General features: G+C 56.8%; 54 protein-coding genes and 1 pseudogene (1 of these 55 running past the window's edge). 30 read left to right on the top strand and 25 right to left on the bottom strand.

Annotated elements, in window-relative coordinates:
- From VNZ60_RS24345 to VNZ60_RS24255, 19 genes are all read right to left on the bottom strand, one after another.
- A protein-coding gene (locus tag VNZ60_RS24345; RefSeq protein WP_325663853.1) for a ShlB/FhaC/HecB family hemolysin secretion/activation protein crosses the window boundary here: on the bottom strand, positions 1–315 show its 5' portion. It extends 1,470 nt beyond the left edge of the window; only the first 315 of its 1,785 coding nucleotides appear in the window; it begins with the start codon at positions 313–315; its stop codon lies off the left edge, out of view.
- 218 nt (positions 316–533) lie between these two features.
- Positions 534–1,136 (bottom strand): HupE/UreJ family protein, encoded by a 603-nt coding sequence (locus tag VNZ60_RS24340; RefSeq protein WP_325663851.1) that lies wholly within the window; start codon positions 1,134–1,136, stop codon positions 534–536.
- 329 nt (positions 1,137–1,465) lie between these two features.
- Complete coding sequence (ureG, locus tag VNZ60_RS24335; RefSeq protein ID WP_325663849.1) at positions 1,466–2,095, bottom strand: urease accessory protein UreG; 630 nt, start codon at positions 2,093–2,095, stop codon at positions 1,466–1,468.
- Between the two features lie 33 nt (positions 2,096–2,128).
- Complete coding sequence (locus VNZ60_RS24330) at positions 2,129–2,809, bottom strand: urease accessory protein UreF (RefSeq protein WP_325663860.1); 681 nt, start codon at positions 2,807–2,809, stop codon at positions 2,129–2,131.
- Positions 2,810–2,823: 14 nt separating this feature from the next.
- Positions 2,824–3,351 carry an urease accessory protein UreE gene (ureE, locus tag VNZ60_RS24325; RefSeq protein WP_325663847.1) on the bottom strand — a complete coding sequence of 176 codons (528 nt, stop codon included), beginning with the start codon at positions 3,349–3,351 and terminating at the stop codon, positions 2,824–2,826.
- A gap of 21 nt (positions 3,352–3,372) precedes the next feature.
- Positions 3,373–5,082, bottom strand: coding sequence for an urease subunit alpha (ureC, locus tag VNZ60_RS24320; RefSeq protein WP_325663845.1), 1,710 nt, complete (start codon positions 5,080–5,082; stop codon positions 3,373–3,375).
- Positions 5,079–5,402: an urease subunit beta gene (locus VNZ60_RS24315; protein WP_325663843.1), complete on the bottom strand. Its 324-nt coding sequence runs from the start codon at positions 5,400–5,402 to the stop codon at positions 5,079–5,081. Before VNZ60_RS24315 ends, ureC begins: the two co-directional genes overlap by 4 nt.
- 19 nt (positions 5,403–5,421) lie before the next feature.
- On the bottom strand, positions 5,422–5,724 hold the full coding sequence (locus VNZ60_RS24310; protein ID WP_092356730.1) for an urease subunit gamma: 303 nt from the start codon (positions 5,722–5,724) through the stop codon (positions 5,422–5,424).
- Positions 5,725–5,789: 65 nt separating this feature from the next.
- The gene (locus VNZ60_RS24305) at positions 5,790–6,710 is read right to left on the bottom strand and encodes an urease accessory protein UreD (protein ID WP_325663840.1); all 921 of its coding nucleotides are present in this window, start codon (positions 6,708–6,710) and stop codon (positions 5,790–5,792) included.
- 6 nt (positions 6,711–6,716) lie between these two features.
- A complete protein-coding gene (urtE, locus tag VNZ60_RS24300) occupies positions 6,717–7,415 on the bottom strand; it encodes an urea ABC transporter ATP-binding subunit UrtE (protein ID WP_325663838.1) in 699 nt (232 codons plus the stop codon).
- A gap of 6 nt (positions 7,416–7,421) precedes the next feature.
- The gene (gene urtD / locus VNZ60_RS24295; protein ID WP_325663836.1) at positions 7,422–8,288 is read right to left on the bottom strand and encodes an urea ABC transporter ATP-binding protein UrtD; all 867 of its coding nucleotides are present in this window, start codon (positions 8,286–8,288) and stop codon (positions 7,422–7,424) included.
- Entirely contained in the window at positions 8,285–9,448 is a 1,164-nt protein-coding gene (gene urtC, locus VNZ60_RS24290) for an urea ABC transporter permease subunit UrtC (RefSeq protein ID WP_325663834.1), read from the bottom strand. The genes urtD and urtC overlap by 4 nt, the downstream gene beginning before the upstream one ends.
- Complete coding sequence (gene urtB, locus VNZ60_RS24285; RefSeq protein ID WP_325663832.1) at positions 9,445–11,049, bottom strand: urea ABC transporter permease subunit UrtB; 1,605 nt, start codon at positions 11,047–11,049, stop codon at positions 9,445–9,447. The genes urtC and urtB overlap by 4 nt, the downstream gene beginning before the upstream one ends.
- A 490-nt stretch (positions 11,050–11,539) precedes the next feature.
- The gene (gene urtA, locus VNZ60_RS24280; protein ID WP_325663830.1) at positions 11,540–12,793 is read right to left on the bottom strand and encodes an urea ABC transporter substrate-binding protein; all 1,254 of its coding nucleotides are present in this window, start codon (positions 12,791–12,793) and stop codon (positions 11,540–11,542) included.
- Positions 12,794–13,186: 393 nt separating this feature from the next.
- The gene (locus VNZ60_RS24275; RefSeq protein WP_325663828.1) at positions 13,187–14,269 is read right to left on the bottom strand and encodes a calcium:cation antiporter; all 1,083 of its coding nucleotides are present in this window, start codon (positions 14,267–14,269) and stop codon (positions 13,187–13,189) included.
- 146 nt (positions 14,270–14,415) lie between these two features.
- Positions 14,416–15,360 carry a 4-hydroxy-tetrahydrodipicolinate synthase gene (gene dapA / locus VNZ60_RS24270; RefSeq protein ID WP_325663826.1) on the bottom strand — a complete coding sequence of 315 codons (945 nt, stop codon included), beginning with the start codon at positions 15,358–15,360 and terminating at the stop codon, positions 14,416–14,418.
- A gap of 13 nt (positions 15,361–15,373) precedes the next feature.
- Positions 15,374–15,625 carry a hypothetical protein gene (locus VNZ60_RS24265; protein ID WP_325663824.1) on the bottom strand — a complete coding sequence of 84 codons (252 nt, stop codon included), beginning with the start codon at positions 15,623–15,625 and terminating at the stop codon, positions 15,374–15,376.
- 447 nt (positions 15,626–16,072) lie between these two features.
- Positions 16,073–16,768, bottom strand: a complete 696-nt coding sequence (locus VNZ60_RS24260) for an N-acetylmuramoyl-L-alanine amidase (protein ID WP_325663823.1) — start codon at positions 16,766–16,768, stop codon at positions 16,073–16,075.
- The gene (locus VNZ60_RS24255; protein WP_325663821.1) at positions 16,765–17,718 is read right to left on the bottom strand and encodes a LysR family transcriptional regulator; all 954 of its coding nucleotides are present in this window, start codon (positions 17,716–17,718) and stop codon (positions 16,765–16,767) included. Before VNZ60_RS24255 ends, VNZ60_RS24260 begins: the two co-directional genes overlap by 4 nt.
- Positions 17,719–17,888: 170 nt before the next feature.
- On the opposite strand from VNZ60_RS24255, the gene VNZ60_RS24250 reads away from it, so the two are divergent.
- The 6 genes from VNZ60_RS24250 (at position 17,889) to VNZ60_RS24225 (ending at position 24,074) form a co-directional block, all read left to right on the top strand.
- The gene (locus tag VNZ60_RS24250; protein WP_325663819.1) at positions 17,889–19,127 is read left to right on the top strand and encodes an argininosuccinate synthase-related protein; all 1,239 of its coding nucleotides are present in this window, start codon (positions 17,889–17,891) and stop codon (positions 19,125–19,127) included.
- Entirely contained in the window at positions 19,128–19,880 is a 753-nt protein-coding gene (locus tag VNZ60_RS24245; protein ID WP_325663817.1) for a 2OG-Fe dioxygenase family protein, read from the top strand.
- Positions 19,881–20,001: 121 nt separating this feature from the next.
- Entirely contained in the window at positions 20,002–21,006 is a 1,005-nt protein-coding gene (locus VNZ60_RS24240; protein WP_325663816.1) for a DMT family transporter, read from the top strand.
- A gap of 520 nt (positions 21,007–21,526) precedes the next feature.
- Positions 21,527–23,446: a S53 family peptidase gene (locus VNZ60_RS24235; RefSeq protein ID WP_325663814.1), complete on the top strand. Its 1,920-nt coding sequence runs from the start codon at positions 21,527–21,529 to the stop codon at positions 23,444–23,446.
- A gap of 115 nt (positions 23,447–23,561) precedes the next feature.
- Positions 23,562–23,789: a hypothetical protein gene (locus VNZ60_RS24230; RefSeq protein ID WP_325663812.1), complete on the top strand. Its 228-nt coding sequence runs from the start codon at positions 23,562–23,564 to the stop codon at positions 23,787–23,789.
- Positions 23,790–23,867: 78 nt separating this feature from the next.
- Complete coding sequence (locus tag VNZ60_RS24225; protein WP_325663810.1) at positions 23,868–24,074, top strand: hypothetical protein; 207 nt, start codon at positions 23,868–23,870, stop codon at positions 24,072–24,074.
- A 25-nt stretch (positions 24,075–24,099) separates the two neighbouring features.
- On the opposite strand, the gene VNZ60_RS24220 is transcribed toward VNZ60_RS24225, so the two are convergent.
- Positions 24,100–24,501: a hypothetical protein gene (locus tag VNZ60_RS24220; protein ID WP_325663808.1), complete on the bottom strand. Its 402-nt coding sequence runs from the start codon at positions 24,499–24,501 to the stop codon at positions 24,100–24,102.
- Between the two features lie 390 nt (positions 24,502–24,891).
- On the opposite strand from VNZ60_RS24220, the gene VNZ60_RS24215 reads away from it, so the two are divergent.
- Positions 24,892–25,542, top strand: a complete 651-nt coding sequence (locus VNZ60_RS24215) for a glutathione S-transferase family protein (protein WP_325663806.1) — start codon at positions 24,892–24,894, stop codon at positions 25,540–25,542.
- Positions 25,543–25,573: 31 nt separating this feature from the next.
- Positions 25,574–25,933: a DUF1304 domain-containing protein gene (locus VNZ60_RS24210; RefSeq protein ID WP_325663804.1), complete on the top strand. Its 360-nt coding sequence runs from the start codon at positions 25,574–25,576 to the stop codon at positions 25,931–25,933.
- A gap of 9 nt (positions 25,934–25,942) precedes the next feature.
- On the opposite strand, the gene VNZ60_RS24205 is transcribed toward VNZ60_RS24210, so the two are convergent.
- Positions 25,943–26,488, bottom strand: a complete 546-nt coding sequence (locus VNZ60_RS24205; protein WP_325663803.1) for an NADPH-dependent FMN reductase — start codon at positions 26,486–26,488, stop codon at positions 25,943–25,945.
- Between the two features lie 159 nt (positions 26,489–26,647).
- Positions 26,648–26,905 carry a hypothetical protein gene (locus VNZ60_RS24200; RefSeq protein ID WP_325663801.1) on the bottom strand — a complete coding sequence of 86 codons (258 nt, stop codon included), beginning with the start codon at positions 26,903–26,905 and terminating at the stop codon, positions 26,648–26,650.
- A 372-nt stretch (positions 26,906–27,277) separates the two neighbouring features.
- On the opposite strand from VNZ60_RS24200, the gene VNZ60_RS24195 reads away from it, so the two are divergent.
- The 7 genes from VNZ60_RS24195 to VNZ60_RS24165 all read left to right on the top strand — a co-directional run bounded on the left by VNZ60_RS24195 (position 27,278) and on the right by VNZ60_RS24165 (position 39,549).
- Complete coding sequence (locus VNZ60_RS24195) at positions 27,278–29,137, top strand: thiamine pyrophosphate-binding protein (protein WP_325663799.1); 1,860 nt, start codon at positions 27,278–27,280, stop codon at positions 29,135–29,137.
- 9 nt (positions 29,138–29,146) lie between these two features.
- The gene (locus VNZ60_RS24190; protein WP_325663797.1) at positions 29,147–29,896 is read left to right on the top strand and encodes an SDR family oxidoreductase; all 750 of its coding nucleotides are present in this window, start codon (positions 29,147–29,149) and stop codon (positions 29,894–29,896) included.
- Between the two features lie 34 nt (positions 29,897–29,930).
- Positions 29,931–30,752: a citrate synthase family protein gene (locus VNZ60_RS24185; protein ID WP_325663795.1), complete on the top strand. Its 822-nt coding sequence runs from the start codon at positions 29,931–29,933 to the stop codon at positions 30,750–30,752.
- Positions 30,749–31,555, top strand: coding sequence for a citrate synthase family protein (locus VNZ60_RS24180; protein ID WP_325663793.1), 807 nt, complete (start codon positions 30,749–30,751; stop codon positions 31,553–31,555). Before VNZ60_RS24185 ends, VNZ60_RS24180 begins: the two co-directional genes overlap by 4 nt.
- A 129-nt stretch (positions 31,556–31,684) precedes the next feature.
- Positions 31,685–33,796, top strand: a complete 2,112-nt coding sequence (locus VNZ60_RS24175; RefSeq protein WP_325663791.1) for a TonB-dependent receptor plug domain-containing protein — start codon at positions 31,685–31,687, stop codon at positions 33,794–33,796.
- A 64-nt stretch (positions 33,797–33,860) separates the two neighbouring features.
- A complete protein-coding gene (locus VNZ60_RS24170) occupies positions 33,861–34,937 on the top strand; it encodes an ABC transporter substrate-binding protein (RefSeq protein ID WP_325663789.1) in 1,077 nt (358 codons plus the stop codon).
- 94 nt (positions 34,938–35,031) lie between these two features.
- The gene (locus VNZ60_RS24165) at positions 35,032–39,549 is read left to right on the top strand and encodes an EAL domain-containing protein (RefSeq protein ID WP_325663787.1); all 4,518 of its coding nucleotides are present in this window, start codon (positions 35,032–35,034) and stop codon (positions 39,547–39,549) included.
- 346 nt (positions 39,550–39,895) lie between these two features.
- Here VNZ60_RS24165 and VNZ60_RS24160 read toward each other — a convergent pair whose 3' ends face one another.
- Positions 39,896–41,524, bottom strand: coding sequence for a YopJ family acetyltransferase (locus tag VNZ60_RS24160; protein ID WP_325663786.1), 1,629 nt, complete (start codon positions 41,522–41,524; stop codon positions 39,896–39,898).
- Between VNZ60_RS24160 and VNZ60_RS24155 the strand changes: the two genes are divergently transcribed.
- Positions 41,523–41,678, top strand: coding sequence for a hypothetical protein (locus VNZ60_RS24155; RefSeq protein ID WP_325663784.1), 156 nt, complete (start codon positions 41,523–41,525; stop codon positions 41,676–41,678). The two genes, VNZ60_RS24160 and VNZ60_RS24155, sit on opposite strands and share 2 nt — an antisense overlap.
- A 426-nt stretch (positions 41,679–42,104) precedes the next feature.
- Here the strand turns inward: VNZ60_RS24155 and VNZ60_RS24150 are convergent, their stop codons facing one another.
- Entirely contained in the window at positions 42,105–43,067 is a 963-nt protein-coding gene (locus VNZ60_RS24150; protein ID WP_325663782.1) for a LysR family transcriptional regulator, read from the bottom strand.
- A 233-nt stretch (positions 43,068–43,300) separates the two neighbouring features.
- Here VNZ60_RS24150 and VNZ60_RS24145 point away from each other — a divergent pair, with 233 nt between their 5' ends.
- The 12 genes from VNZ60_RS24145 to VNZ60_RS24090 all read left to right on the top strand — a co-directional run bounded on the left by VNZ60_RS24145 (position 43,301) and on the right by VNZ60_RS24090 (position 53,146).
- Positions 43,301–44,119, top strand: a complete 819-nt coding sequence (locus VNZ60_RS24145; protein WP_325663780.1) for an ABC transporter substrate-binding protein — start codon at positions 43,301–43,303, stop codon at positions 44,117–44,119.
- 71 nt (positions 44,120–44,190) lie between these two features.
- Complete coding sequence (locus tag VNZ60_RS24140; RefSeq protein WP_325663778.1) at positions 44,191–44,889, top strand: amino acid ABC transporter permease; 699 nt, start codon at positions 44,191–44,193, stop codon at positions 44,887–44,889.
- 2 nt (positions 44,890–44,891) lie between these two features.
- A complete protein-coding gene (locus tag VNZ60_RS24135) occupies positions 44,892–45,653 on the top strand; it encodes an amino acid ABC transporter permease (RefSeq protein ID WP_325663776.1) in 762 nt (253 codons plus the stop codon).
- 98 nt (positions 45,654–45,751) lie between these two features.
- A complete protein-coding gene (locus VNZ60_RS24130) occupies positions 45,752–46,480 on the top strand; it encodes an amino acid ABC transporter ATP-binding protein (protein ID WP_325392773.1) in 729 nt (242 codons plus the stop codon).
- A 111-nt stretch (positions 46,481–46,591) separates the two neighbouring features.
- A complete protein-coding gene (locus VNZ60_RS24125) occupies positions 46,592–47,869 on the top strand; it encodes an aminotransferase class V-fold PLP-dependent enzyme (protein ID WP_325663775.1) in 1,278 nt (425 codons plus the stop codon).
- Between the two features lie 364 nt (positions 47,870–48,233).
- Positions 48,234–48,575 carry a hypothetical protein gene (locus tag VNZ60_RS24120; RefSeq protein ID WP_325663773.1) on the top strand — a complete coding sequence of 114 codons (342 nt, stop codon included), beginning with the start codon at positions 48,234–48,236 and terminating at the stop codon, positions 48,573–48,575.
- Positions 48,576–49,147: 572 nt separating this feature from the next.
- On the top strand, positions 49,148–49,621 hold the full coding sequence (locus VNZ60_RS24115; protein ID WP_325663771.1) for a hypothetical protein: 474 nt from the start codon (positions 49,148–49,150) through the stop codon (positions 49,619–49,621).
- A gap of 44 nt (positions 49,622–49,665) precedes the next feature.
- On the top strand, positions 49,666–50,472 hold the full coding sequence (locus VNZ60_RS24110; RefSeq protein WP_325392763.1) for a hypothetical protein: 807 nt from the start codon (positions 49,666–49,668) through the stop codon (positions 50,470–50,472).
- A gap of 176 nt (positions 50,473–50,648) precedes the next feature.
- A complete protein-coding gene (locus VNZ60_RS24105; protein ID WP_325663770.1) occupies positions 50,649–51,140 on the top strand; it encodes a hypothetical protein in 492 nt (163 codons plus the stop codon).
- A 477-nt stretch (positions 51,141–51,617) separates the two neighbouring features.
- Complete coding sequence (locus tag VNZ60_RS24100; RefSeq protein WP_325663769.1) at positions 51,618–51,974, top strand: hypothetical protein; 357 nt, start codon at positions 51,618–51,620, stop codon at positions 51,972–51,974.
- Between the two features lie 99 nt (positions 51,975–52,073).
- The gene (locus VNZ60_RS24095) at positions 52,074–52,343 is read left to right on the top strand and encodes a hypothetical protein (protein WP_325663768.1); all 270 of its coding nucleotides are present in this window, start codon (positions 52,074–52,076) and stop codon (positions 52,341–52,343) included.
- A 557-nt stretch (positions 52,344–52,900) separates the two neighbouring features.
- Positions 52,901–53,146 (top strand): Imm32 family immunity protein, encoded by a 246-nt coding sequence (locus VNZ60_RS24090; protein WP_325663766.1) that lies wholly within the window; start codon positions 52,901–52,903, stop codon positions 53,144–53,146.
- 950 nt (positions 53,147–54,096) lie between these two features.
- Here VNZ60_RS24090 and VNZ60_RS25330 read toward each other — a convergent pair.
- Positions 54,097–54,306, bottom strand: a pseudogene (locus tag VNZ60_RS25330) (transposase); the annotation flags it as partial.
- Positions 54,307–54,879: 573 nt separating this feature from the next.
- On the opposite strand from VNZ60_RS25330, the gene VNZ60_RS24080 reads away from it, so the two are divergent.
- Positions 54,880–56,028 carry a porin gene (locus VNZ60_RS24080; RefSeq protein ID WP_144737942.1) on the top strand — a complete coding sequence of 383 codons (1,149 nt, stop codon included), beginning with the start codon at positions 54,880–54,882 and terminating at the stop codon, positions 56,026–56,028.
- 351 nt (positions 56,029–56,379) lie between these two features.
- Entirely contained in the window at positions 56,380–57,264 is an 885-nt protein-coding gene (locus tag VNZ60_RS24075) for a glycine betaine ABC transporter substrate-binding protein (RefSeq protein ID WP_325663858.1), read from the top strand.
- Positions 57,265–57,671 lie beyond the last annotated feature (407 nt).

The raw sequence follows: 57,671 nt of genomic DNA, 5'->3' as shown, positions 1-57,671 counted from the left end.
TGACGGCAGGTCGAGGACAAACCGGTTGATGGCAAAACAGAGAGGTTCGGCCGGTAGGAGCAGCGTATCCGCCGCTTCCACCGGCGGCGGGCCTTGCAGGTCGACATTCGGCGCTTGCAATTGCTGCTGGCGTTGTTGCGCTTCGGCCTGGCTGCGGCGGCGTTGTTCTTCGCTGGCGGGCGTTTGGATTGTTTGGGCGTTGGCGACAAAGCTGCTGCTTGCCATTAGCAGCGCCAGCCCCAGGCTCGTTGCCGCGCTCGTTGCAATTGTCAGCGGATTTCCGCTAACCCCGGCCCATGCAGCAAGCTTTCCCATTTGGTGCTTTCTTTGTAAAGAGACAACTTGCGACTTTACAAAGCGGGACTTTATTTAGATATAAGAATTGTCTTGTTCTTTATTGGTTTGTAATGCTTCACAAATTGTCGAAGATTTATGAATGTTATTTAATGGAGTTGTTCGGAAGGATCTGACGCGGCATGCACAGTTGTTCGATTGCATGCTGCGATCAGATTGAAAAATCTCAAACTTACAGCTCAGATTGCTCCGGACAGCAAATAACCACCGACCGCAGCAATCGCAAGACCGCCCACTCGTACCGCTTGCGCCGCCATTTTCTGGCCGGCCACCAAGCCAATCGCCAGACCGGCCAAATGCAACAGCGCCGTCGCCGCCACAAAACCAACGCCATACCAAAGTGCCGAAGCACCGTGCGGCAATTCACTGCCGTGTGCGTAACCATGAAATAGCGCAAACACTGACACCACTGCAGCGCTGGCCCAGACTGGCATGCGGATGGCGAAGGCGATCAGCAAGCCAAGCACGGCGACTGACGCCGCAATGCCGGTTTCGACGCCGGGCAATTGCAGGCCGGCAAGCGCCAGCAGTGCGCCCAGCACCATCGTTAACGGAAACACCAACGGTAGTACCCATAGTGCTGAGCGCTTGTTTTGCGCCGCCCACAAGCCGACCGCCAGCATCGCCAGCAAGTGATCGATGCCGGAGAAGGGGTGGATGAAACCGTCGTTGAAGCCGAACGCGTCGGGGTGGCCGGGGTGGGCGAAGGCGGAGCCGATGCCGAGGGCGGCGATGGCTAGTGCGCTGAGGCGGCCGTAGATTTTGGCTGATGAGTGGGGCATGTTATGAGACTCCTTGGTAAGAGAGATGGATGTTGTTTGTAAGTGAAAATTTAAAAATCACCGTCATTCATGACGCCGCCACGGCAAGAGTCATCTGGGGTCAGAGTCATCTGGGGTCAGAGTCAACTTTCGCAGAGCTTCATCGCGAAACTTGACTCTGACCCCACATGACGGATTCGGAGAAAGGCAGAGCGCGTTGCGCGGTTTTGTTCTTTTTAACGATGAGTCAGTACTCCGTGGCCCGCTAAGTGGGGTCAGAGTGAAGTTTCTGCAAAAAGCGCGCAGAAAGTTCACTCTGACCCCAGTTAGCTGCGTTTGTTAAGTGCACCTTATTTGGGTTGATCCAGCAATCCTTGCTGACGAATAAAAGCGATCACTTGTTCAACTCCGTCGCCGCTGCGCAGGTTGGTGAAGATGAACGGTCGCTCGCCGCGCATCTTTTTTGCGTCGTGCGCCATCACATCGAGGTTGGCGCCGACATACGGCGCGAGGTCGGTCTTGTTGATGATCAGCAGGTCGGAGCGGGTGATGCCGGGGCCGCCTTTGCGTGGAATTTTTTCACCGCCGGCGACGTCGATGACATAGATGGTCAAATCCGACAGTTCGGGACTGAAGGTGGCTGCCAGGTTGTCGCCGCCGGATTCCAGCAGGATCAGATCGAGGTTGGGGAAATCGGCGCTCATGCGGGAAATCGCTTCCAGGTTGATCGATGCATCTTCTCGTATCGCAGTGTGCGGGCAGCCGCCGGTTTCCACTCCCATCAGGCGCTCGGCCGGCAGGGCGTTGGCGCGCAGCAGGATTTCCATGTCTTCCTTGGTGTAGATGTCGTTGGTGATGACCGCCATGTCGTAGTGGTCGCGCATGCCTTTGCATAGCATTTCGCACAGGGCGGTCTTGCCGGAGCCGACCGGGCCGCCGATGCCGACGCGGAGTGGGTTGGATGTTGAGGAAGTGCTCATTTTGAAATCCGATTAAATAGTGAATGTTCTGTTTCAGGAGCGATACAGGCGGCTGTATTGTTCTTCGTGCTGCATCGACAATAACGATAAGCCGGGTGACCAGTTAGAGAGTTCATGGTCGGCCAGGCTTTGCGCACGCTCTGCAGCCAGTTGCAATTCCGCTTGCAGGGACAACAGCAAGCGCTGGCCAGCAACCTGGCCCAGCGGTATTGATTTGACGCATACCAGCACCTGGTTCTCGGCCCAGGAAAACAGCATGCCCAGCAACGCCGCTTCATGTGGCACTTGCAGCGCCACCGCAGCGTAGGCGTAAGCGGTGGGCAGAGGCAGTTCCGGCATTGCTTGCAGGATCGCCAGCAATGCGGCGTCGCCGATCTGCAATTCGAGCGCCAGCTTGCCTAGCGAGTAGCCCATCTGTATGGTCTCGGCGCGGAACTCGGCGGTGTCACGGGCTGCGATGAAGCGTTCAGTCCACAATTCAACCGCAGCGCCGTCACGGCTTTCGAAGGCTTGCAACAGCCGCCATAAAACCGGTGCTTCAAACAGCGTTACCACTTGCTGCAAATGATCGCAGATCCAGTTGCGTGCAGAGTCCGGATCTTTGACCCAACCCTTGTCGATAGCCGATTCCAAGCCTTGCGAATAGCTGTAAGCGCCGATAGGCAGCGACGGGCTGGCTAGTTGCAGCAGATGGAGTAGCGCAGTCGCATGCATATCGTTGATCAAGCTCAATCGGCGCTCTGGTCGCCGGGCCTGTGGATTTTCTGGCGCAGCGGCACCGGCGCCAGCAAGCCGTGATGGTCATCGCCGTGGTGGTGATGGCCTCCGCCATATGCGCCGGATTCCGGTTCGAACGCCGCCAGTTCTTCGATCACCGTGGCCTGCAAACCTTCCAGCATTTCGCGCAGCACCGTATCCTTGCGTATCCGTAAAAAACCATCGCCGACATGCGCTTGCGTGTGCCGGTTCCCCAGGTGAAAAGCACAGCGCAGCAGGGCGTGCGGCGTGGCGCATTCGATGCGGTAAGTGGCTTCGGCGGCGGCCAGTATCTTGATCACCCGTTCCTGGCCGCTATCGTCGCTGCCCTTGATCAGATCGCCATGACGCAGCACGGTACCGCGTACCGTGAACACGCCCACTTCTTCGCCCGTGGTCAGCGCCGCGCGCAAGCGGCTTTTTTCACGCAGCTCGTACGGCAGGATCAGTTCGCCGTGCACCAGGTCGGCATGTTCTACTTTTGTGTTGAGAATTAACATCTTGCTCTCATTAAAATACGATCAGAATAAAAAGTAACGCTGCGCCATCGGCAATATGCTGGCCGGTTCGCACACCAGCAGTTCGCCGTCGGCACGCACTTCATAGGTTTCCGGATTGACTTCCATATGCGGCGTGGCGCCGTTGTGGATCATGTGATGCTTACGCAAATGGCGCACGTCCTTGATCGCCACTACCGGTTTGTTCAGTTTCAGGCGCTCGCCGATGCCATCGTCATACGCGGCTTGCGAAACGAAGGTGAGCGAAGTCTTGAGGCCGCCGCCGTAGGCGCCGAACATCATGCGGTAATGCACCGGTTGCGGCGTCGGGATCGAGGCGTTCGGATCGCCCATCTGCGCTGCGGCGATCATGCCGCTCTTCAAAATGGTGGAGGGCTTGACGCCGAAGAAAGCCGGTTTCCACAAGACCAGGTCGGCGATCTTGCCGACTTCAATCGAGCCGACTACATGCGAGATGCCGTGGGTAATCGCCGGATTGATGGTGTACTTGGCGATGTAGCGCTTGACCCGGAAATTGTCAGCCTTACTACCGTTGCTGCTATCCTCGGCCAGCGCGCCCCGCTGAATTTTCATCTTGTGCGCGGTTTGCCAGGTGCGCATGATGACTTCACCGACCCGCCCCATGGCTTGCGAATCGGAGGACATCATGCTGATGGCGCCGATGTCATGCAGGATATCTTCGGCCGCAATCGTCTCGCGCCGGATGCGCGATTCGGCGAACGCCACATCTTCCGCAATGGCTGAATCCAGGTGATGGCAGACCATCAGCATGTCGAGATGCTCGTCCAGGGTATTGACGGTAAACGGCCGGGTCGGATTGGTGGAAGAGGGCAGCACATTGCTGTTGCCGACTGCCGCGATGATGTCCGGCGCATGGCCGCCGCCGGCGCCTTCGGTATGGAAGGTATGGATGGTGCGATCCTTGAACGCCGCCAGCGTGTGCTCCAGGAAACCGCCTTCGTTGAGCGTATCGCTATGGATCGCCACCTGCACGTCCATGCGGTCGGCCACGCTAAGGCAATTGTCGATGGCCGCTGGGGTGGAGCCCCAGTCTTCATGCAGCTTGAGGCCGATGGCGCCGGCTCGCACCTGCTCTTCCAGCGGCCCCGGCAGGCTGATATTGCCCTTGCCGAGGAAGCCAAGGTTCATCGGGAAAGCATCGGCCGCCGACAGCATCGCATGCAGATGCCAGGGGCCAGGCGTGCAAGTGGTGGCGGCGGTGCCTGCCGCCGGGCCGGTGCCGCCGCCGAGCATGGTGGTGACGCCGCTCATCAAGGCTTCTTCCATTTGCTGCGGGCAGATGAAATGGATGTGCGAATCGATGCCGCCGGCAGTGACGATCTTGCCTTCGCCGGCGATAATCTCGGTAGCGCCGCCGATGATCATGGTCACATCCGGCTGGATATCCGGATTGCCGGCCTTGCCGATGGCGGCGATCTTGCCGCCCTTGATGCCGATGTCGGCCTTGACGATGCCCCAGTGGTCGATGATCACAGCGTTGGTGATCACGGTATCCATTACATCCTTGTGCATCCGTTGCGACTGGCCCATGCCGTCGCGGATCACTTTGCCGCCGCCGAATTTCACTTCTTCGCCGTAGGTGGCGTAATCCTTTTCGATTTCGATGAAGAGCTCGGTGTCAGCCAGGCGGATGCGGTCGCCGGTGGTGGGGCCGAATATTTCGGCATAGGCTTGGCGCGTGATTTTGCTCATGATTTTGCTCGTTTCGTCAATGCACCCATGACCTTGCCGTTGAAGCCGTAGACGATGCGGTCGCCGGCCAGTTCCACCAGCTCCACCGTGCGTTTCTGGCCCGGTTCGAAGCGGACCGCGGTGCCGGCTGTAATGTTGAGCCGCATGCCGTAGGCGTCCTCGCGCTCGAACTGCAAGGCTGGGTTGACTTCGTAAAAATGAAAGTGCGAGCCGATCTGGATCGGCCGGTCGCCGCTGTTGGCGACGCTGACAGTACAGCATCTGCGGCCGACATTGAGTTCGATCTCGCCGGCCTGGATCAGCATTTCTCCTGGGATCATGGGGTGCTCCAGTCTATGGCTATGGAATAGGGTGGTGGACAGTGACCAGCTTGCTGCCGTCGGGGAAGGTGGCTTCGACCTGGATATCGGGAATCATTTCAGCGATGCCGTCCATCACATCGGCGCGGGTCAGGATCTTGCTGCCATAGGACATAAGCTCGGCGACACTCTTGCCGTCGCGCGCGCCTTCCATGATGGCGGCGCTGATCAAGGCTACCGCTTCCGGGTAGTTCAGCTTCAAGCCACGCGCCAGGCGCCGCTCTGCCAGCAGGGCGGCGGTGAAGATCAGCAGTTTATCTTTCTCTCTTGGCGTCAGATCCATAGGATGTTTCTTTCTTTTTTATGACGATGGTGTGGTGTTTTAACATAGGCGGAAAGCGCGCCATATCAGGTGTTCCAGATACGTGGTATTAGCGCTTCATGACCCAACAGCTGTGGCCGGATCAACTGCCAGGCCTGCATCATCCAGCGCCGCGCCAGTTCGCTGGAATGCCCCAGGTGGCGCAGTACCAGTACTGATTTCGTCTGGCTGACGCCAACGCTGGCCTGGCCGCTCGTCAGCTGGTTTGCAGCTTCGCGCAGTTGTTGTACGAAGCTCCCAGAGAACGTGCCGGAATGCGGTTTGCCGGCCACAATCAAGGTGGCGCAAACGGTGCAGGCCGCCAAGCCCAGATGGCTGCGCATGGCCGCGTCGCCGCCATTCAGCACACCCTGTTCAAACCATAACAACTTGCCGTCGCGACGGATGCTGATCTGTTGCGAGATGCGGCCGCCATTGAATGCTTCGCCCGATGCGGTGCGGCCAAAGCACAAAATCTCGCCGCCGATATATCGGGCGTCGCCTTGCAGCTCCACCTGATGCTCCAGCGCCACCTCGGCCTGGTCGAAAAAAATGGTCTCTTGCGGCAGCCATTCCAGGGTCGCCGAATCGGCAATCTTCAGCCTTACTTGCTGTTGCGAAAGCTTGCCGTTGGCCTGATACCACTTGGCTGCGCCTGGCGTAGTGAGAAAGGCATGGGCGCGCTCGCCGACGCTGGTCTTGATGGTCAGCTGATCGCCGCCGACCACGCCGCCGGGCGGGTGAACGATGATGGCGTGACAGATCGACGGGTGTTCCGGATAGAGCGCCTTCTGTACCCGCAAGGGGCCGTAGTGGGCACGATCCAGCAGGCGCGTAGTGCCTTGGTCGTCAGCAAACGCCAAAGACAGCCAGGCCTGGTTGTCAGCCCCCCGGGTTGGCGCAGCAATAGTGGAAATGGCAACAAGATCGGCTGTCGGCAACGGAGGTGGGGCGGTGAAATTATCCATGCGAAACTATACCGCCAAGTGCCGTTTCACGCTTTCGTCATCCATGTTTGCCTGGCTGCCGGCGGCAACCACTTCACCGCGCGACAGCACCACAAAGTTATCTGCCAGGTCACGCGCAAAATCGAAATATTGTTCGCACAGCAGAATGCCGATGTCGCCGCGCTCGCGCAACAAGCGGATCACGCGTCCGATATCCTTGATGATAGAGGGCTGGATGCCTTCGGTCGGCTCGTCCAGGATGATCAGCTTCGGTTCCGCCAGCAAGGCGCGCGCAATCGCCAGCTGCTGCTGCTGACCGCCGGACAGATCGCCGCCGCGCCGCTGCAGCATTTCCTTCAGCACCGGGAACAGTTCGTAGACTTCATCCTTGATCAGCAAGGCCTTCTTGCCTGACTTGGTGGCCATGCCCATCAACAGATTCTCTTCCACCGACAAGCGGGCGAAAATTTCACGCCCCTGCGGCACATAGGCGATCCCGAGCGCGGCGCGCTGGTGCGGCTTCAGGCTGGTGATGTCGCGTCCTTCCAGCAGCACCTTGCCGCTGGCGCTGGGCAGCACGCCCATCAGGCATTTCAGCAAGGTGGTTTTACCGACGCCGTTGCGGCCCAGCAAAGCCAGGCACTTGCCCTTTTCCAGGGACAGCGAGATACCGCGCAGGGTATGCGAGGAGCCGTAGTACTGATTCAGTTGTTCAACGTTTAACATGTTCTTTTAACGTCCGAGATAGACTTCAATCACACGTTCGTCGGCTTGCACTTCGGACATCTTGCCGGCCGCCAGCACCGCGCCTTCGTGCAGCACCGTAACCTTGCCCTCCTGGGCGATTTCGGCGACAAAACCCATGTCGTGTTCGACCACCATGATCGAATGCTTGCCGCGCAATTCATTGAGCAGCTCGGCAGTGCGCGCGGTTTCCGCATCCGACATGCCGGCCACCGGCTCATCCAGCAACAGCAGCTGCGGCTCCTGCATCAGCAGCATGCCGATCTCCAGCCATTGCTTCTGGCCGTGCGACAGCAAACCGGCCAGCCGTCGTTCGTTGCCGTTGAGGCGGATCAGCTTGAGGCAGGCGTCGATCTTGTCGATTTGTTCCGAACTGAGCCGGGAAAACAAGGTGGTCTTGACGCGTTTGTCCATCTTCAGCGCCAGCTCAAGATTCTCGAACACGGTGTGTTGTTCGAATACCGTCGGCCGCTGGAACTTGCGGCCGATGCCGGCGTGGGCGATGTCGTACTCGGTCAGCTTGGTCAGGTCTATGCTTTGGCCGAAGAAGGCGGTGCCGGCCGTGGGCCGGGTCTTGCCGGTGATGACATCCATCATGGTGGTTTTGCCGGCGCCGTTGGGGCCGATGATGCAACGCAGCTCGCCCACCGAAATGTCGAGGCTCAGATTGTTCAGCGCCTTGAAACCATCGAAGGAGACTGTGATGTTTTCCAGGTAAAGGATGGCGCCGTGCGTGGTGTCGACGCCTTCCGGTTTGATCCGCGCATACGAGGTGCCGTAGTCGGCATGGCGGGTATTGTCGACCGTGTCGGATGGCTGCGCCGGGTTATAAATCTGGCTAAAGCGTTGACTCATACTGCCTCCTTGCTGCTTTTCAGTTCACCTTTGGATTTGCTCTTTAATTTTTCAGCCAGCCCGAGAATGCCTTGCGGCATGAACAGCGTTACCAGGATGAAAATCAAGCCCAATGCGTATAGCCACAAATCGGGAAAGGCGCCGGTGAACCAGCTTTTCAAGCCGTTCACCGAGAAGGCGCCGATGATCGGCCCCAGCAGCGAACCGCGGCCGCCGACCGCGGCCCAGATCACCATCTCGATCGAGTTCGCGGGCGACATCTCGGAAGGATTGATGATGCCGACTTGCGGCACATACAGAGCGCCGGCAATGCCGCACAACACCGCCGATAAAGTCCATACAAACAGTTTGAACCAGAGCGGGTTATAGCCGATGAACATCAGGCGCGATTCAGAGTCGCGCACCGCCTGCAGCACACGCCCTAGTTTGGATGTGACGATCCAGCGGCACAGCAGCAAGGCGCCCAGCAGGAAAGCCAGCGTGATCAGGTACAGCACCGCCTTGGTCGACGGCGCCGTGATCGAATAACCCAGGATGCGCTTGAAATCGGTGAAGCCGTTGTTGCCGCCGAAGCCGGTGTTGTTGCGGAAAAACAGCAGCATGAAGGCGAAGGTCATGGCTTGCGTGATGATCGAGAAATACACGCCTTTGATGCGCGAGCGGAAGGCGAAATAACCGAACACAAAAGCCAGCACGCCCGGCACCAGCACCACCAGCGCCATGCAGTACCAGAAATTGTCGGTCAGCGACCAGAACCAGGGATAGGTTTTCCAGTCGAGGAACACCATGAAATCCGGCAGCGTGCTTTGATACACGCCGTCGCGGCCGATCGCCCGCATCAGGTACATGCCGTGGGCATAGCCGCCCAGCGCGAAGAATACGCCGTGGCCGAGCGACAGGATGCCGGTATAGCCCCACACCAGATCGAGCGCCAGCGCCGCCATCGCATAACACATGAACTTGCCGACCAAGGCTACCGTGTAACTGGAAATGTGCAATACGTGGCCGGCAGGGAAGGCCAGGTTGAGCAGCGGCAGCAGCGCCAGGATCAGGCTGCAAACGATAATCCCGCTCCACGCCGGACGCGAGAACAGCGGTGTCTTGGCGACGGCGATTTGCCGGGAGATATTTTGCGCAATATGCTGAGACGCCGTTTTCATTCGACACTCCTGCCTTTCAGTGCAAACAGGCCTTGCGGACGTTTTTGAATGAAGACGATGATGAATACCAGGATGGCGATCTTGGCCAGCACCGCGCCCGCCGCCGGTTCCAGGAACTTGTTGACTTCGCCCAGGCCGAAAGCGGCGATGATAGTGCCGGCCAGCTGGCCGACGCCGCCCAGCACCACCACCATGAAGGAGTCGACGATGTAGCCCTGGCCCAGATCCGGGCCGACATTGCCCAGTTGCGACAGCGCCACGCCGCCGAGGCCGGCGATGCCGCAGCCGAGGCCGAACGTCATCATGTCGATCTTGCCGGTGGAGACGCCGACGCAAGCCGCCATGCGGCGGTTTTGCATGACCGCTCGCACAAACAGGCCGAGCCGGGTTTTATTCAAGATCAGCCAGACCGCCAGCACCACGAACAGCGCAAAGAAAATAATCACGATGCGGTTATACGACAGCACCAGCGAGCCCAGCACCGTGACGCCGCCCGACATCCAGCTCGGATTGGCGACCTCGACATTCTGCGCACCGAAAATCGAACGCACCAGTTGCATCAATATCAGGCTGATGCCCCAGGTGCAGAGCAGGGTTTCCAGCGGCCTGCCGTACAGCCAGCGCAGCACCAGCCGTTCCAGCACGATGCCGACCGCGGCGGTGACGATGAAGGCGGCCGGCAGGGCGACCAGCAGGTAGCCGTCCAGCGCGGCTGGAAAATATTGGCGGAACAGCAGCTGGCAGATATAGGTAGTGTAAGCACCGATCATCAGCAGTTCGCCGTGCGCCATGTTGATGATGCCCATCAGGCCGAAGGTGATCGCCAGCCCGAGCGCAGCCAGCAGCAGCACGCTGCCGAGCGAGACGCCGTAGAACACCTTGCCGATGAAATCGACGGTGGCCAGGTGGCGGTCCAGCACGCCCAGGGTGCGCACCGCTTCGATGCGTACTGCCGGATCGGGTTCGAGGTAGCTGCCGTCGGGATTTTTGTTGAGCAGGTTTTGCAAGGCTTGGCGCAGGTTGGCGTTGGTGCTGCCCGCCAGGGTTTGCACGGCGGCTTTGCGGGTGGCGGCGTCGGGCGAGTGCAGGTTGGCGGTGGCGATTACCTGTTGCAGGGTGGCTTGGATTTCTGGGTCGCTTTCTTGCTGCAGGGCTTTGCTGATTAGCGGGATTTGGGCTGGATCGGCGGTTTTTATCAGCTCTGTGGCGGCGGTTATGCGTTGGTTGCGGTTGGCGGAAAACAGTTTCAGGCCGGATAGGGCGCCTTCTACTACGCCGCGCAGGCGGTTGTTGACGCTGATTGCTTCAGCATCGTCTGGGGTCGGCTGGGTTTGGTCGGTGGCTGGGTTGAATGCTTGGGTGTCGTCGACGATTAGTATCGTGCCGTCGGGCCGGGTGTACAGGGCGTCGGTGTTCAGTGCATTGAGAATTTTTAGTGCGTCGTCGTTGGCTAGTGCGGCGATCTGGTTGACTGCGACGATGCGGGCGTCAGGATCGTCGCCTGCCAGCGGCTTGAGCAGCGCCGGATCGATCGCCGCGTGTGCCAGCGTGATTTGCAGGCACAAACTTGCAATGAGAAGAATTTTTCTTGAGATTTTCATTAGTTTGTTTAACCAGCCGGTTTGTACTTTTTCCTGCGTCGGTATACTTACCAATCAGTTAAATTGGGGTCAGAGTTTTTTTTCGCGGCCTTTTTGCGAAAATTACTCTGACCCCAATTTAACGGGCCACGGAGTACATACCGTGGCATTCGATGAGAGGTCGTCGTTACTTAAAACGTTTGCTACTCCGTGGGTACACGCCGGGGGTAGCCCGGCAGCTACATACTTTCTTTTGCTTCGCCAAAAGAAAGTACGCAAAGAAAAGGCGACCGCAAAGCCGTTGCCTTCCCTTCGGTCAGGTCCCCAAATGTAGCGGGTGCCAGTCGGGTGTGAGGACCAACTCGCTGCGCTCAGACATGTCCTCCCACAATTCCCGACTGACACCCGCTACATTTGGCAACGTCCCAATGCGGGGTACGTCAACAGCAACTTCAAAAACAGCTGCAACTGCAACGTCAAAAGCAAAAACAACAGCCTCGGTACGCTGGCGTCAGAGCTTTTGCTTACCCTCATTCCCCGCAATATAAGGACTCCAAGGTTGTGCGCGGATCGTTGTTTTGGTTTTGTTGACTACGTTGAACTGACCATCCGCCTTGATCTCGCCAATCATCACCGGTTTGTGGAGGTGGTGGTTGGTGGCGTCCATTTCCAGTTCATAGCCGGACGGGGCTTTGAATTTCTGGCCGGACATGGCGGCGATTACTTTGTCGGTGTCGGTGGATTTGGCTTTTTCTACGGCTTGTTTCCACATGTAGATGCCGACGTAGGTGGCTTCCATCGGGTCGTTGGTGACTACGGTGCTGGCGTTCGGTAGTTTCTTGGCGAGGGCGTAGGCCTTCCATTTCTTGATGAAGCCGGTGTTGACTGGGTTCTTGACTGATTCAAAGTAATTCCAGGCAGCCAGGTGGCCTACCAGCGGCTTGGCGTCGACGCCGCGCAGTTCTTCTTCACCAACCGAGAACGCTACCACCGGTACATCCGTGGCTTTCAGGCCGGCGTTGCCTAGTTCTTTGTAGAACGGTACGTTGGAGTCGCCGTTGATGGTGGAGATCACGGCGGTCTTGCCGCCGGCTGAGAATTTCTTGATGTTGGCGACGATGGTTTGGTAATCGGAGTGGCCGAACGGTGTGTAGACTTCGTCGATATCGGTGTCCTTGACGCCTTTGCTGTGTAGGAAGGCGCGCAGGATCTTGTTGGTGGTGCGCGGATATACGTAGTCGGTGCCTAGCAGCACAAAGCGCTTGGCGCCGCCGCCTTCTTTCGACATCAGGTATTCGGTGGCGGGGATCGCTTGCTGGTTCGGTGCGGCGCCGGTGTAGAACACGTTTTTCTCTAGCTCTTCGCCTTCATATTGCACCGGATAAAACAGCAGGCTGTTGAGTTCCTTGAATACCGGCAGTACCGATTTGCGCGATACCGAAGTCCAGCAACCGAATACCACCGATGTCTTGTCTTGCGAAATCAGCTGGCGCGCTTTCTCTGCAAACAGCGGCCAGTTGGAGGCGGGGTCGACCACTACCGGCTCCAGTTGCTTGCCCATCACGCCGCCGTTGGCATTGATCTCTTCGATTGCCATCAACGCCACGTCTTTCAACGAGGTTTCAGAGATGGCCATGGTGCCCGACAGGGAGTGCAGGATGCCTACCTTGATGGTGTCGGCAGCAAACGCAGACGGCAGCCAGGCGCTGGCGGCAAGGGCGAAAGCGCCGAGTGCGGTAGCTTTCAGAACGGTGCGACGTGACATGAATTTCTCCTCCAGTAGTGGGCGATAAAAATGACAACACAGAAAAAAGCACGGCTAAGAAAGCAGGCAGCAAAACTGATGTGCAGATGCGCTGATTACCCAGTTGCTTTAGCAGAATGCATGCCAGTGGGGGAGGGCGGCGTCTGGCGCCGGTTTCAGAGGGAGCTACTTGAATTTGGAGCAATATTGGCGCCTTACGGGAATGCTGGCGCCCATATTTGGTGAGTGGGGATTTTGTCGCGGTACGGGTGCACCAGCGTGGTGCTGAATAGTGCGGCGCTACATTGGCGGTGTAAGAATGATCTTGATTAGTGCAAAAAAAGGGACAGCCTAAGCTGTCCCGGATCTTGACCTCATCCTTGGCGCCATCGGCGCCTGAATCAAATACTCTGTCTAGGGAACGATGGTAGTAAACAGGTAGACCGCAAAAATCACCAGATGGACCGTGCCTTGCATGACGGTGGTGCGTCCGGTGCCGAGCGATAAAGTGGCGACGATGAACGATAGCAGCAACAGCACGGTGGATTTGATATCCAGGCCGAGCGACAAGGTCCAGCCGGTGCTCAGCGAGACGATGGCGACCGCCGGAATGGTCAGGCCGATGCTGGCCAGCGCCGAACCCAGCGCAAGGTTGAGGCTGGTCTGCAGGCGGTTGGCGCGCGCGGCCCGCACCGCCGCCAATCCTTCCGGCAGCAGCACCACCGCGGCAATAATGATGCCGACCAGGGTCTTGGGCGCGCCGACGCTCGCCACGGCAGTTTCCAAGGTCGGCGCCAGCGATTTCGCCAGCAGCACTACCGCACCCAGGCAAACCAGCAGCAAGCCGCCGCTGACCGCCGCCACTTTGACCGATGGCGGCGCTGCATGCACATCTTCATCGCCTGCCGCTTCCTGCGGCAGGAAGTAATCGCGATGGCGTACGGTTTGCACCAGCACGAAGGTACCGTAGAGTATCAGCGAGATGATGGCGATAAACGCCAGTTGGCTCGGGCTGTAGAACGGCCCCAGCGCACTGGAGGTGTAATTAGGCAGCACCAGGGTCAGCACCGCAATCGCCGCCAGTGTGGCCAGCGAAGCGCTCACGCCCAGCAAGCCGAAACTCTGTTCCTTATGGTGGCTGGCGCCCACCAGCAGGCAGATGCCGACGATGCCGTTGAGGATGATCATGATGGCGGCAAACACGGTGTCGCGCGCCAGGCCCGTGGTTTCTTCACCGCCGGCCAGCATCAGCGAGACGATCAGCGCCACTTCGATCAAGGTCACCGCCAGCGCCAGCACCAGGGTGCCGTAAGGTTCGCCGACCCGGTGCGCCACCACCTCGGCGTGATACACCGCCGCCAGCACGCTGCCGAGCAGGCCGGCCACCAGCAAGATTGTATAAGCGCCGCCGAAATTCAAACTGGCGCCGCCAAGCAGCAGCCAGCCGGCAAGCGGGGCGGCGATGGACCATATAGGGAGTGCAGGGGAAATTTTCATATGGCGATTGAACACGTATCAGGCATTTTTGGCAAGTGCTGATTGCCATTTACGCATGCAGGCGCTGCGCTCGGAGCGCTGACGTGCACCAGCAATCTCCTCGTTCCCTGATCGCTCCCTGATTCCCGCTATAGACAGTCAGGTCTTCATTTCACCAGTCCCAGCATTCTGGGTTCACCGGCGACGGCGCGTCCAGACTTTGCGGTTTGCCCGGCAAGCGGGATCGTCTTCAGTTTTTCCAGCGCCTTGGCCAGCTTGATACGCCCCGCTGCCGACATAGGCGTCATCGGCAGGCGCAGTTCATCCAGTATCTGGCCTTGCATGGCCAGCGCAGCTTTCACCGGGCCCGGATTCGGTTCTGAGAACAGCAGTTGTATCATCGGCAGCAGCTGCTTGAACAGGCTGCGCGCCGGGCCGATTTGTTCGGCCCGCACCAGTTCAAACAAATGCACAAACAAATCCGGCCGGATGTGAGCAGCGGCGGAAATGGCGCCGTGGCCGCCCAGGCAGAGCGTGTTGAGCAGCATGGCGTCGTCGCCGCACAAGATATGTAGATCCGACCGGTTGATCAATTCCATGGTTTGCAGCAGATTGCCGCAGGACTCTTTGATCGCCACGATATTTGCACGATGCTCCAGCGCGAGCACGGTGCCGACGTCGATATTGACGCCGGTCCTGGCCGGGATGTTGTACAGGATCAGCGGGCTTTCGGCGACTGCCGCAAGCGCTTCGAAATGCAGGCGTATGCCTTCTTGCGAGGGGCGCACGTAGGACGGCGCCGAGATCAGGAAAGCGGCTGGGCGCAAGGCATTCAGGCGTTCGATTTTTTCCGCCACGGCGCGGGTGTCGCTGCCGCTGACGCCGAACGCTACCGGGCAGCGGTTTTGCACCGCTTCCGTCACCCCGCACAACATTTTTTCCTGCTCATGTTCGTTCAAGGTGGCGGCTTCGCCGGTGGTGCCGCATACTACCAGCCCATGGACGCCGGCTGCGGACAGGCTCAAGGCAAGTTGCTGCGCGCTGTAAAGATCCAGTTTGCCTTGTCGAAAAGGCGTGACGAGAGGAACCCAGATACCTTCAAAGGTGGACATGATGTTTTGCTTTTTAGTTGGTGTTGGAAAGGCTGGCTGCCGCTAATAGCGGTGTAATGCGGCCGAACTCTGCTTGCGGCAAGGCGCGCATGATGTTGCCGATCACAGCGTCGATCGAAGTCTTGCTCAGGCATAGCCAGAACTTCATCTTGCTGGCGTGCTCGACCGGCTTGACGCGCATGTAGCTCATCAGGTCGCCGCAGGTGCTGACGATGACGCGCCGCAGTTCAGCCACCGAAGCGGCTTCCACGGTGATGCACATCATGCATTCATTTTGATTGGGGAGAGCTTGCTGGTGCTGCAGGAGTGGTGAGGCAGGCGGCGATGCAGGCGTCTGGGTTGTTCTGGGAACGGCACGCGGAAGCGAAGAGAAGCGCCATGCCGGTGATGCTGAAAATACCTGATTCATAGAGAGTGTCTACTGGTCGTTTTGGTAGTTACAGATTAGCAGGCAGGACGTAAAGATTCTCTAAATAAGGATCAGGGCTTTGTAAACGTTGCGTAAAAATTGCTGAGGCTTATTGTTGACGTTTCATGATTCATGACATCGCCACGGCAGGAGTCATCTGAGAGTCATCTGGGGTCAGAGTCAACTTTCGCAGCGCTTCATCGCGAAACTTGACTCTGACCCCAGTTAGCTGCGTTGGTTAAGCGCAACCGGGCAGGGGCATTGTCATGCTTTATGAAATGAGTTCTGGCAATACACAGATGGTCACGGCGCTGCGGGCAGGCACTGGAAAATGCCGCTGGCGATCGCATTGGCGGCTTGCGTGGCAAACTGCGGCGACGCCAGACGCGCCTCCTGATCGGGATTGGCAAGCACCCCGATCTCGATCAGCAAGGCCGGAGATTCAGCCGTTTTCAATACCACCAGATCGTCAAAGCGATGAATCCCCAGCTGGCGGTCAAGCAAGGGCCGGTTTTCGCCGGTAATCGGGGTGGCGTGATACAGCGAAGGGTGTTCGCCCATCGCCAGCAGTTTGCGACTGATGCTTTTTGCGCACTCCAGGCTGCGCGCATAGTACGGTTTGCTGGCTGACACAAATAGGGCGTAACCGGAAAATTCCCGGCTTCTGCCGGCGTCCAGCCAGGCTTGTTGCATCGAATCGTGATGGATCGAGACGAATAGCGCCGCCTTGCCGCTGGCTTTGGTTCGCGCCTGCAATGAGGCCGGCGATCCCTGTGCGGCGACGTCGATCACGTCCAGTCCTTGCGCTTTCAACGCCTTGCTCAGGGCGACGGTGAATTGCCGGTTCAGATCGAATTCACGGTGGCCGTTGGGACCGATGGCGCCGGGACTTTCCGCCGTATGGCCGGTATCGACCACCACTTGCCGGGCGCCGCAACTGGCCAGCGGCAGGTTATATAAACCAATCGCGACGGCCACGGCCAGAATAGCTTTGCTCATTTATCTGCCGCCAGCCGGCGCCGGTCAAGCGGCTTCAGGTCGGCCTCCATATGGGCCGCCAGATAATCGATAAAGACCCGCATCTTGGGCGCCAGATAACGCGTCGGCAGATATTGTATGAAAGCCGTGCCCTGATAAGCGGCGACGAACTCCCAATCGGTGAGCACTGCTTTTACCAAACCTTGCTCCAGGGCGTTGCGCACGATGAAATAGGGCAGGCAGCCGATCCCCAGGTTTTGCAGCACGCCTTCCAGCCGCGCTTCGCTGTGATTGACCACATACCGGCCACGCACCTTGATGATCGTGGTTTCGCCCTGGCGCATGAAGTGCCAGTCGGAATCGCCCGCGTTTTCGCCCAGGTACAGGCAACTGTGGCCGCACAGGTCTTGCGGTTGCCTGGGAGTGCCGTGCTGGGCCAGGTAGCTGGGAGTGGCGCACAGCACCTGGTCGATCGACATCAGCGGCCGCGCCACCAGGCCGTCGGCCGGCTGGCTGGTGATGCGGATCACCAGGTCGGCGTCGTCATTGATCAGGTCGACATGGCGATCGGTCAGGATCAGTTGCACATCGACTTGCGGATATTTCGCCAGGAAACCCGGTATCAGCGGAGTCACCACCGATTTGCCGAAGGCTTTCGGCATGCCGACCCGCAGCAAGCCTTGCGGCAGCGCCACGAACTTATCAGCGACCTCCATCGCCGCCTTGGCCGCATTCACCATCTCCAGACAGCGCTGATAAGCCTCGCTGCCGGATTCGCTGAGGCGCAGCTTGCGCGTGGTGCGCTCCAGCAATCTGACCGACAAGGCCTGCTCCAGGCGTGACACCTGGCGGCTGACGGCCGAGGGCGTCATGCCTAGCTCCAGAGCCGCAGTCGAAAAACTGCCGGTTTCCACCACCCGCACAAACACTGCCATATCCGGCATCAGCTTGATGTATCGATTAGCTCCCATTTATTCCCGCCGCGCACAAGTGTTGTTCTGAATACGTAGATTATCGTAATTTCTAGAATGAAACATAATAGCCTACACCGAATGATTTCTTTTATTGATTTATTCCTACTATTTAGTGCAGTGCTTCGCAAATAATCTGACACCCCATTTTTCGCATGCCGGAGCGCCCCATGATTCAGCCGCTAAAAAGAATACGCAGCATCGACGACCTGAAACTGGTTGCCGGCCATTGCGAGCACGTCCTGACTTTGTTCAGCGGTGGCCTGGATAGTACTTACGCCTTGAAATGCCTGGTCGACAGCGGCTGCCGGGTGACGGCGCTGACGGTGGATCTGGGCGAGGGCGTGAATGCCGCCGATCTGCAGCAGATCACTGCGCACTTCGGCGCCGAGCTGCTGGTGATCGATGGCCAGCAAGCGTTTGCCGAAGATGCAGTGCTGCCGGCGATTCGCGCCAACGCCCGTTATATGGGCATGTATCCGATCAGTTCCTCGCTGTCGCGCCCGATCATCGCCCGTTTTGCGGTCGAAACCGCGCTACGCCTGAGCTGCAATGCCATCGTCCACACCGCCAATCAATCGCAGAACACCCTGCGCCGCCTGAATGGCGCGATTGCCCAGCTCGGCTATGGCGGTTATTACGGCACGCCTTACGAATACACCGCGATTTCCCGCGAAGAGAAAATCGAAGCCTTGCGCACCGCCGGTCTGCCGCATTTCCAGGCACGCGGCATCAGCGGCGACGCCAATCTGTGGTGCCGCGAATTCGAATCCGGCTCGCTCGATAATCCAGAATCGTTCTGGGTGCCGGAATCGCTGTTTGACTGGACCGCGGCGCCCGATCCGGCGCTGGCCAATGTTGAACTCTCGATTCGGTTTGATGGCGGCCGTCCGGTCGCGGTCGACGGCGAGAGCCTGCCGTTGGTGGAACTGATCGCCCGTCTTAACCGCCGCGTCGGTGCATTTGGCATCGGCCGCTATTGCGGCCTGGAGCATCTGGAGCAGGGTGAGAAGGTGTTGGAAGTACGCGAAGCGCCGGCCGCCATGGCCTTGCTGGAAGCGTATCGGCACTTGGAAACCGCGGTGCTGGACGCCGAGCTGCTGCGCGAAAAACTCAGGATGGAGCAACTCTGGGTGCGCGAGGCGATCGAAGGGCGCTGGTTCACGCCGCTGCGCGCCGCCACCGACCGCTTCATCCTCGAAACCGCGCAATACGTCAGCGGCACCGTCAATTACCGCTTGCGCGCCGGCGCTGCCGATGTCTGTGCGATCCGGGCCGATGCGCCGCTGTATCTGACCGATCGCGACAGCTGGGAAAAAGAGATTGCGGCGCAACGCTCCAGCCGGCACTTATCCTTGCCATCCAATTCGGTATTGGATGCAAGCAAGCTGCTGGCCGAGGAAAACTAAATGCACATCGATGCCCTGGCGCCCATGAAGATCGCGCCGCCCATCATCGATCATCTCAGCGGCGAGTTGCGCAAGCGCTTGTTCACCGTGCTTTCCGGCCGCGCCGTGCAAGCCGCCTGCGATGTCGATCCGGCTGCCTGGGACGAGTTCGCCGCTTGCTGGAACAACCTGCCGCAAGACAAATACATGGGCGACAACGGCAGCTATCGCTTCCGCCGCTACGGCGCTTTCGAGCTGGACGCGGCCGACGGTGTGCTGCAGCAGCTGCCGCATGCGCCTTACGTGCAACCGAGCTACATCAATAAGCTGAATGGCGACATCGCCCGTCATTTCGAGCCGCTGGAGCAGCAGTTTGTCGAGAATCCTTTCCTGTCCGGCCTGCTGCAGTCTCTGGCGCAAGTGTTTGACCAGGTTGAAGGCAGCGGCGGCAAATGGAATATCCGGCTCCATCCTTACCGCATACGCGCCAGTTCCCAAGCGCCCGGCAATCCGACGCCGGAAGGCTTGCATCGTGACGGCGTCGATTACATCGTCACCATGATGGTGCGCCGTCACAACGTGGCCGGCGGCGAAACCTATATTACCGATGTCGCCGGCAAACTGTTGTGCCGCTATACCTTGACCGATCCGCTCGACCTGATGCTGGCCGATGACGCCCGCACCATGCACGGCGTGACCAAGGTGCTGCCGTACGAACTTAGACGTGAAGCTTTTAGAGACGTGCTGGTGATTGCCTACACCAGAACCTCGTAACGAAGCGGACCTGACCAAAATCCTCGGTGCTCCCGCCGTTTGTTCCGCTCAGCCTCCACCTAGGCGGAACGTTTTTTTTCTTAAACGATAGCGCTGTTAGCGCTATCTGGAGTAAAGCGAAGTGACCAACTCATCTGCCCGCGCTGTCATCAACCCTGCCGGTAATTCTTCCACCAAAGGTCTCTGGATCGCCGACTTGCTGCTATTGCTGGTCGCGATCGTCTGGGGCACCAGCTATGGGGTTGCCAAGGATGCGTTGGTGTTTTACCCGGTGCTGGGTTTTGTGGCGATCCGTTTCTGCATGACCTTTTTATTGCTGCTGCCCAGCTTGCGGCAGCTAGCCAAACCGGAAGGCCGTGCAGCCTTGCGTGCAGGCTTGCCCTTGGGCCTGATTCTGCTTGCCATCTTTATTTGCGAAACCTTCGGTGTGGCCCTGACCCAAGCCTCGAACGCCGCTTTCCTGATCAGCCTGTGCGTAGTCTTTACGCCGTTCGTCGAATGGCTGGTGATGGCGCAGCGCCCCAAGGCCAGCGCCTTTGTGGTGGCGTTTATCTCGCTGTCTGGCACCTGGCTGCTGACCATCGGCAGCGATCTGGATTTCAATCTGGGCGACGGCTTGATGCTGGCGGCGGCGGTGCTGCGCGCCTTCATGATGGTCATGACCAAGCGCCTCACAGTCGGCAAGAACATGTCGAACCTGACTCTGACCGCGGTGCAATCCGGCGTGGTGGGATTGGGCTGTCTGCTGGTCGCCGGCTTGTTCATGCAAGGCGGGCTGCCGCCTCTGCCGAGCGATCCCAGCTTCTGGGCAAGCACGGCTTACCTGGTCTTGTTTTGCACCATCTTTGCTTTTTTTGCGCAGAACTATGGCGTCCGGCGCAGCAACCCGACCCGGGTTTCTCTGCTGATGGGAAGCGAGCCGGTCTTCGGTGCGCTGTTTGCTTCTTTCTGGCTGGGCGAAAAGCTCGGCGCCATGTCCTGGATCGGCGGCGCGCTGATTGTCGGCGCCACCTTGTGGGCGACCTTGCCGCGTTCGGTGTTTAATCCTGGTGCACTTTTTTCGGCGCGCAATATCAAGCCGGAAAATGCGCCCATCGCCGGCGCCGGGATTGATTCCAGCCAATGAGCTGAAAAATTTTCCGACACAAAAAACACCAACGAAAATCGTGATTTGTTAGAAGGAAATATCAGTATGTTTTAGTTTGTTTTTATTTCCAAATGGAAATAAATGCATTATTCTGAATCATCAAATCGACGAATTTGAATCGTGAAAAAAGGATGTAAAACGCAGGAGACAAAGCGTTGATTTTTTACACGGCGTTCACTCCAAAAGGGTACTCAATGCCGTGGTTAATCCTCAAGAGGGAAGTCCCATGATTTGCACCAGAGTCAATGCAATTTTCATTTCCCCGCGCTGCGCGCCAGACGCTGCGCACCGCATTACGTCTCCCCCCATCTTCCGGCACTGTCAGCGCTAACGCTGCGGCCGTCCAAGTTAACGGGCCTTAGATTCCAGGCTTTAGGCCCGTTATGCACTGCATCACGACCGGTGATGCAGAATCCAGCGCCAGATCAACTTTGCATTGCCGATCGCAATGCCGAGCTGCGGCGTCTTTTATCTGTTCCATTCAAGAGGAATTAGCGATATGAAATCAGAAAATTCAGCGGAAAACTCAGCGCAAACATCAGCGATAACATTAGCAGGAAGTTTCCAGGCTTCGGCACTGTCATTAGCGCTGTCCCTGGTTTTTGCATCCTTGTCCGGATCTGCTTTCGCAGCCGGGGCCGACACCAGCACCTGGGTCGCCACCAAGACCCAGGCGTTCTTGCCGCAAGTGCAAGCCGCTCAAAAGAGCGCGGCGCTTGACGCCAGCGTGGCTACGCCAGCGGCGGCCGCGGTGCAACTGGCGCAAGGTGAGCCGGTCCATGTGACGGTCAGCCTGAATCTGCGCAACGAAGCCAAGCTCGATAAATTCCTGCAGGATCTGCATACGCCAGGCACTGCCGCCTTCGGTAAATTTCTGACACCGGCCCAGTTCGCCGCAGAATACGGCCCGGCTCAAAAAGACGTGGCGGCAGTGGTTGCGCATCTGCGGAAATCCGGTTTTGTTAACATCAAGGTAGCGAAAAATCGCCAACTGGTGTCGGCCGACGGCACTGCCGCCACGGTGCAGACCGGCTTCCGTACTGGATTGAAACGCTTCCAGCAAGACGGCCGCAAGGTGTTTGCCAATACCGATGCAGCGCAAGTGCCGAGCGCACTGGGCCACATCGTCGGCTCGGTGCTGGGTTTGCAAAACGTCGCCATCGCGCAAACTCATCATCGCCTGTTGCCAAAGGCGGAAGCCGCTGCGACAGCAACCCTGCAAGCCTCAGCCAGAACCAATGCAACACCGGTGAAAACCTCGCATAGTCCGGCAGAGTTCCCAACCATCTATAACGCCGGCAACACACCAACCGGATCGAATACCGTGGTGGGCATCATCTCGGAAGGAAATATCGATCCGACGATTGCCGATCTGGGAACGTTTACTGCGAATAACGGCCTGGCTACCGTCAATACCTCGGTAGTGCAAACCGGCCCCGCCGGCGCCGACTACAGCGATACTTCTGGCCAGGTCGAATGGAATCTGGACAGCCAGTCCATCACCGGCACTTCCGGCGGTGTCAGCCAGCTGATCTTCTACGCATCACCTGACATGCAATTCAGCAGCATCACCACTTCCTACAACCAGGCCGTGTCCGACAACCTGGCCAAGGTCATCAACGTCTCGCTCGGCGGTTGCGAATCGGATACCCATGCCGACGGCACCCAGGCAGCCGACGACAATGTCTTCAAGCAAGCCGTGGCGCAAGGTCAGACCTTCTCCATTTCGACTGGCGACGCCGGTGCTTATAACTGCCAGGTCAGTTCGATTTCCGGCGCGCCTGGCGTACCGACCAGCAAAACCACTTACGACGTCAGCGAACCAGCCAGCTCGCCTTACGTGATCGCCGTCGGCGGCACTGCCCTGTACACCAACGGCGGCGCCTACAGCAGTGAAGTCGTGTGGAATGAAGGCCTGAGCCCGATCGGCACCTACGACGCCGCAGGCGACTACGACGCCACCAAGCGCCTGTGGGCGACTGGCGGCGGCTACAGTAAATTTGAAGCAGCGCCTAGCTATCAATCGGGTGTGATTGCCGCCGGCAAAACCACTCGCGGCCTGCCTGACATCGCGTTCGACGCTGCCAGCGCCAGCGGCGCCGATATCGTCATCAACGGCAGCAGCGGCAACGTGGTAGGTGGCACCAGCCTGGCAGCGCCTATCTTCTCCGGCGTCTGGGCCCGTCTGCAATCGGCTAACAACAATGCATTAGGCTTCCCTGCAGCCAGCTTCTACAAGTATTTGAAATTGGCCGCTAACGCTTCGCTGGTGCATGACGTAATCTCCGGCACCAACGGCGCCAGCAGTCTCTACGGCTACAAAGCAGCTAAAGGCTGGGATGCAACCACAGGCTTCGGCAGCCTGAACATTGCCAACCTCAATACCTTCGTCAGCAACACTTCGGACTTTGCACGTTAATCGTCCGGGATACCTGTAGCTGCTTAGTGAGTAAGTAGCGAGTAAGCGCCGCTGTGGATTGTTTTGATCTGCAGCGGCTGCTAGACAGAATGCGCCTGTGCAAGGAGAGCCGGAGATGAATAAAACCAATTTAGCCTGGGCTGCTGCAGCCCTTGTTGTGGGCGCTGGCGGCGTATACGCCGTTTTTTCGGCGGATGACTCAATCGCGCAGAGCAAGCCGCAGACTGTGGCTGCGGCTCAGGATCACGGCAGGTCGGGCAGGTCGTTACCCGGCCCGCTGGCGGCGTCTGCGTTGTCCGGCAAGGCGCAAGAGGCGGTCAGCATCAATCCATTTGGAAAATAGGCAGCGCCCCTGGTCCCGTTTGACGCGAGCGCGTATTGGTAGAAGACATTGATAGAAGACAATGAAAGAACAATCGGCATGACCGCATATCTGCAGCGACAAGACCGGCTGGCGCTGGTAACCCAGGCCACGGCAAACGTTACCGGCAAGCGCTTCTGCTCGCATCATCAAGGTGAGGTCGCGGTAGCGGAGGGCGCTTTCGTGGTCCGCAACAAATCCAAGCGCTGGGTTTGTTTCCGCTGCCAGGAGCGCAGCCGGCTGCATCGCGAGGCGCTGGCAAAATAAAGCACAGGCCGCTCGATAAAGCGCTCTAGCGAAACGCCGCCAGTGGATCGTAATGCGCTTCCGCAGCGCTATCCTGGTCTTTGGCGCTGTTTCCCTTTTTGATAAAACTGACCGATGTGACGCGCCATTCGCCGCGTTGCAGCTTCCAGCCGTGTATCACTTTCTGCCAGCCGGGTTTCAGATATGACTGATCGGCCCGGTCCAGTTCCCAATGGCCGGCTTCCCATACATACCAGCCGCCGACATAATTCCAGAATCCCGGGCTCCAAACCAGGCCGGCGCGTGGGCCTGGCTCGGCTTCCTGCTTAGGCGCCGGCGGCGCATTTTTGAGAACAATATCGGGCATGCCCTGATGCTTTGGCGGCGGCTTGACTAAAGATGAAAAGCGTCCGGCAATGATCGCTGCGATGCTGAGTGGGTGTTTCAATTTGCGCTCCTGAAAGTGTTCAGTGCTATCGATTGTACGAAGCCAGAGTTGCCAAAATGTGTCGCGTGCATTTGCTTACACTTTTCACATTCCACTTACAGCCAGGAACTGCGTGTCGATTGCGGGCAGGGCGGTATCCTGGCGCGATTTCTCTATGAAGCCGTGGGCTTCCTGCCGCTCAGCGCGATCTCCGCAATGCCAGAATCCGGCTTGCGAATAAATTAATAAATCATGTTTCGGTGCAGTCGGAATAGAGGGTTTCGACTAGCGCAAGCGAAAAATATTATCTGTTTGTTTCCTTATGTGTCGGCAGCGCTTGGGCTATATTATTGAAACATCGTCGAACCACCGCTAAATCCAAGCGCCACTCACAAAAAAACCGGAGACGCCATGACGCTCAGCCGCCGCGTAACGTTTTTCCATTCACCCAATACGCGTTCCACGGGCGCCCGTATCCTGCTCGAAGAACTGGGCGCCGACTATGAACTGCACGCGCTCAACATGAAAGCCGGAGAACAGCGCAAGCCGGCCTATCTGGCGATCAATCCGATGGGCAAAGTGCCAGCGATACGGCATGGCGAAGCGCTGATTGCCGAACAGGTGGCGGTCTTCCTGTATCTGGCCGATCTGTATCAGGACGCCGCGCTGGCGCCGGCGCTGGACGATCCCTTGCGCGGCCCGTATCTGCGCTGGATGGTGTACTACGGTTCTTGTTTCGAACCGGCGCTGGTCGATCGCGCGCAAAAGCACCCGCCGGCGCCACCGTCGATGTGCCCCTACAGCGATTTCGACACCATGTTGAAAACCTTGACCGACCAGCTTGAAAAAGGCCCCTATATCCTCGGCGAAAAATTCAGCGCCGCCGATGTCTTGTGGGGCACCGCGTTGACCTGGACCACCGGTTTCAAGATAGTGCCGATGTCACCGGTGATCAAGGCCTACATCGACCGCGTCAATGCGCGGCCGGCAGTGCAACGCGTCGGCGCGCTGGATGCGGAACTGGCAGCGCAGCACGCCAGGCAAGCCGAAGCCAAAAACTAAAACTTAAAACCTTAAAAAAACGGAGTTCGTCTTGAATACTGTCACCAGCCTGCTGATTGCTTTGGTCGCCTTGTTGCATGTCTATTTTCTGGTGCTTGAAATGTTCTTGTGGGATAAGCCGTTCGGCATCAAGACTTTCAGGCTGACGCCAGAGTTTGCAGCGCAGTCCAAAGCGCTGGCCGCCAATCAGGGTTTGTATAACGGTTTCCTGGCGGCCGGCCTGGCTTGGGGAGTGTGCCTGGGTGCGCCAGGCTGGTCGATCAAGATCTTTTTCCTGGCATGCGTGATCGTCGCCGGCATCTTCGGCGCCATCACCGTCAGCCGCAAGATCTTGTACATACAGGCGGTGCCGGCTGCTATTGCGTTGGGTTTGCTGGTGCTCAGCCGATAATGTTCGTGGTTATCGAGGCTGCGGGCGTGTCGCCAGCACGGCGCCACGCAATGCCAGCAATGCGCTGCGCAGCACTGCGGAAATATCCGGATGTCGAACTATCTCGTCTTCGCTCAGATGCGAACCAAGGATAGGCACCGTGACCGACGCCGCCTCGACAATCCGTGCCGACATCATCGTCACGATTTCCGTTAATGACGCCTGCGCATGCACTGCTCTCGGCGAAGCATTCAGCAACGCCACCGGCTTCAGCACAAAAGCCTCGCAACCCACCATCCAGTCCAGCGCGTTCTTCATCACGCCGGTAATGCCGTGGGCATATTCCGGGCTGGCGATCAGCAAGGCGTCGGCGGCCGTGATCTGTTGACGCAAATCCGCCACAGCCGCAGGATCGCTGGCCTCGATATCGGGATTGAACAACGGTAAATCGCCCAAGCCGCGGTACAGCGTAACGCTGATACCAGCATCGGCCGGCGCCAGACGCGCCACGGCCCGCAGCAGGGCGGAGTTGTGGGAGGCAGCGCGCAGGCTGCCCGAGATGGCGAGGAATTTCATGATGCCTAAAGGAGTTGCACAGAGGCACATTATGCCAACATGCTTGATAGCCTGCTGCCGCTTGGAAAAATGAAAAACCCATGAAAAAACCCGCGCAAACCTGAGTCTGCGCGGGTCTGAAGGCAAGGCTTGCGCCTGGCCGGGCCGGCGATTGCCGGCTTATTGTTTTGCCGGGGCAGGTTGCGCAGCCGGAGCGGACGCATGAGCGGCAGCGGCTTGGTCAGCAGCTTTCTTGTTAGCCATATGGCGGCCGACGATACAACCGCCAACCGCACCGGCCACCGCATGGTGGCCTGCATAGTGGCCGGCTACCCCGCCAACCGCAGCGCCTTTCAAACAGCCTTTGGCATTGGCGCCGGTGGCCGTGCCGGCAAGCGCCAGTGCGCATAACATTGTTGCAATGATTTTCGAGTTCATGGTGTTTCCTTTGAAGGGTGATGGCGTTTGTTTTGACAGCAGCACGTCGTTAACGCAAGCGGCAGGGCAGTCGGTTGACAGCGCCAGGTAAAAAGCTGCCGCTCGCACGGTAACTTGAAGAGTTTTGGTTTTCCATTGGCAGTAACTCATTCGGCGTCAGAAAACACCTGTCATTGTTGATAGGCATCGACACAAGCAGGCAAGCCAATCAGAGATTTGATTATTCGCTTTGCGGTTTGCGAAGAGAGGATTACAATAATTTCCGCGGGGAAATGTTTTCATTCTGCATCGACATGCCCATGACGATGTCCGATGCGCGCCGACTAAGCACAGAAACACAGCAAGCTTCCTGCCACCAAGGGAGATTTCGACATGAGTGCCGATAATTTGCAGGTGTACGACGATATGTCACGCAAGCATCTGGAGCTGCTTTCCGAGCCGCCTATGGAAATAGCAGACCTGCTGCTGGCCTATCTTGACCAAATGGAAGTCGAATATGTCTTCGGCGTTCCCGGCGGTGCCATCGAGCCGCTTTTCAATGCGCTCGCCAGAAGTGGCCGCCGAGGCGGCGTGCGCCACATCCTGGCGCGCCACGAAGCGGGAGCTGCCCACATGGCCGACGGCTATGCCAGGGAAACCGGAAAAATCGGCGTCTGCTGCGCCACTACGGGCCCCGGCGCCACCAACCTGATCACGGGCGTTGCCTGCGCCTACGACAACAATATTCCTATGCTGGTGATCACGGCGCAGTCGGCCTTGCCTACCTTCGGCAAGCATCCGCTACAGGAATCCACTTGTACCGGAATCGATACGCTGGGCATGTTACAGCACTGTACTCACTACAATTCGCTGGTGTCCCACCCGCAGCAGTTCGAGAACAAACTCGTGACTGCCTTGCAGCGCGCCATCAGGGCGCCCATGGGACCAGTGCACTTAAGCATACCGGTGGATGTATTTCGCAGCACCAACACGCAACTGGTTCCCTCCTACGACTTGCGGGCGCTGTTGCAGCCGTCATCGTCGGTTGACGACGAAGCGCTGGCAACACTGCAACTGATGTTGTCCAGGGCAATAAATATGGTTGTGCTGATTGGCGCGGGCTGCGGCGAAGCGATCGGCGCGATCCTCCAGTTCGCCGATTTGACCGGTGCTTCAGTGATTACCACGCCGGACGCCAAGGGCCTGGTGAGTCCCCGCCATCCGCTGTTTCGCGGCGTGTTCGGCTTTGCCGGCCATGCCTCGGCAGAAGCAGCTCTGCGCGACGACTCGGTCGATCTGATCATGGCTCTCGGCACCGGCATGGGTGAATGGAACAGCGGCGGCTGGAACGATAGTCTGCTCAATGAACGGCTGGTGCATATCGACGATTCCGAGGAACACCTGGCCGATACCCCGATGGCGTCCTTTCACATGCGGGGACGCTTACTGTCGATCTTCAACCGCCTGAACAAGCATATGCATGATGTCCGGCGCTCCGGGAATTTCGAATATGAGCAGCGGCGCTTCGTGCGCAAGCAGCATAGCGACAACTGGCAGCCGGATACCATGCTGGCGAGTCCGGACAAATACGAGAGCAGCGCCATACCGATCCTGCCGCAGCGGCTGATGCGCGAACTGGGCCGGCTATTTCCGCCCGCCACCCGCTTTCTCGCCGATACCGGCAATAGTGTTGCCTGGGCCATTCATTATCTGCAGCTCAAGGATCGCCGCATAGCTGAACGGCGGCAAGGCGGCGGCGGCAGCGCGCGCGCGCCGGGGCGCCGCAAGACCTATGGCGGCTGGATCCGGGCCGTCATGAACTTCGCGCCGATGGGCTGGGCCATCGGCGGCGCCATCGGCACCGCCGCCGGCAGTCCGAAAGCGCCGGTGGTATGCATCACCGGCGACGGCAGCTTTCTGATGAATGGCCAGGAAATCTCGGTTGCGGTCGCCGAAAAGCTGTCCATCATCTTTGTCGTCCTCAACGACCAGGCCTTGGGCATGGTCAAGCACGGCCAGCGGCTGGCCGGAGCTGAACGTATCGGCTGCGATTTACCGCCCACCGATTTCGCCGCCCTGGCGCGCGCCATGGGCGCCGAAGCCCATACCATCCGGGCCCCGGAAGATCTGGTCAAGCTGGATATCGCCGCCATGTGCAAGCGCCCAGGGCCAACCTTGCTGGACGTGCTGGTTGATGGCGAAGAGGTGCCGCCAATGAATGTTCGCATGCGTGTTTTAGCCGCCAATCTATAAGGAATCAGAATGGATAAACTCAAAGGCAAGACGGTGTTGATCACCGGCGGTTCGAGCGGCATCGGTTTAGCCAGCGCCAAACTGTTCCTGGAGCACGGCGCCCGGCTGGCGATTACCGGGCGCGACCCGGACGGCTTGGCGCGTGCCCGCGAGGAGCTGGGCAGCGAAACTCTGATCATTCGTAGCGACGCCGGAAATTTAGCCGAAATCGCCACTACGATGCAGCAGGTAGAAAACCATTTCAAGCGCTTGGATGTGTTGTTCGTCAACGCCGGTATCGCTACTGCAGCGCCGATTGAACTGGTGTCCGAAAGCCAGTTCGACGACATCATGGGGATCAACTTCAAGGGGGTATTCTTCACCATCCAGAAAGCCCTGCCGTTGTTCGGCGCCAACGCCTCCATTATCGTCACCACCTCCATCGCTAACCAGTTGGGCGTGCCCAATTTCAGCGTCTACGGCGCCAGCAAGGCCGCCTTGCGCTCTCTGGTGCGATCGCTGGGCCTGGAACTTATCGAGCGCGGAATCCGGATCAATGCGATCAGCCCCGGCCCCATCGCGACTCCCATATTCGATCGCTTCGGCCTGCCGCCAGACATGGCCCAGGAAATAAAAAGCGAGATCGAGCAAAAATCGCCGAGCAAGCGTTTCGGTACTCCGCAAGAGGTGGCCAAGGTTGCCCTGTTCCTTGCTTCTGAGGACTCCGCTTATCTGGTCGGCGAGGAAATTGTTGTCGATGGCGGCATGAGCCTGCTTTAGCAATATCTTTAACTCTGCAACGATAGGGGATCAGATGAGCGGCCATGAAAATCCTAACAACATTCACACCAGCATCTGGCATGAAGAGCCGGAAGCCGACAATCCTTTCGCTGCTGCAGCCTGCTATTGCCGAGGTTACGACGTCTACGGCGACTTGCTTGGCAAAGCCCGCTACATCGAATACCTGTATCTGTTGTTCAAAGGCGAGCGTCCAACGCCGAACGTCATAGCGGCATTGGAAATCCTGGCGGTGGCGCTAGCCAACCCCGGTCCGCGCGACCCCTCGGTGCATGCCGCGATGGCGGCCGGGGTCGGCGGTTCAACTGCCGCCTCGGTGCTGATGGCGGCGCTGGCTGTCGGCGCCGGTTCCTACGGTGGCGCACGCGAAGTCTTCCTGGCTTTGGAGGCATGGAAGAATAACGGCACTGAACTGGCAAGCTGGCGTTCCAGCCTGGCTGATCCGGCTGCGCCGACCCGCCAGCAGGTATGGCCTGAGCCGGAGCATCCCCCTGGCTTCGATCCCTACGGCAAGCAATGCGCCAAGCCGGTGCGCCAGACCCTGGCGCATCTGGTCGAGATCCTGCCGGCAGGGCGTCTGGCGTGGCTGGCGCAGGAGAGGCCAGCGTTGGAAAGCGCCGCCGGCAAGCCGCTGGCAATGACTGGCGTGGCCGCGGCTGCCTTGGCGGATCTGGATTTCTCACCTGCCGAAGGCGAGATGCTGACCCTGCTGCTGCGGCTGCCCGGCGCCGCCGCTCACGCGCTGGAACAAGGCAAGCAAGGTTTTCGCCAATTTCCTTTCTTCGCACTGGATCTCGAAAACGATCCTGGTCCGGCTTTCTCGGAGGGGCACGCATGAACAATACTTTGCTGGATTATGAAGGGCCCTTGCGCACCCGCATGGGCGCATGTTTTCCGGGCGAGCGGGCGGTGTTCCGAGGCCACGATCTGCATGCCGATCTGAAAGACATGGATTGGATCGCACTGTATGCCTTCGGCATTACCGGCCGCCGCTTTTCACCACAGCAAACGACGCTGCTGCATGCTCTTTGGACCTACACCAGCTATCCGGATCCCCGGTTGTGGAACAACCGCGTCGCTGCCTTGGCAGGTAGCGCCCGCAGTACCGGCGCGCTTGGCGTCGCCGCTGCGATTGCAGTTTCAGAAGCCGCCATTTATGGCTGGCAGCCGGAATTCTCCGCGGCGGATTTCCTGGTCCGCGCCCATCAGCGCATGCTTGCGGGAGAGACCTTGCAAGCAATCCTGGAGCAGGAGCTGCAACTGCACAAGCGCATCCTGGGATATGGCCGGCCGGTGGCCTCGCTTCAAGTAGACGAACGCATACCGGCGATTCTGGCCCGTATGGAGCAGGAACAAATAGCGCAGGGGCCGTATCTGCAACTGGCCTTTGCAATAGAGCGAGGCCTGGCCCAGATGGGACGACGCCTGCCGATCAACTACGGCGGCGTAGTCGTGGCGATTCCGCTCGACATGGGATTCTCTCCGCGCGAATGCTATCTGTTCTTGCTGCCTTCATTCATGGCGGGCATGCCTCCCTGTTATCAGGAAGCCAGCCAGCGTCCTGAAGGCGCGACGTTTCCGCTTCGATGTTCCCAACTGCGTTATGAAGGGCCGGCGCGGCGCCTTTGGCAGCAAGGATAATAAAAAGAACAACAAAAAGAACAACAAAGGTTACAGGGTAGGACAGCGGGGAGATTGACAGGAGGCGAGGTGAGGGATGGCGGTCCGGCGTCTCTTGGCGGCATTTGTGTTCCATCAAATGGATCGACAATGAAAAAACACTGGCAATCTCAAATTCCCTGCGCTGCCGTCCTGTGTCTGAGCGCCGCCGTGGCTGGGGCTCAGCAAAATGCTGAAGAAGATGACTTGGCCCTTTCTTACGGCAAGAAGGCTGTCGTCAGCATCGCCACCGGCAGCCAGCAAGACATTTCCCGAGCGCCGGCGGTAGCCTCGGTGATTACCGCCCAGGATATCCAGGCCATGGGCGCAACCAATATGAATCAAGTGCTGGAAAGCGTACCCGGCCTGCATGTCTCCTATTCAGGTTTGTACAACGACCCGATATATTCGTTCCGCGGCATTACCACCCTATACAACCCGCAGACACTGATGCTGCTTAACGGCATCCCCGTCAATGACGCCTTTCTTGGCAACCGTGACCTGGCCTGGGGCGGCGTACCGATCGAACATATTGCCCGCATCGAGGTTATCCGCGGCCCTGGATCTGCGCTGTATGGCGCCGATGCATTCGCCGGAGTCATCAACGTCATCACCAAGACCGCGGCCGAGATTAACGGCACCGAGTATGGCGTGCGGGCCGGATCATTCGGCAGCTACGCCGCGTGGCTCCAGCATGGCGGCAAAATGGGCCCGCTGGACGTGGCCTTCTATCTGGGCGGCGGCCATACCGACGGCGCCAATAAAACGATAGACGCAGACGCCCAAACCAACCTGGATAAGATCTTCGGAACGCATGCCTCGCTGGCCCCCGGCCACGAGCAAATGATGCGCGGCAACCTGGATATGCGGGTCGATGTCGCCTACGAATTATGGCGTTTTCGCGCCGGTTACCAGAACCAGGAAACCGGCACCGGCGTCGGCTTGGCAAGCAGCCTGGATCCCGATGCGCGGGTGAGAGCGCAACGCTGGAATGCCGATCTGACTTACTCCAATCCGAATTTCTCTCGCAATTGGGATGTCACCGCGCAGGCATCGGTGAAGAATGTCAACGAGCTGCAGGCATCGCCGGCAACGGTGCTGTTTCCGCCGGGAGCTTTCGCCGGAGCCTTCCCGAACGGCGTCATCGGCAATCCCGGACACGCTGAACGCGATAGCCAGTTCAGCCTGTCGGGATTCTATACCGGCTTCGACAAGCATCGGATCCGGCTCGGCGCCGGTTACCGGATTGAAGACATGTACCAGACCAGCGAGAGCAAGAATTTCAGGATCGTGGCGGTGCCGGGGGTTGGCGTCGAGTTCGTTCCCTTGGGCAGCATCGTGGATGTAAACGGTACTAGCAGCGTATTCCTGACGCCGCATAAACGCACTGTCAGTTATGCGTTTGTGCAGGATGAGTGGACCCTGGCGAAAGACTGGACCCTGACTTCGGGCGTGCGCGAGGACCATTATTCCGATTTCGGCGGTACGCTCAATCCGCGCCTGGCATTGGTTTGGGATGCTGCTTATAATTTTTCAGTCAAGGCGCTGTATGGCAGCGCTTTCCGGGCGCCGTCATACACCGAGCAATACAGCATCAACAACCCGGTCACGATCGGCAATCCCAGCCTTAAACCGGAAACCATCAACACCCGCGAACTGGCGTTCGCATGGCAGCCCACGCAAACGCTGCAAACCAACCTCAGCTTGTTCTACTACCGCATGCACAACATCATTCAGTTTGTGCCGAATGCCGACCCATCGACCGGTTCCACTGCGCAAAATACCGGCGACCAGACCGGACGCGGCCTGGAACTGGAGGCGATTTGGGACGCCAGCCGCAATCTGCGGCTTACCGGCAACTACTCACTGCAACATTCCACTGACCAGACCACCGGCAAGGATGCCGGCCTGGCGCCGCGTCAACGGCTGTTCGCGCGATCCGACTGGCGCTTTGCGCCGCTCTGGCAGCTGGGCGCCACGGTCAACCATGTGGCCGACCGCAAGCGCCAGCCGGGCGACAACCGGGCGCCGATTGCAGACTATACGACGCTAGATCTGACTTTGAGGAAAGAGAAGGTGATCGGCGACTGGAATGTCAGTGCCACGGTGTTGAATGTATTCAACCGGGACGCCAGGGATCCAAGCTTCGCCCCGGGCAATATTCCTTTTGATCTGCCGCTCCCGGGCCGCACCTTCTATGTACAGTTGCAACACAAGTTGTGAGCCAGTCGTGGTAATCCGCCCCAGCAGAAAGAGATATGCAGCCGCAGCGCGGATCGAGACCGGCTTGATCCTGCTGCTCGCATGTACCCTCGGCCACGCCGGCCAGCAGGAGAGCACATCGCTTGAGGCCGGCAGGCGTGCCGAGACCGTAAAAGAGCAGTTCCAGAATTGGCGTGAAAACCTTGCCGGCGCACCTATGTTGAACCTTGAACCGACGCCGATCATGCTGGCCGCCCTGGACGCCGCGCCAAAGCGACAGGACATCAGCGACAGCAAAGGCGCGATTGCCGTGATTTATCCGGATATCGGCGAACCCTATCGCAGTATCTTTGCCAAGATTATCGAAGGCATCCAGGAGCAAGCCAAGGTGCCGGTAAGTACCTACCCGGTCGGACCGAACAGCAATCCGGCCGAGCTCAGTGCGCAGTTGACGCGTGGCGGCGTCAAGGTAGTGATTGCGCTCGGACGGCAAGGGCTGAAGGCCGTATCCGGGCTGGAGCGGGATATCGCGGTGGTGGTCGGCGGCGTGCTTTCAGTGCCCGAAGGCGATAGCCGCAACCTGACCGGCATCAGCCTGACACCCGACCCGGCCCTGCTGTTCGCGCTCCTGAAAAAACTGTTGCCAGGGATAAAAAGAATCACCGTAGTCTACGATCCGCAGCACAACGATTGGTTAATCAAACTGGCGCGCGAAGCAGCCAAGGCCCTAAGCATCGACCTGGTGATGCATGAAGCGCACGATCTGGCCTCGGCGGCGCATTTGTACGAAGCCGCTTTTGCCACAGCCGATAGCCGGACTGACGCCATCTGGCTGCTGCAGGACGCTACCACGGTGGACGAGGACACGATTTTGCCGCTGGTCCTGAAGGAATCCTGGAGCCGTGGCGTGCCGGTCTTTTCCAGCAGCTTCCTGCACGTCAGGAAGGGCGCTCTGTTTGCCTTGTATCCGAACAACCTGGGGTTGGGCCACGACCTGGCTATCACTGCTCTCGGCGTGCTCGCGGGAGAACCCCGCAAGCGTGGCGTGTCACCGTTGCGCGAGGTGCTCACGGCGGTGAATGTGCGTACCGCCAGCCACATTGGTTTGAACATCGACTATCGGTTGCAGCGCAGTTTTGATTTTATTTTTCCGGAGCCTTGATGCACGAAATGCGTTCTTATCATGGTATGCAGATGTAAAACGCGCGGCCGTCCAGTACGCGACGGCTCCTTTTTCACATTTTTTTGAGCCCATCATGTTGCAGGCCTATTTGCGCCGTACCGGATTCCGCCGCCAGCTGATGGCGATCGTCACTGTCTCGATCCTGGGCCTGGCGCTGTTCTCGTCTTTGATGAACTCGTGGGAAACCAGCCGCCGCATGCGCGGCTATCTGATCGAGCAAGGCCGCCATATTGCCGAGAACCTGGCGCGCCAGAGCACCCTGGCTCTGCTCTACCACTCTGCCGACAATGTGCGTGAAGAGGTCGCCACCTCGCTCGCGTTTCCAGACGTGCTCCAGGTAGAGATCACCGATGCCGACCATAAGGTCCTGCTGTCAGAAACCAAGCCAGGCGCGAGAGTCACCCCGAATCATGGATTGCCGCCGGACGGCGTCCCGACCCAAGCCATGCTGGAACAGGAAACCGAGAATGAATGGCGGTTCGGCGCACCGGTCTACCAGGGCCATCAAGGGGCGTCGCCGTTCGAAGTGCAGGAACTCAAGCCGCAACTTCTTGGCTATGTCCATATCGTTCTCGGCAAGGAAACCGTGAGTCGTCTGGTGCTATCGCTGCTGCTCGTCAATCTGGCCATTACGCTCTCCTTCGCTCTTATCCTGCTGGGAGTCATGCGTCTGCTGGCACGCCATTTGATTCGGCCATTGAACGCCTTGTCGGCTCTGATGGGGCGCGCCGAAGCCGGCGAGTCTGGCATGCGCGCCGCGCCGGAGGGGCCGCGCGACCTTATCGACATGGCCCAAGCCTTCAATAAAATGATGGCAGTGCTGGAAGAGCGGGAAACGGAATTGAAACAGTCGCGCGACCAGGCGCTGCACGCGGCGATGATGAAGGCGCAATTCGCCGCCACCGTCAGCCATGAAGTGCGTACTCCTTTGACCGGCGTGGTGGGCATGCTCGACATGCTCAAGGAAATGCGTCTCACCAAACCGCAGCAGGAATGCGTCGAAGTGGCCTGGAACTCAGCCCACACACTGATCGATTTAATCAACGACATTCTTGATTTCTCCAAGATCGACGCCAACAAGCTGGTATTGGAGAAAATCGACTTCGATTTGCGCAAACTGGTGGAGGAAATTCTCGACCTGCTGGCCAAGCAAGCGCAGCAAAAGGGACTAGAGCTGGGCTACCTGCTGGCGCCCGACGTGCCCGATCGGATCAAAGGCGATTCGATGCGCCTGCGGCAAGTGTTGATCAACCTGGTCGGTAATGCCTTGAAGTTCACCGAGCAAGGCGAGGTCGCGGTACGCATTTCGTGCGTCGAGGACAGCGGCGCAGGCTTCGGCCTGCGCGTCGAGGTGAGCGACACCGGCATCGGCATGGACCAGGACGCGGCTCGGCATGTGTTCGAATCGTTCGCCCAGGCTGACACCGCCATTGCCCGCAAATACGGCGGCACCGGGCTCGGCCTGGCAATTTGCAAGCAGCTGGTGGAACTTATGGGCGGCGAGATCGGCGTCGTCAGCCAACCCGGACAAGGATCCACCTTCTGGTTCACGATTATCTGCGAAGCGGACGAATCGGGTGCGAATTTGGGCGCGAATTTGGGTGAAATACAGCCCCTGACCACCGCGGAACACGCCTTGTCCGGAATGCGGGTGCTGGTGGCGGAAGAAAGCGAAGTCGTACGCAGCTTCCTGGAGCAAAGCCTGACGCGGCATGGGATGCAGTGCCGTACCGTCCGCAGCGCTGCCGAGCTGATGGCAGAACTGGAGCACAGCAAGCATGCACCCTACGCATTGGTCATCGTCGATCGCAATACGCTTGGAGGCAAGGGCGCGGATCTGGATGTGGCCCTGGCCCGGCATATCCGCTCCGATCCGGCGCTGTCGCCGACCCGCCTGTTGCTGTTAGAGCGCTACGGTTCTCCGAAGAGTGACAAACCTCTGGAAGCCGACGGCCATCTGGGCAAACCGCTACGCTTGAATCGTCTGTTGGACGCGATCCGGAATCTATTGCCAGGCGGGCCAATCGCCGCTGCCGAGCCGCCTGCGATCCAACTGCCCGGCAAGCTGCCTGACGCAGCCAGGGAATATCGGGTACTGGTAGTTGATGACAATCGCACCAATCAGGTGGTGGCCAGCGGCATGCTGGTCACCAGCGGCTGCCAGTGCGAATCCGCCTCCAACGGCTGGGAGGCAATCGAAGCCGTTCAGCGCAGTCGTTTCGACCTGATTCTCATGGATTGCAATATGCCGGAGATGGACGGTTACGAGGTCACTTCGCGCATCCGCAATTTTGAAGAACCGGAAGGGCGGCGCACGCCCATCGTCGCCATGACTGCCAATACCCAAGCCGGCGATGTCGAAAAATGCCTGGCCGCGGGCATGGACGATTATCTGGCAAAACCCATCACATTGATTGAGTTGCGGCGCAAGCTGGAGCGCTGGCTGATGCAGGGTCCCGCCGATACCGCGCCGGCGTTGCCTGGGGTATCGATGGCTGGCCTGGCCGAGAACGGCTACAGCCCGCTTGACCTGGTTGTATTCGACAAGCTGCGGGAAGTGCTGGGGCCCGCTTTGCAACAGGCAGTGACGCCGTACCTGGAAGATACACCGGCCTACCTGGATCAACTGGAACAGGCAGTCAATCGGAAAGATGCAGAATCGGCCCGGGCCGCGGCGCATACCATCAAGGGCAGCAGCGGCAACCTGGGCGCCGCCAGCATGGCGCAATTGGCCAAGGAAGCAGAGGAGCTGGCGTTCAACCAGCAGATCGATGAAATCGGCTCCCTGCTGCCGCAGTTGCGTTCAGCCTTCGACAATGTCGCGGCACTGCTTTACGGCGAGGTGTATGACGAAAACTATCGCAGCGCCAAACCGGTGGAAGGGAGCGCCCTGGTGCTGGTGGTGGACGATGATCGCAGCACCCGCAGCGCATTGCGCTATACCCTGCTAAGGGACGGCTTCCGGGTGGCAGAGGCTGAAAATGGCGCCCAAGCCCTGCGCGTGCTCAAACGCATACAGCCAGAGGTGATCCTGATGGATGCGGTGATGCCGGTGATGGACGGCTTCACCGCCTGCGCCCGGTTGCAGGAGTTGCCCACGCATCAACACATCCCGGTGCTGATGATTACCGGCCTGGAAGACAATCTTTCGGTAGAGCGGGCGTTCACTGCCGGCGCCAGCGACTATATCCCCAAGCCGATCCACTTCGCAGTCCTGTCGCAGCGGGTGCGGCGCATCGTCGAGGCCAACCGGGCGGAGAAACGGGTACGCGACCTGGCCTTCAGAGACTCCTTGACCGGTTTGCCGAACCGAGCCATGTTCTTCGATCAGCTAAAGCGCAGCGTCGAGCATGCCAGACAGAGCGGCGAAACGGTGGCGGTACTGTTCCTCGACCTGGATCGCTTCAAATATGTGAACGACACCCTCGGTCACGATGTCGGCGATCAGCTGTTGATATTGGTAGCGCAGCGAATCCAGCGCAGCGTGCGCATCGTCGACTGCGTGGCGCGCCTGGGTGGCGACGAATTCACCGTGGTGCTGGCCGACATGACAGCCCCCAATGGCGCCAGCACCGTCGCCCAGAACATCTGTAATTCTCTGTCCGGGCCGTTTGCCATCGACGGCCACGCGATCTTCGTCAGCGCCAGCATCGGCATCTCGCTCTATCCGCTGGACGGCGCCGACGTCGGAACCTTGCTGCAGCACGCCGATACCGCCATGTATCGCGCCAAGAAAACCGGTTCCGGTTTCAAATTCTTCGAAGCGTCGATGGAAGCAGCGATTTCCGAAAAAATGCGCATGGAGAGCGACCTGCGGGAAGCGTTGAACCGGCAGGAACTGGAAGTTTACTATCAGCCGCAAGTGCGATTCGATACCCATCAGATCGTCGGCATGGAAGCGTTGGTGCGTTGGCATCATCCAACGCGCGGCATGGTCGGGCCAAGAGAATTCATTCCGCTGGCTGAAGAGACTGACCTGATCAGCGTCATCGGCGCATGGGTTCTGCGCACCGCCTGCACCCAGCTGCAGCATTGGATCAAATCCGGCATGCCGGCCATGCGGATGGCGGTGAATTTTTCGGTGCGCCAGCTGCAGAACGATTTCACCACCACAGTGGAAGGCGTCTTGGCGGAAATCGGGCTGCCGCCGGAATTGCTGGAGCTGGAAATCACCGAGAGCACTCTCATGGAAAATGCCGAAGACAACTTGCAGGCCTTGCACCGGCTGCATAGCCTCGGGGTACGGCTGACGATCGACGATTTCGGCACAGGTTATTCCTCCCTCGCTTACCTGAAACGCTTCCCGGTCGACACCATCAAGATCGATCAATCTTTCGTGCACGACGTACCCCAGGATCTGGATGATTCCGCCATCGTCAAAAGTATTATCGCGCTGGCCCACAGCTTGCGCCTGGAAGTGGTGGCCGAGGGGGTGGAGAGCGAGTCGCAACTCAACTTCCTGAAAGACATTTCCTGCGACCTGATGCAAGGTTATTACTTTGGGATGCCAATGCCGGCCAAGCAGTTCGCCCAATTCGTCATGCACTGGGACGGCGTTCCATTGCCGGAAGTCCAGAACCCTGGAATATGACCGTATCCCTGGCCGCCGAGACGACTATTGAGAGTTTCGTCATTCATGGCATCGCCACGGCGAGAGTCATCTGGGGGCAGAGTCAACGGGGTTAGTCAATTTCTGCAGCGCTTCATCGCGAAACTTGACTCTGACCCCACATGACGGATTCGGAGAAAGACAGGGCGCACAACGCGGTTTTGTTCTTTTTAACCATGAGGCCGGTACTCCGTGGCCCGCTAAGTGGGGTCAGAGTGAAGTTTCTGCAAAAAGCGCGCAGAAAGTTCACTCTGACCCCAGTTAGCCGCGTTTGTTAAGCGCAACCGGGCATGGGCATTGTCTGGCGTCCGGGATGTGATATCCAAGATCAGGACTTCGACGCCAGCGAACGCTCGAAATGGCCGATTGCAGCGCGGTATATCTCAATTTGGTCGATCAGCAGATCGTCGCCATCCTCTGTTGCTTCGATCAGCGGATCGCCGTTATCCTTCAGATAGAGCAAGGCGGCGGTGCCGGGTTCTTTTGCGACTTGAACCAGTGCTTCGCTATGCAGTTGCGCTACGCGTGGGTCATCTTTCATGCCTATCGCCGCCAGTAGCGTGGACAGCGCGCTGTTTGGGGCAAGGGCCGGAGCGCTGAAATACGTCACCCAAAGCTTGCTTGAGCGCGTATCCCCAGTGTCATGCAATATCTGCTGCAAGCGTTGATCGAGCACAATGGATAGGTTTTGCCAGTGCTCGCGCGGCAACGGCGATTCTGTGCCATCGAGTACTGCAATGGAGACATGCGCGGTGTTTTCCGGATTGTGGCGGGCGGAAAGCGCGGCATGATGACCGTCGAAATCGAGTGTCGCTTGCCAGCCGGCGGCGTTGCGCACCCCGTCTGCAAGGAAACCCGATAAGTCCGCTATGGCAGCGCTATCCCGTTCCGCGAGCTTCGGCACTTCTATCTTATGTGCGGACAGGTGCAGTTGCGGGTCCATCGCATTTTCTACAGCGATAAGCAAGTCGAGGAACTCGGCATCGCGCGGCGCCGGCAGTGCGGCCTTTCCCTTGTAAGCGCGCTGCAGATCGTGCAGGTAGGCCCGCATTTCTTTGACCTGTGCAGCAACGATTGCCGGGGCTGCCACGGTTTCGATATGCCGTATCGCCTGCGCGTACATGTTGAGGCGCTTCTTTTCGTAAGAGCCGCTGTAAATAGAAGGAAAAGAAAAGCGAGAAGACGGTTTGTGCTCGGCAAGATGATCCGCTTGCCGTTCACGCAGCGTCTGCTGCTGTTTATTGATCGGCTCGTCTGCCAGATCGGGACGGGCCTCCAGCAGTGCATCCATACTGGATTTCAACGTCATGTGCTTGAAGAAGCGCGGCCCGAGAAGCTTGTCGCCGCTGTGTTCGTGCACGGTAAAATCCCTGGGTTCAACGGCTGCCTGGGTCAGCGCTTCCTCATGTACCTGGCCGATGCCGGGGTCGCCGGGCATTTCTCTTGCGGCCGCGATCGCGAAAATGGCGCTGCCTTCATCGGTCTTCTGAATTGAAGTATTCAGGCAATTGACCAAGACCTTTGCCTGGCGCGGCTTGCCGGCTTCGTCCAATGCTTCGTTCAGGTGGTCGACCAGCGTACTTGCGACCATCTTCCAATCTCTTGAATCCTCGTGCGCGCTGCTAACAACGACAAGCGACACATGCATGGGTCGCTTCGGGTCATGCTTTGCCGAGAGCGCGACCTCGAACCCGTTCATGCTGACGATGGCATGCCAGGCATCGGGCTGGTGCATCCCCGCAACCAGTCGACGCGCAAGATCAATGGCTGCGGAGGGATCGTCTCCTTTGCTGAGACGTTTGTAGTCGATGGTATGAGAGCTTAAATTGAGCTTGGGATCACGCGCATTTTCCACCGCAACCAGCAGATCCAAAAATTGTGCATCACGGCGCTTCGATGGCCGCAGTTCGACCTTCGCCGCATAGGCGGCATGCAAGTCCGCGAGATAGCCTTTCATGTCGGCAATCCGCTCGCGGATGTCAGGCGCGCTTGCCACTGCGGCCAGAGCGCCGGTACGGGTGAGTAGCCGTGCCGGCTGCTGGCTGGATAGTCTGGGCGATGCAGGTTTGCCCGGCGGCGCCCGGCGCTTTGCACTGCTTGCCGATCCATGACCCGTCGCCGTTGCTTCACCGGACGTGGTTGCCGACCATGAGCGCAGGCCGCTTAACGGCGATTGCGTGGCGGGGCGGGGAGTTGCTCGCGCAGCACCCTCTGTGGCGGGCGCAGCAAGTCGTCCGCCGCGGGGGTCTGCATCTTTGTCTGGAAATGATACCTGGTCGAAAGATGCTGAGCTCCAGCTCGGTGTAGTCGTTGCCTTCATCGCAGTGCCAAGCCCAAAAATTGCTATTCTCCTGGGCGTCGACGTCTGCCAGGCTTGCATGAGCGAAGAGATGCAGCCGGACGCGAACGCAGTCTTCGAGCAATTTATCGTTTCTTCGAACCTCGGCTAATGCCGCAGCACATTTCCGCATCAATTAAGCATGGCGTCCAGATCCTCGGAGAGTTCTTTGAGAGGCGACACGGATTGTTAGCAGAGCCTAGAACAAATCGACCCCGGATCTCCCTGTCGTCTTGCTGCTGACACCGTCAATAACTGCCTCATCCGTCTGAAATAAATCAGAGAAGTCGCAACACTCCTGCGCCAGCATGATGATCGAGGAAATGAATACGCTTTTGCGCTCGCCTCGGTACATGGCGACATATGAAATTTCCGGCAGGGCAGGGGAAGTTTGCACCACTTCAAGCGCTCCTCGCTCTACCAGCGAGCTCAGGCATTGCTGCGGCAGGTAGCTGATCCCCAGCCCCGATACGGTCAGCCCGATCAGGGCAACCAGGCTGTTGCAACTGATGGAATTGGCCGCTGAAATGGTCTGCGATTTGAGCCACCTGTCATAAATGATGCCGGTTCCGGACATATTGCCCTGGGTCAGGATAGTGTATGAAGCCAGCTCATGCATGCGCAATACGCGTGAGACAGGCAGCAAGCCGGGCTTGCACATCCAGACACTCTTCACCATGGCCAGCGGGATCAGGGAAAACCTGGCTTCCGCAAAGGCGTCTGGAGTGATGATGATGTCGACCTCGTCGGCCAGCAGCTTGTCGCGCAGATTCACGCTCAGATCGACATCCGGCTCTATCACCACCTTGGGATAGTGCGCCCGCACCAGGCGCACCAAACGAGGGAGCCAGGTCATGGCTGTCAACTCGGTGACGCCGATGCGCAAGCGTCTCTCCACGATTTCCGGGGTGCTGAACTGTTCGATCGCCAAATCCCGCTGCTCCAGCAGGCGCTTGGCGATGAGCAGCATTTCCTCGCCTTTTTCCGACAAGCGCGCTTGCCGATGGTTGCGGTCGAACAGCTCCGTGCTGAGCGCGGCTTCAAGCTCTTTTACACGCTTGGAGATGGCGGATTGGGTGGTGTTGAGATGCCTGGAAGCGGCGTCAAAGCCGCCCAGCTCGGCGATCCAGTAGATTGCTTCCAGTTGCTTGAAAGAAAACATGATTGCGCATCTCCTGAATTCAACGCTGCCGATGAAGGATAATACATCACTTAAAGCGATGCTAACTCATAATTAAATATCGCTTTTTTTAATTATTGAGACCTTTTATTATTCTCAAAACGGGCTGCAAACCGGCTATAAAGCGGACTACAAACAACGCCGCCGGTTCTGCTGTCGGCAGCTGTTGTTGATTGATTACTAAACGAATTCACCCAACCGGAACAGGAGACACCATGTTTAACATTAAAAGAGCCGCATCCATCGCCGCCGTGCTACTGCTTGTCAGTGCTTCGGCAGCGGCAGACCAGCTGGCCGATATCAAGCAGAAGGGGGTACTGGTATGCGGCACGCTTGGCACCGCTGAACCATTCAGTTTTCCCAACCCGGCCACCCGTGAAGTGCAGGGCTACGACGTGGATTTTTGCAAGGCCGTGGCTAAGAGCCTGGGCGTGAAGCTTGAGCTGAAACTGATCTCGGTAGCCGCCCGCATCCCCGAACTGCAGCAGAACCGCATAGACGTGCTCGCCGCCAATCTCGGCTGGACTGCCGAGCGCGCTCAACAAATCGCCTATAGCGATAGTTACTACGTCAGCCTGACCAAGGTTGCTACCAAACGCTCCGACGGCTACAAAAAGCCGGCAGACCTGGCCGGCAAGCGCGTCAGCGCGCCCAAAGGCTCAACCTCCGAAATGGCGGTGCGCTCGGCTATTCCGACGGCGACCACCGTCACCTTCCAAGATCCTCCGGCAGCCTTTCTGGCGATGCAGCAAGGCAAGGTTGACGGCTTTGCCGTTTCTGAATTGATGCTGCTTAAATTCAAGCAGCAAACCGAAGCCACTACCCCTATCGACATCCTCGAACCAGCCGTGCTCAACGAAGCATGGGGAATCGGCATGCGCAAGGAAGAGAGCGGGCTCATCAAACAGGTAAACAACGTGCTTGAATCGATGGAGAAATCCGGCGAGGCCGCGCAGATATTCGACAAATGGCTGGGCGCCAATTCCCCTTACAAGCTGCACCGCGGTTTCAAGATCGAGCCAATCAAGGGCTAACAATACATCGCCCCTGTCACCTGCTGCGCTGGGAAGGATAGGGGCATGTCAATTCATAAGACATCTTCGCCATGAACTCGAAGCTTGATTTTTCGGTCTTGCTGGACCCTGTGTATCGGCACTGGATCTTCGACGGCATTGTCACGATGCTGCAGCTGACGGCTTTTGCGTGGCTGCTGGCAATCGTGCTCGGCACACTGCTGGCGCTGATCCGCATGACGCAAAACCGCTGGGCTGAACGCGCCGTCTCGGTCTACGTCGAATACCACCGCAACGTGCCGATGCTGGTGCAGATATTCATCTGGTATTTCGGCGTGCCGACTTTGCTGTCGCCCGCTGTCCAGCACTGGATCAATGCCCAGCGCAGTGAATTCCTGTTTGCCTTCATTGCGGTGGGCATGTGCATGGCCGCGTATATGTCGGAAGACCTGCGCAGCGGCATCCGTTCGATACCCAAATCGCAGCTTGAAGCATCGCGCGCGCTGGGCTTGAGTTACCTGCAGGCGTTCCGCCTGATCATTTTGCCGCAGGCAGTGCGGATAGCGCTGCCGACACTGATCAGCCACACCGTTTTGCTGTTCAAGAACACCAGCCTGGCAATGGCGATTGGCGTCGCCGAACTGACCTACGCCACACGCGAAATTGAAAGCCAATCGTTTCGCACCATCGAAATTTATATCGTGGCCACTTCCATCTATCTCGCGATATCACTGCTGATCATGGCCGCCGGGGCCGGCTTGCAACACCGCTATCGGATCAAGGCCAGGTAATCATGATCGACATTATAAATATCGTGCGCGACAACTGGATTTTGCTGCTGATCGGGCAATATCCAAACGGCCCGCTGGGCGGCCTGGCGATTACCTTGCTGCTGTCGGTGGCCGGACTGGCGCTGGCTTTCCCGGTCAGCATCCTGCTGGCCATCGCCCGCGTCAGCCCGCTACGCTGGATCAGGCTGCCCGCCACGGTGGTGGTGTATGTGGTGCGCGGCGTACCCCTGATCATGTTTATCTTCTGGGTCTATTTTTTCGTGCCGCTGCTGATTGGCAGTACCGTCAGCGGCTTCACCACGATGCTGATCACCTTGGTCATTTATCAGGCGGCCTACCTGGCCGAAGTGATTCGAGCCGGCATTGAGGGATTGCCCCGAGGGCAGAGCGAGGCAGCCAGAGCGCTGGGCATGAGTTATATGCAAACCATCGTCAACATCATCCTGCCGCAGGCGCTGTACAACATGCTGCCGGCGATGGTGAGCCAGTTTGTGTCCACCATCAAGGAAACTTCCCTGGGGTATGTGATCAGCGTCAATGAGTTGACCTTTGCCGCCAACCAGGTCAACTCCACCTTGCTGACCAAGCCATTCCCGGTATTCATGCTGCTGGCGCTGATCTACTTTTTGCTGTGCTTCTCGCTATCGCAGTTCGCACATTTCCTGGAGCGGCGAATCAGCAAGAAGCGGGCTGGCGTCGGTGCCGGCAATAAAAAACCGGCTGAACCAGACGTCAATCTGGTGATAGCGCAGGCGGTCGAATAACTTGAATATCTTGGATAACCGCGCAGCGCAGCTCCTTAAACTGAAATATCTCAATCATGACACTTACCCCCTTTGGCAACAGTATCAGTTCCCCGAATATGATCACTTTTGATAGCGTCAACAAATGGTACGGCTCCTACCATGCACTGGCGGATGTGTCGGCCGAAGTTGCAAGAGGCGAAGTGGTGGTGGTGTGCGGTCCGTCCGGTTCCGGCAAATCCACCTTGATCCGTACCGTGAATCGGCTGGAAGAGATTCAAAAAGGCAAGATCGTGTTTGACGGAGAAGATATCCATGTCCCCAAGCTCAACCTGAATCAGTTCCGTGCGCGGGTTGGGTTTGTATTCCAGAGTTTTAACCTGTTTCCGCATCTGTCGGTGCTGGATAACATCATCGTGGCGCCAGTCAATGTGCTCGGCGCCAAGCGCGCCCAGGCGCGCATCCACGCCCGCGAATTGTTAGAACGGGTCGGCCTGGCAGCCAAGGCTGACGCCTTCCCCGGCCAACTCTCCGGCGGCCAGCAACAGCGGGTTGCGATTGCCCGCGCCCTCGCCATGAATCCGCCCGCCATGCTGTTCGACGAACCCACCAGCGCGCTCGACCCGGAAATGGTGGGCGAGGTGCTGCAAGTGATGAAAAGCCTGGCGCGCGACGGCATGACGATGATTTGCGTCACCCATGAAATGGGCTTCGCACGCGAAGTCGCCGACCGGGTCTGGTTCATGGATCACGGCCGCCTGATCGAGACCGGCACCCCCGAGGATTTCTTCCTGCGGCCGCAAAGCGAGCGCGCTCAAAAATTCCTGTCCGATCTGCGCTCTCACTAGAGATTCGCCCCTTTTTTACATGCTGGTTTATCGAAAAAAAACCATTTGAACTATTTGACTCTGGTCGCCGCAATACCGGAACGACCGCTTTTTAAAAAGGAAATATTAGTCATGGATGTGAGCCAAGGAGTATTTTTTTCCGACGAATTGATGCAAGAGATCAAGAGCCGTTTCCACTACGTCGATAGCGATCCAGCCGACCGCGAGCGGCTGTATTTTGACAATGCCGGAGGTTCCTTCCGGCTCAAGAAAGCTGTCGAACAATTTGCCAAGGCAGACTCGATTCCAGACAACCCGGAACGGATTCACCAAACCGCCTTGTCTTTGCAAAAGATGCAGGAAGCCGGCACCGCGGATGTCCGGACCATCTTGAACGCCACTGGCGGCAGCGTCTATTCCTCGCTGACCGCTTCCGCAGCCATGTTCGACATGGTAAGAGCAGTCGCTGAAAATGTTAGCGGTACCAATATGGTGACCACCGTGCTGGAGCATCCCTCCGCCTTTGACGCGATGACGCTCTACGCCGAAAAACTCGGCAAGGAACTGCGGGTTGCCAAAAGCAATCCAGTCACCGGTGGCGTCGATGTAGAAGAAATCACCAGGCTGGTGGATAGCGATACCTGCCTGCTCAACGTGATGTATGCATCGAATATTTCAGGCGCCAAGCTGGATATCGAAAACATCGTCAAACAGGCGCGCCAGATCAACCCTGACGTATATATCCTGGTAGATGCGGTACAACATGCCCCCCACGGCCTGATCGATCTTCAAAAAACACCGGTCGACGGCATCAACATTGCCCCCTACAAATTCTTTGGCTGCCGCGGCTCCGGCATTTCATGGCTGTCCGACAGGGCGTCGGTACTGCCGCACCACAAACTAGGCGGAAAGAAAGCCAATTTCTGGGATCTCGGCAGCGCCGCTCCCTGGCAGTTTTCCGTGGTGACCGAAATCGTCGATTATGTGTGCTGGCTCGGCGCCAAATTCATCGATAGCGATGAGCGGCGCGCGCTGTTCGTTAGCGGGATTGAGCGGATCGCGTTGCACGAACGGGCTTTGCTGTCGAGGATGCTCAACGGTACTGCCGAAATCGCCGGCCTCAGGCGCTTGAATGGCGTCAAGGTATTCCTGGATTATGAAGACCTGTCGAAACGCGATCTGATCGTTGCCATCGGTATTGATAATCTGGATCACACCCAGGCCGTCAGGGAATATGAGAAGAGAGGGGTGATCGTCTATGAACGGGCGGCGGCCAGCATTTATTCAAAGCGGATGCTGGAATCCTTCGATATGGATGGCGCGGTGCGGATATCGCCGCTGCATTGCAATTCAGCGCAGGACATTGATAAATTTTTGCGGGTGACGGCGGAGTTGTGTAAGGCGACTTGATTCCGCTTGGGTTCAAGTGAACAGACGGTCGATTCAATTCGGCCGTATGCGTGGCCTGGCATTGAGCTTGCCGTTATCGAATATTTTTGAGCTGTGGGTGGATTGTCATCGCCGCTGATAGCGTTTATAGTCGTCCCCGTCCCTGAAAAAGAAGGGAACGGGTTTTGCAGCCTGACCTATAACAAAGTGCACAGACCGCTCCACGTGGTTTGTGCTCACCTTTGCACGTCCTTATGGGCGGCGATGGTGGGGAGCCTTCGGGCTGCCGGTTTTTCCTTTGTTATGCCGGTCTGCAAATCCTGCCATCTGCCGCCCTCCCGTTTTGCAGCGGACAGCGGCGTAATTACTAGCAAAGGAGTCGGCTATGACTAGCACCAGCACGCCCCCGCTATTTTCACCTTCCGCAATTAAAGCAGACCACCAGCCGTTTTCATGGCTGGCCGAAGAGTTGCGCATCGACTCCTCCATGCAATTCCTGGCGCACACCCTGGATATAACGCAAGGGATTAAAACCTGTCTGGAACTGGTTCACGCCAGCAATCAAGCAAGAGAAGAGGGCGATCCGGCCTACCCGCCGACACTGAATGTGCCCGACACCGAGCGCCTGACCCGCATGGCAATGGCCGCCGCCAGCACGCTATCGGAACAAGCTGAGCGGCGTATTGCAGTGCTCAACAGCAGATGTGCAAGCGCCGCAGAGCATTAGCCGCTTGCGAGGTGCGGCGTCGGGCCGGGAAAGCTCGGCGTCGTGCTTCTGAAGTTCGGCTTCGGACTTCCGAAGCAGGATGTCGAACCTCCCAAGGCAGGACGTCCTGCTTCAGAAGCCGGCCAGCGAACCTTCGAGGTAGGACGCCGAGCTTCCGAAGCAGGGTGTCGGGCTTCCAAGGCAGGACATTGAGCTTCCGAAGCAGGACTTCGAACTTCCTGAGGTAGAGCGTCGAGCTTTCGAGGTAGAACGGCGAGCTTTCGAGGTAGAACGGCGAGCTTTCGAGGCAGAACAGCGAGCTTTCGAGGCAGGAAGGCGGCTCTCGGAGCATCAACGGCGATTTTCTGAGCATTGATGGAGACCTCGGAAGCGTCCAATGACGTGTACTAATTCAGATTCCAACGGATAGAAGATGCGCGATTTTATCTAAAACCGGATTGGTTTGAGGGAACTAGTGATATTGGTATTTCACCGCATAATGTGACGGTCCGTATCCGGCCAGAAGCAGCCGGTTGCCGTGACATCCAAAAACGGTCACTCAGCAGCGCTATATAACTAAGGATAAGACCCGCATGAATCAATCATTATTTTCGCTATTTGTGACCATACTTTTGACCGCCACCCCCGTCGCTGAAGCCCATCATCCATGTTTGCACTTTGGCTGCAAGGATCTACAAGAGTGCAAAGAGGCTGCCGAATGGATTGTTGAAGCGACTGTCGTCGACATCACGCGCACAGGTGGCCAGGAGGAGTGTGAAACTGGGCCGTATGGCCCGCTGTGTGGTTATGCCGAGAATCCAGAAATTTTGACTCTTGCTAACGCACGAGTCATCAAAGGTAAATTCGACCTTGGACAGAACGGCGAAGCCTCAGTTTCGCGTAAAGATTCGTGTTTTTCTGGAGCATTGGCGTCAATGAATGACAAACCTGAACTGGGAACTCAGGGCGAAAGAATTCGTTTGTATGGGGACAATTTAAACCGACCTCCGTTCATCCATCCCGGCTACTTCTTTGTCGAATCTATTGAGAGCCGTCGTGCACCTTAAATTTGCTACCGGCCATTTACAGACATCCAACGTTCAATTTGAATATGAAATTATTAGACAACTCTCGCCATTTGAATGCGCATAGATTATTGATGATGGGCATATTTCTTGGAAGTACAACATTTCCAATATTTGCCAATGCTATTGATGCATCTATCCAGCAGGCGGCGCAGAACATACCGCATGCGAAACCGACGCAAGCCATGAATTTTTCTGACAGCATATCAAGGTACGATATTTTCGACATGGTTAAAAAGCCAACGACGCCACGAGAGCTACTACAAAATATTAAGTTTTCCATCGACCGTAATTTATTAATACGTGCCGATTTCTATACCGCGGAAAATTTAGAAAGATTTTTTGGCGGCAAGGCAAAGGTGCAAACTGTAAGAACACAAAAGAATGATTTGGAGATATTAAGTGCAGTATCAAATTTGGGAGATGTTCTTGCGAACACCAAAAAACTTTATGGCACATCTATTGAGTTTGATTTGCAGGAAAAAAATGAAAATTCTGGAATACTGCATGCAAATGTTGTGGTTCCAGGGACATCAGCTGATCCTCGATTGACAGTAGAACTTGTTGAAAATGTTTTTGGCAGCAGCGGCGAGATGACTGTTTCCGACAGCAGCGATGCCTTATCTGAAAAGGAAGCAGCGGATCGATTGCAAACTGCAGATCCTAAAGGGCCAGCTCCCTTCGTTGGTTATGCTGCTCCAGCAACTCACGAGCTGGGAAACAAGAGAATCGAATTTTTTATTCCCAAATCAGGAGTAAATACTTCGGTCGTTTTTTTTACATTCGAAACAGGCCAGATAAAAAACATTGTAATTAACCAGTCGGAGGAATAGCTATAGCAACGGCAGCACTTACATTCGGCGCTCAGACAGCAATCGGCCAAAACCGGTCCTTCGCGGCCGCCTCCAATTTAATATTGTTTTGCCAATCATTTCGTGGCACGATACCGGAATATTGTTGGCGAGCAACTACCCTGACTGCTCGATGAACTTAACGAGGCACCCGCGGTATGAACATCCTGAAAAAACTCTTCGTTGGTAACAAGGTCCCGAAGTCAATATACGACTCTATCCTTTTGCTAACATCGGAAAAAACCGGCAAGAGTTTTCCAATCGCCCAGTTCTCGGGCGACACGGACATGGTAACTATGGGCTGGGTATCGCTGACTAGTGTTCTGAATCACGAGATAGTGGTTACGATGATGACAGGCGACGAGCTCAAAAATACATCAAAAGACTTTAGCGGTTATACCCAACTTGAGTCACGCGTTAACAATGTCTTGAACAGAGCGGACTTGGTGTGCTCGTGGCTAGTCACGGTTGTAGAGCCAACTTATGACGTCGACATTACGACGCTGTCATTTCAAGAATTCCGCAAAGTGTATAAAAAACCTCAGCTGTTCTATCGAGATATTTATAGTCCTGAAACATTCGCGAGGATAGAAACAGAGGCCTCCCGTCAAGATTTTGAGCGCCAGGGTGGAAAATTTCTAGTTTTATAGTTTCTAATAAATGGCTGCAATCGGCCGCCAACAGCAGTCGGTGGTTTGCCTAAATATCGACGCTCACCGTACTGTTAGGATATAAATGACTCGGCAACGCGAACGGCATGAGAAACGTACTCCGATTGAGGAAAAGGCGAGACTGCAGGTATTGGACCTGGTTGGGAAATCCGGTACGGTGTACGTTGAGCGGAGTGGATTTGATGAGCTGGATAGTGTCCTTATCCGTGTCGCGGACCTAGATGGTATAGCGGATGGAGAGTTTGAGCGCCTCAAGTTCTCGTTGGTTGACTTGCTAAATGTCCTGCTGCCTGAGAACTCATCGCCGTCGTGCTGTGCGTTAGTTGTGCGGGCTGGCCAGGAAACGTTTTTGCGTCCTTGATGGCTGCAAATCGACCTCATCATCTTCGGCGAGTATCGGCCAGAAGCGGCCATGCCGTTGTACCTTTCAATTTAACCAATTATCAGGATGGCGACATGCTTGAACCTCATATCATCGCTGAAGCACGGGAATTCGCAGAATCCCATCGTTGCCTAAATCCAGACTATCCTGGCTCAGCGCACGTACAAGAGCTTTCGCAAAGATTGGGCTCGCCTTCCGACTACGCTAAATTTCGGCAATCGCCTCATGGCGCATACCTAGTAGATATTATTGAGGCATACGAGACGGCGCTCAATGACGACTGGCTTCCGAACCAAGTTGTCGGATTATCTTTAGAAAAAGCGAGGGAATTTATTCAAGCGGTGGCTGATGAGTTAGCTCAGAACTCGACGGTCGAAGCTATTGTGAAGTTGAGAAAGCATTATTTACTACTGAGCGCTAATATCATCTAATCAGTTTGATTTTAAAAACGATTGAGTTTTTTCGGTTACAGCTGGCCGGCATCGGCCAATAGCAGCCGGTGATAACCTCTACGTAAATATCGCAAAGTTATGACACCAGAACTCATCGAAGGCGCTTATTTCTCCTATACGGAACCGGTCACCTGGGATTGCTGTGCATCGCACACTTCGTTCGATAGTCAGCGCCTTGCTCGTGTCTATCAAGTTCCCGGTAGCTTTTTTAGGGTGCTCGGCTATGTCAAGGTACCAGGTGTTCCTCAGTTGATTGGGGAGTGGTGGACAGAGGAACATTGCGTGCAAGTGGAGTCAATAGGTGAAGCTGAGCGGCTCGCTCAAGAATTTCTAGTTGCGGCGAGGTGATTGAACTTCCTAAATCGGCCAACTCCGGACAGTCGAAAACGTTTGCTAAACTGACTGCAATTTACTATCCGCGTCTAACATGCCTCTAATTTTCGGACCAAAGAATTCGCGCTACGCATATACGGGTAGTCCATGCCCTCATACTGACCTTGCTTTTGAGTCGAATGCAGAAACGCTCGGCGATGCAATTAAAGCATATGAAGCTCGCTTTGACGTATCAATAAGCCCGTACTCGACGCAAATTACCCCAGAAAATGAGGACGCGGCGAAGTATTTTCTATGTAAGGATAATCAAGCCGAGCTTACATCTCTCGTCGACATTCATATTTTTCGAGGTAAAGAAGAAATTTGTCCTAAGCAAAATATCAGTTTCAAATTGGAACCAACTGATATGGTTGAACTTGGGGAACTCATCTGCTGAATTAACTTAAAAGATGGCCCCAAACGACGAGACTTCCATGACCTGTCGCAACTGACTCAAGACGGCCAAAAAGCGACATTCGCGAATCCCACAAGATTGGTATGGCTTGGTACATCAGTTAAACACACAAATTCTAATGAAGATATTCGGATACAAAGATGAAGGACTTCCACTTGCGGACATGAGTTTAGCCGAGTTGGCCGAAATTACGCTCGTTGCGACGCCCGACGAGCTACGGAAAATAGCGAAGTTTATTTTAGCTTCGGCGGATGGGATGGAAGCAAGAGGCCGCGACTGGGAACATGAGCATCTGTCAGATAAACAAAAAGGTTTTGAACGTTCGCCACATTTCGTTATTTACAACCCGGAGGCAGGTGCATGAGCGCTAACTCGTCGGTCGATGCTGGCGCTTCGCACGAGTCAACCTATTTGTTTGGTGCAATGCCGTGACAATTTCTGACAACTTCCAGAAGTTCAATTGGCACGACAACGCCATTCACGGATTCCGCATCGTCGAAGGTGCGGACGGATGTAGCGGTGAGCTAATTCTAGACATTGATTTCATTGTTGAATGGCTGCCCCCAGAAAGTCCAAACAATGCGTTTATGTTCCGAGTGGCTCCTGCGGACCTGACATTTCACGATGTTACGAACTTGGTGATTTCTATTGATTACGCTTCGTCAACTGCTGCGTTTCAACCAATGGCCATTCACGAAATTCACCGGGAGATTGTCACGTACTCCAATGGCTACTCTTCGTTCGCGTGGAAGATTGAAATCAACTGGCCTCGGAATAGCACCATATCCTTCCGTTCCAACGGGTTCACGCAAGTAATGAGAAAGCCGCCCCTTACGTCTGACGCTCAGTATTTATCGCCTGCGAAGAGAAATTCATAATCCAGTTCCGCCGGTCATTCTGAATCTCCGATTGCGATTTCATTCCGCTATTTTCGGCAGACGACGCCTCGTTTATCTCAATGTTTAATGGCAGGTTTCAGGAAACTGCTATGACCGCTTGGGGTCGGGTCCGGTCTTTCAAAGTTTAGAAAGCGACCATTCAAACGCAGTGACGCCAAAATGTTTGTTGTTTGAATCGGCGAACGGCAGCTATTTGAAGTTGATCCGCCGTTCAGAATTACATCCGAGACTGGTAGATACCGCCGATATCAATAACCACGTTATATAAAACCAATGGCCGCAACCGCTGCATTGCAGACGCTCAAGGAACCTGCTTGACCATCTGATACGGGCGCTTGCTGCTCGTCGCAACACGCATCAGGCGGTCATTCATGAACCGTGAGGTCAACGCCATCAGGATGGCGCAATACTACGATACTACGCGGGCGCCGTGAATCAATAATGTTCGCAGGCAAGTGTCACCGCGTTTGCTGACGCCCTGCAATCTTGACTTACCCCCAGAAAAATATTGTCGAGGAACCAAGCCGAGCCAAGCGGACAAGTGACAGCCATTCTTGAACTCTTTGGCCTCGCCAACGGCGGCTACCGTTGCCGTAGCGGTGATCGGTCCAACGCCACCTATTACCTGAATCTTCTGACACAACACCGAATTCTTCACGAACGCTGCGATCCACTGATTGATACGGGCTATCCGTTCCTCCAAAATACGCATCTGCTCTAGCAATTCAATCAAGAGCGCCTGGAAGGTACTGCTCATGTCGCCTTTGCATTTGGCCAGGATGGCTGGCAAGGCGCGCTTGAAAGCAGCAGGTGTCTGCGCAATGATCCCCACACGTAAATTGGATGAAACGCTAGTCTGATCCTATTAGTGGTGTCGGGTCCATCTCAGTAAATCAACAATTAGCAAAACGGAATACATGCGATCTAAGTGCGTACCCGAGATTTGTTGTTTTTTTCTGATATGTACAGGATGTTTTGCGACGGTTTATCAAACTATTACGACAGATAGCAATAGTTTGAGTCAAGCCAACTGGTCTCGAATATTGTGCTGTGACATGCTGACGCTAACCATCACCAACCGGCGCAGTTTTGATCGGAGAGCGATGGGGGGAGGGCCAATCCTAGTAATGCGCATTGTTGTGCGGTTATGGTTGGTAACGGTAAAAAAATAGATTTTTCCAATCATTAGGAATCAGACATGAAGAAAATAATTCTGACTGCAGGTTTGCTGAGTGGCATTGCTGGCATGGCACAAGCCCAAACCAACGTCACAATCTACGGCGTTATCGATTTGGGCATGAACTACACCAATAATGACGGTGGTAAAAGCGTAGTTCAACTGCAAAGCGGCTACGCACAAGGTAGTCGCCTTGGTTTCAAAGGTAACGAAGATCTGGGTGATGGCTTGAGCGCTTTGTTCCAGATCGAAAACGGTTTTTCTGCAGATACCGGTAAGCTGGGACAGGGAGGCTTGCTGTTCGGACGCCAGGCATTGGTCGGTTTGTCGAGCAAGACTACCGGTACCATCACACTGGGGCGTCAATATGACTCCGTGGTCGATTATCTCGCTCCAATGACAGCGAATGGCAACTGGGCTGGCTATCTGTTTTCGCATCCGCTGGATAACGACAACACGGACAACTCGTTCCGCATTAATAACTCGGTCAAGTACGCCAGCCCAACTTTTAGCGGCTTCCAATTCGGTGGCCTGTATGGCTTCGGCGAAGTAGCCGGCGACAATACTAAAAACCGTACCTACAGTCTGGGGGCAAGCTATGCTAACGGCCCATTGTCTGCTGGCTTGGCGTACATGAATCTGAGTCGTGTCGGGACTACTGCCAACGGCTCCATCACGCCAACCGACGCTAACTTCCTGGCGGATAAGCAAAAGATTTTCGGTGCTGGCATCAATTACACAATTGGCGCGGCAACGCTTGGGTTCGTGTATACCAGCACTAATCTGACCAATCCAACTGGCGGCAATGCTTACATCAACTCGTTTGCACCAGTCCTTGGCACGCTGTCTTCGCTCAAGTTCCGTAACTACGAAATCAATGCCAAGTATCAATTCACGCCAGCATTTTACGCCGGCGCGATATATACCTACACGCAAGCCAAGTACGATACAACGGTTGGTAATGCCAAACCGAAATGGTCTAATCTTGGCCTGATGGCTGATTACAATTTCTCCAAGCGGACTGACGTTTATCTGCAAGGTGTTTACCAAAAAGTTGGTGGAGATCTGACTGGATCGTCACTTGATCAAGCCTACATTCCTGGTTCTGGTGGCCTTTCGGGTAATGACAAGCAGTTTGCCATCCGGGCAGCATTGCGTCACAAGTTCTAAGCAGCATCCGGGTAATGCGGACTGTCACGCTGCTTGAGCTCGCCGCGCCAGTCTGCAATATCTTGTAATTTTTTCGATTAGTGGCAGTAGCGAGACGTCCCTGGGGAAACTCTCTGTTTGGCTCATTCGTAGTTGAGCGGCCATTTTTATGCAAGCCATATCCGCCGGTGTTGCGCATCTAGGCATTGATACCGGCGTCGCATTTTCTCGAAATTTCGTCGTAAATGACATATTTTTTTTTCGTCGATAGACGATGATAAAAATAGAAAAAGGTAAATGTGTTGCATTACTTGTTTCTGTATAAAAAATCCATCCTCTTACCATTTCACTTTTAAGAGATTCGCGATGAAAATGATACCCAGTTCTTTAGCAACCAAGTTGTGCTGTCTGAGCGTCGGTTTAGGAGTCACCCTGGCATCGGGTTTTGCTGGCGCAGAAACAAAGCCCATCATCAGCATCGGCTATGTCGAAGGTTGGTCCGACAGCGTCGCCACCACTTTCGTCGCAGCGGAAGTGATGAGAAAAAAACTTGGTTATGAGATCAAGCTAGTCCCTGTTGCTGCCGGTCTGATGTGGCAAGGTGTCGCTCAAGGTGCGGACCATGGCGGTCTGGACGCCACCATGTCGGCCTGGCTTCCCGCCACCCATGGTGCTTACTATGACAAGCTGAAAGATAAGGTGGTTGATCTGGCCGTGAATTTTCACGATGCTAAGATCGGCTTGATTGTGCCGGATTACGTTACGGCAAAAACTGTCGGTGATCTGCAGGCACAAAAGTCGGCTTTTGAAGGGCGCATCGTTGGCATTGATGCAGGTGCCGGCGTCATGACCAAGACCGCGCAGGCTATTAAAGACTACGGTCTGGATTACAAACTGATGTCAAGTTCCGGCAGCGCCATGACAGCAGAACTGGACCGCTCAATCCGGGCTCACAAGCCTATCGCCGTGACCGGCTGGATTCCACACTGGATGTTTGCCAAGTGGAAGCTAAAATTCCTCGAAGATCCGAAGAACGTATACGGTGATGCTGAGCATGTCGACAGCGTTGCCAATCCTGGCTTGGCAACCAAGGCCAAGCCTATCAATGATTTGCTGAAGAGTTTTTCCTGGAAACCGGGTGAAATTGATAGCGTGATGCTGGCAGTGGAGAATGGCGAAAAGCCGGATGTTGCGGCAGAAAAATGGGTTACCGCCCATCCTGAGCGGGTCAACGAGTGGCTGCAGCTGCCGAAGTGATGCATTTGATTTCAAAATATCTCCAGCATTTGAGGTAGCCTGACATTTTCGGACACTTCCGTTTGATAAACTTATCAAACGGAAGAACTGAAATGAAATTGAAGACATACACGCCGGAATTCCGGGCTGAAGCGGTCAAACTGGTGCTGGCCGGGAATGGCCGGCGCCGGCCAAGAGCTGCCTGTCGACAATATCGCCGTTAGCTGTCATTCATGTTTCTCAGGTTGTCCATTGATTGCCGACAATGCAATCTTCACCTACACTTGGTGCTATATGGACTGGTGCCAAAGGTGTCCGTCTTTCCTGGATTTTTATGTTTCCTGTTAAATCGGCCGATCTGCACGAACGCCAATCCCCTTGCGGCTTTGCCGCCGGTCGGCGTCCGTGCATAAAGGCTCGCCGCTGTG

The sequence above is a fragment of the Collimonas sp. genome (genome assembly GCF_035566375.1).
Taxonomy (GTDB): domain Bacteria; phylum Pseudomonadota; class Gammaproteobacteria; order Burkholderiales; family Burkholderiaceae_D; genus Collimonas.
Note: the sequence above shows the minus strand (reverse complement) of the source record. Positions and strands in the feature narration are given on the sequence as shown.

Bases quoted from the DNA above. Each gene is read 5' to 3' on its own strand.
- VNZ60_RS24265 (WP_325663824.1), bottom strand. From the start codon at position 15,625: ATGATGTGCATCACCGTGGAAGCCGCTTCGGTGGCTGAACTGCGGCGC.
- VNZ60_RS24115 (WP_325663771.1), top strand. From the start codon at position 49,148: ATGAATCAATCATTATTTTCGCTATTTGTGACCATACTTTTGACCGCC.
- VNZ60_RS24245 (WP_325663817.1), top strand. From the start codon at position 19,128: ATGCACATCGATGCCCTGGCGCCCATGAAGATCGCGCCGCCCATCATC.
- VNZ60_RS24195 (WP_325663799.1), top strand. From the start codon at position 27,278: ATGAGTGCCGATAATTTGCAGGTGTACGACGATATGTCACGCAAGCAT.
- VNZ60_RS24145 (WP_325663780.1), top strand. From the start codon at position 43,301: ATGTTTAACATTAAAAGAGCCGCATCCATCGCCGCCGTGCTACTGCTT.
- VNZ60_RS24125 (WP_325663775.1), top strand. From the start codon at position 46,592: ATGGATGTGAGCCAAGGAGTATTTTTTTCCGACGAATTGATGCAAGAG.
- VNZ60_RS24155 (WP_325663784.1), top strand. From the start codon at position 41,523: ATGTCGGCAATCCGCTCGCGGATGTCAGGCGCGCTTGCCACTGCGGCC.
- urtA (WP_325663830.1), bottom strand. From the start codon at position 12,793: ATGTCACGTCGCACCGTTCTGAAAGCTACCGCACTCGGCGCTTTCGCC.
- VNZ60_RS24305 (WP_325663840.1), bottom strand. From the start codon at position 6,710: ATGGATAATTTCACCGCCCCACCTCCGTTGCCGACAGCCGATCTTGTT.
- urtB (WP_325663832.1), bottom strand. From the start codon at position 11,049: ATGAAAATCTCAAGAAAAATTCTTCTCATTGCAAGTTTGTGCCTGCAA.
- VNZ60_RS24190 (WP_325663797.1), top strand. From the start codon at position 29,147: ATGGATAAACTCAAAGGCAAGACGGTGTTGATCACCGGCGGTTCGAGC.
- VNZ60_RS24275 (WP_325663828.1), bottom strand. From the start codon at position 14,269: ATGAAAATTTCCCCTGCACTCCCTATATGGTCCATCGCCGCCCCGCTT.
- VNZ60_RS24090 (WP_325663766.1), top strand. From the start codon at position 52,901: ATGAAGATATTCGGATACAAAGATGAAGGACTTCCACTTGCGGACATG.
- VNZ60_RS24330 (WP_325663860.1), bottom strand. From the start codon at position 2,809: ATGCATGCGACTGCGCTACTCCATCTGCTGCAACTAGCCAGCCCGTCG.
- VNZ60_RS24140 (WP_325663778.1), top strand. From the start codon at position 44,191: ATGAACTCGAAGCTTGATTTTTCGGTCTTGCTGGACCCTGTGTATCGG.
- VNZ60_RS24120 (WP_325663773.1), top strand. From the start codon at position 48,234: ATGACTAGCACCAGCACGCCCCCGCTATTTTCACCTTCCGCAATTAAA.
- VNZ60_RS24260 (WP_325663823.1), bottom strand. From the start codon at position 16,768: ATGAGCAAAGCTATTCTGGCCGTGGCCGTCGCGATTGGTTTATATAAC.
- VNZ60_RS24150 (WP_325663782.1), bottom strand. From the start codon at position 43,067: ATGTTTTCTTTCAAGCAACTGGAAGCAATCTACTGGATCGCCGAGCTG.
- VNZ60_RS24165 (WP_325663787.1), top strand. From the start codon at position 35,032: ATGTTGCAGGCCTATTTGCGCCGTACCGGATTCCGCCGCCAGCTGATG.
- VNZ60_RS24315 (WP_325663843.1), bottom strand. From the start codon at position 5,402: ATGATCCCAGGAGAAATGCTGATCCAGGCCGGCGAGATCGAACTCAAT.
- VNZ60_RS24340 (WP_325663851.1), bottom strand. From the start codon at position 1,136: ATGCCCCACTCATCAGCCAAAATCTACGGCCGCCTCAGCGCACTAGCC.
- VNZ60_RS24310 (WP_092356730.1), bottom strand. From the start codon at position 5,724: ATGGATCTGACGCCAAGAGAGAAAGATAAACTGCTGATCTTCACCGCC.
- VNZ60_RS24215 (WP_325663806.1), top strand. From the start codon at position 24,892: ATGACGCTCAGCCGCCGCGTAACGTTTTTCCATTCACCCAATACGCGT.
- VNZ60_RS24110 (WP_325392763.1), top strand. From the start codon at position 49,666: ATGAAATTATTAGACAACTCTCGCCATTTGAATGCGCATAGATTATTG.
- VNZ60_RS24130 (WP_325392773.1), top strand. From the start codon at position 45,752: ATGATCACTTTTGATAGCGTCAACAAATGGTACGGCTCCTACCATGCA.
- VNZ60_RS24205 (WP_325663803.1), bottom strand. From the start codon at position 26,488: ATGAAATTCCTCGCCATCTCGGGCAGCCTGCGCGCTGCCTCCCACAAC.
- VNZ60_RS24235 (WP_325663814.1), top strand. From the start codon at position 21,527: ATGAAATCAGAAAATTCAGCGGAAAACTCAGCGCAAACATCAGCGATA.
- VNZ60_RS24200 (WP_325663801.1), bottom strand. From the start codon at position 26,905: ATGAACTCGAAAATCATTGCAACAATGTTATGCGCACTGGCGCTTGCC.
- VNZ60_RS24175 (WP_325663791.1), top strand. From the start codon at position 31,685: ATGAAAAAACACTGGCAATCTCAAATTCCCTGCGCTGCCGTCCTGTGT.
- VNZ60_RS24160 (WP_325663786.1), bottom strand. From the start codon at position 41,524: ATGAAAGGCTATCTCGCGGACTTGCATGCCGCCTATGCGGCGAAGGTC.
- VNZ60_RS24135 (WP_325663776.1), top strand. From the start codon at position 44,892: ATGATCGACATTATAAATATCGTGCGCGACAACTGGATTTTGCTGCTG.
- VNZ60_RS24185 (WP_325663795.1), top strand. From the start codon at position 29,931: ATGAGCGGCCATGAAAATCCTAACAACATTCACACCAGCATCTGGCAT.
- VNZ60_RS24075 (WP_325663858.1), top strand. From the start codon at position 56,380: ATGATACCCAGTTCTTTAGCAACCAAGTTGTGCTGTCTGAGCGTCGGT.
- urtD (WP_325663836.1), bottom strand. From the start codon at position 8,288: ATGAGTCAACGCTTTAGCCAGATTTATAACCCGGCGCAGCCATCCGAC.
- VNZ60_RS24080 (WP_144737942.1), top strand. From the start codon at position 54,880: ATGAAGAAAATAATTCTGACTGCAGGTTTGCTGAGTGGCATTGCTGGC.
- urtC (WP_325663834.1), bottom strand. From the start codon at position 9,448: ATGAAAACGGCGTCTCAGCATATTGCGCAAAATATCTCCCGGCAAATC.
- VNZ60_RS24255 (WP_325663821.1), bottom strand. From the start codon at position 17,718: ATGGGAGCTAATCGATACATCAAGCTGATGCCGGATATGGCAGTGTTT.
- VNZ60_RS24230 (WP_325663812.1), top strand. From the start codon at position 23,562: ATGAATAAAACCAATTTAGCCTGGGCTGCTGCAGCCCTTGTTGTGGGC.
- VNZ60_RS24095 (WP_325663768.1), top strand. From the start codon at position 52,074: ATGACACCAGAACTCATCGAAGGCGCTTATTTCTCCTATACGGAACCG.
- ureG (WP_325663849.1), bottom strand. From the start codon at position 2,095: ATGAGCACTTCCTCAACATCCAACCCACTCCGCGTCGGCATCGGCGGC.
- ureC (WP_325663845.1), bottom strand. From the start codon at position 5,082: ATGAGCAAAATCACGCGCCAAGCCTATGCCGAAATATTCGGCCCCACC.
- VNZ60_RS24180 (WP_325663793.1), top strand. From the start codon at position 30,749: ATGAACAATACTTTGCTGGATTATGAAGGGCCCTTGCGCACCCGCATG.
- VNZ60_RS24105 (WP_325663770.1), top strand. From the start codon at position 50,649: ATGAACATCCTGAAAAAACTCTTCGTTGGTAACAAGGTCCCGAAGTCA.
- urtE (WP_325663838.1), bottom strand. From the start codon at position 7,415: ATGTTAAACGTTGAACAACTGAATCAGTACTACGGCTCCTCGCATACC.
- VNZ60_RS24225 (WP_325663810.1), top strand. From the start codon at position 23,868: ATGACCGCATATCTGCAGCGACAAGACCGGCTGGCGCTGGTAACCCAG.
- VNZ60_RS24100 (WP_325663769.1), top strand. From the start codon at position 51,618: ATGCTTGAACCTCATATCATCGCTGAAGCACGGGAATTCGCAGAATCC.
- VNZ60_RS24250 (WP_325663819.1), top strand. From the start codon at position 17,889: ATGATTCAGCCGCTAAAAAGAATACGCAGCATCGACGACCTGAAACTG.
- ureE (WP_325663847.1), bottom strand. From the start codon at position 3,351: ATGTTAATTCTCAACACAAAAGTAGAACATGCCGACCTGGTGCACGGC.
- dapA (WP_325663826.1), bottom strand. From the start codon at position 15,360: ATGTCCACCTTTGAAGGTATCTGGGTTCCTCTCGTCACGCCTTTTCGA.